54 protein-coding genes, 1 pseudogene and 1 riboswitch (2 of these 56 running past the window's edge) are annotated in these 56,307 nt (G+C 68.5%); of the genes and pseudogenes, 22 read left to right on the top strand and 33 right to left on the bottom strand.

All coding sequences use genetic code 11. The features are described 5' to 3' along the window. From ACU5E9_RS18995 to ACU5E9_RS18980, 4 genes are all read right to left on the bottom strand, one after another. Positions 1-174: the beginning of a dipeptide ABC transporter ATP-binding protein gene (locus ACU5E9_RS18995; RefSeq protein WP_456811442.1), read on the bottom strand. Its footprint begins 1,575 nt before the window's first position; 174 of the gene's 1,749 nt are visible here — the first part of the coding sequence; the start codon lies at positions 172-174; the stop codon falls past the left edge of the window. Continuing rightward, a complete protein-coding gene (locus ACU5E9_RS18990) occupies positions 171-1,112 on the bottom strand; it encodes an ABC transporter permease (protein ID WP_456811441.1) in 942 nt (313 codons plus the stop codon). The genes ACU5E9_RS18995 and ACU5E9_RS18990 overlap by 4 nt, the downstream gene beginning before the upstream one ends. Then, positions 1,102-2,031 carry an ABC transporter permease gene (locus ACU5E9_RS18985; protein ID WP_456811440.1) on the bottom strand — a complete coding sequence of 310 codons (930 nt, stop codon included), beginning with the start codon at positions 2,029-2,031 and terminating at the stop codon, positions 1,102-1,104. The genes ACU5E9_RS18990 and ACU5E9_RS18985 overlap by 11 nt, the downstream gene beginning before the upstream one ends. Positions 2,032-2,146: 115 nt before the next feature. Beyond that, a complete protein-coding gene (locus ACU5E9_RS18980; RefSeq protein ID WP_456811439.1) occupies positions 2,147-3,766 on the bottom strand; it encodes a peptide ABC transporter substrate-binding protein in 1,620 nt (539 codons plus the stop codon). A gap of 305 nt (positions 3,767-4,071) precedes the next feature. Between ACU5E9_RS18980 and ACU5E9_RS18975 the strand changes: the two genes are divergently transcribed. Together ACU5E9_RS18975 and ACU5E9_RS18970 are read left to right on the top strand one after the other, a co-directional pair. Beyond that, on the top strand, positions 4,072-4,464 hold the full coding sequence (locus ACU5E9_RS18975) for a thiol-disulfide oxidoreductase DCC family protein (RefSeq protein WP_456811438.1): 393 nt from the start codon (positions 4,072-4,074) through the stop codon (positions 4,462-4,464). Positions 4,465-4,490: 26 nt separating this feature from the next. After that, positions 4,491-5,291 carry a CPBP family intramembrane glutamic endopeptidase gene (locus ACU5E9_RS18970; protein ID WP_456813579.1) on the top strand — a complete coding sequence of 267 codons (801 nt, stop codon included), beginning with the start codon at positions 4,491-4,493 and terminating at the stop codon, positions 5,289-5,291. A 129-nt stretch (positions 5,292-5,420) separates the two neighbouring features. Here the strand turns inward: ACU5E9_RS18970 and gcvP are convergent, their stop codons facing one another. From gcvP to gcvT, 3 genes are all read right to left on the bottom strand, one after another. After that, on the bottom strand, positions 5,421-8,318 hold the full coding sequence (gene gcvP, locus ACU5E9_RS18965) for an aminomethyl-transferring glycine dehydrogenase (RefSeq protein ID WP_456811437.1): 2,898 nt from the start codon (positions 8,316-8,318) through the stop codon (positions 5,421-5,423). Positions 8,319-8,364: 46 nt separating this feature from the next. Next, complete coding sequence (gene gcvH, locus ACU5E9_RS18960; protein ID WP_456811436.1) at positions 8,365-8,736, bottom strand: glycine cleavage system protein GcvH; 372 nt, start codon at positions 8,734-8,736, stop codon at positions 8,365-8,367. Positions 8,737-8,870: 134 nt separating this feature from the next. After that, complete coding sequence (gene gcvT / locus ACU5E9_RS18955; protein WP_456811435.1) at positions 8,871-10,013, bottom strand: glycine cleavage system aminomethyltransferase GcvT; 1,143 nt, start codon at positions 10,011-10,013, stop codon at positions 8,871-8,873. 212 nt (positions 10,014-10,225) lie between these two features. Beyond that, positions 10,226-10,323, bottom strand: a riboswitch (glycine riboswitch). A gap of 150 nt (positions 10,324-10,473) precedes the next feature. Here gcvT and ACU5E9_RS18950 point away from each other — a divergent pair. The 4 genes from ACU5E9_RS18950 (at position 10,474) to ACU5E9_RS18935 (ending at position 14,986) form a co-directional block, all read left to right on the top strand. After that, positions 10,474-12,207 (top strand): hypothetical protein, encoded by a 1,734-nt coding sequence (locus tag ACU5E9_RS18950; protein WP_456811434.1) that lies wholly within the window; start codon positions 10,474-10,476, stop codon positions 12,205-12,207. A 28-nt stretch (positions 12,208-12,235) separates the two neighbouring features. Continuing rightward, a complete protein-coding gene (locus ACU5E9_RS18945) occupies positions 12,236-12,646 on the top strand; it encodes a GNAT family acetyltransferase (RefSeq protein ID WP_456811433.1) in 411 nt (136 codons plus the stop codon). 39 nt (positions 12,647-12,685) lie between these two features. Next, a complete protein-coding gene (locus ACU5E9_RS18940) occupies positions 12,686-14,104 on the top strand; it encodes an amidase (RefSeq protein ID WP_456811432.1) in 1,419 nt (472 codons plus the stop codon). 141 nt (positions 14,105-14,245) lie between these two features. Then, on the top strand, positions 14,246-14,986 hold the full coding sequence (locus ACU5E9_RS18935; RefSeq protein WP_456811431.1) for an LON peptidase substrate-binding domain-containing protein: 741 nt from the start codon (positions 14,246-14,248) through the stop codon (positions 14,984-14,986). Between the two features lie 18 nt (positions 14,987-15,004). On the opposite strand, the gene ACU5E9_RS18930 is transcribed toward ACU5E9_RS18935, so the two are convergent. Continuing rightward, positions 15,005-17,524 (bottom strand): ABC transporter permease, encoded by a 2,520-nt coding sequence (locus ACU5E9_RS18930; protein ID WP_456811430.1) that lies wholly within the window; start codon positions 17,522-17,524, stop codon positions 15,005-15,007. A 13-nt stretch (positions 17,525-17,537) separates the two neighbouring features. After that, on the bottom strand, positions 17,538-18,362 hold the full coding sequence (locus ACU5E9_RS18925; RefSeq protein WP_456811429.1) for an ABC transporter ATP-binding protein: 825 nt from the start codon (positions 18,360-18,362) through the stop codon (positions 17,538-17,540). Positions 18,363-18,635: 273 nt separating this feature from the next. Here ACU5E9_RS18925 and ACU5E9_RS18920 point away from each other — a divergent pair, with 273 nt between their 5' ends. The 4 genes and pseudogenes from ACU5E9_RS18920 to ACU5E9_RS18905 all read left to right on the top strand — a co-directional run. Continuing rightward, the gene (locus ACU5E9_RS18920) at positions 18,636-18,992 is read left to right on the top strand and encodes a toxin-antitoxin system YwqK family antitoxin (protein WP_456811428.1); all 357 of its coding nucleotides are present in this window, start codon (positions 18,636-18,638) and stop codon (positions 18,990-18,992) included. Between the two features lie 46 nt (positions 18,993-19,038). After that, on the top strand, positions 19,039-20,667 hold the full coding sequence (locus ACU5E9_RS18915; RefSeq protein WP_456811427.1) for an FAD-dependent monooxygenase: 1,629 nt from the start codon (positions 19,039-19,041) through the stop codon (positions 20,665-20,667). Positions 20,668-20,722: 55 nt separating this feature from the next. Next, positions 20,723-21,715 carry a phosphodiester glycosidase family protein gene (locus tag ACU5E9_RS18910; RefSeq protein ID WP_456811426.1) on the top strand — a complete coding sequence of 331 codons (993 nt, stop codon included), beginning with the start codon at positions 20,723-20,725 and terminating at the stop codon, positions 21,713-21,715. A 9-nt stretch (positions 21,716-21,724) separates the two neighbouring features. After that, positions 21,725-22,732: pseudogene (locus ACU5E9_RS18905) on the top strand (glycosyltransferase family 2 protein); the annotation flags it as partial. A 122-nt stretch (positions 22,733-22,854) separates the two neighbouring features. Here the strand turns inward: ACU5E9_RS18905 and acsA are convergent. The 3 genes from acsA to ACU5E9_RS18890 all read right to left on the bottom strand — a co-directional run bounded on the left by acsA (position 22,855) and on the right by ACU5E9_RS18890 (position 25,880). Next, positions 22,855-24,663 carry an acetate--CoA ligase gene (acsA, locus tag ACU5E9_RS18900; RefSeq protein ID WP_456811425.1) on the bottom strand — a complete coding sequence of 603 codons (1,809 nt, stop codon included), beginning with the start codon at positions 24,661-24,663 and terminating at the stop codon, positions 22,855-22,857. 52 nt (positions 24,664-24,715) lie between these two features. Further along, positions 24,716-25,024: a hypothetical protein gene (locus ACU5E9_RS18895; RefSeq protein ID WP_456811424.1), complete on the bottom strand. Its 309-nt coding sequence runs from the start codon at positions 25,022-25,024 to the stop codon at positions 24,716-24,718. A 124-nt stretch (positions 25,025-25,148) separates the two neighbouring features. After that, positions 25,149-25,880: a DUF2461 domain-containing protein gene (locus ACU5E9_RS18890; protein WP_456811423.1), complete on the bottom strand. Its 732-nt coding sequence runs from the start codon at positions 25,878-25,880 to the stop codon at positions 25,149-25,151. A 204-nt stretch (positions 25,881-26,084) separates the two neighbouring features. Here ACU5E9_RS18890 and ACU5E9_RS18885 point away from each other — a divergent pair, with 204 nt between their 5' ends. Further along, positions 26,085-26,990, top strand: a complete 906-nt coding sequence (locus tag ACU5E9_RS18885; protein WP_456811422.1) for an alpha/beta hydrolase — start codon at positions 26,085-26,087, stop codon at positions 26,988-26,990. 5 nt (positions 26,991-26,995) lie between these two features. On the opposite strand, the gene ACU5E9_RS18880 is transcribed toward ACU5E9_RS18885, so the two are convergent. Continuing rightward, entirely contained in the window at positions 26,996-27,412 is a 417-nt protein-coding gene (locus tag ACU5E9_RS18880; protein WP_456811421.1) for a hypothetical protein, read from the bottom strand. Positions 27,413-27,508: 96 nt separating this feature from the next. Next, entirely contained in the window at positions 27,509-28,087 is a 579-nt protein-coding gene (locus ACU5E9_RS18875) for an HhH-GPD-type base excision DNA repair protein (RefSeq protein WP_456811420.1), read from the bottom strand. Positions 28,088-28,196: 109 nt separating this feature from the next. Between ACU5E9_RS18875 and ACU5E9_RS18870 the strand changes: the two genes are divergently transcribed. The 4 genes from ACU5E9_RS18870 (at position 28,197) to ACU5E9_RS18855 (ending at position 31,426) form a co-directional block, all read left to right on the top strand. Next, positions 28,197-28,517: a hypothetical protein gene (locus tag ACU5E9_RS18870; protein WP_456811419.1), complete on the top strand. Its 321-nt coding sequence runs from the start codon at positions 28,197-28,199 to the stop codon at positions 28,515-28,517. Positions 28,518-28,575: 58 nt separating this feature from the next. Beyond that, complete coding sequence (locus tag ACU5E9_RS18865) at positions 28,576-29,613, top strand: PHP domain-containing protein (RefSeq protein ID WP_456811418.1); 1,038 nt, start codon at positions 28,576-28,578, stop codon at positions 29,611-29,613. 89 nt (positions 29,614-29,702) lie between these two features. Then, positions 29,703-30,797, top strand: a complete 1,095-nt coding sequence (locus ACU5E9_RS18860) for an S-(hydroxymethyl)mycothiol dehydrogenase (protein ID WP_456811417.1) — start codon at positions 29,703-29,705, stop codon at positions 30,795-30,797. Then, entirely contained in the window at positions 30,797-31,426 is a 630-nt protein-coding gene (locus ACU5E9_RS18855) for an MBL fold metallo-hydrolase (protein WP_456811416.1), read from the top strand. Before ACU5E9_RS18860 ends, ACU5E9_RS18855 begins: the two co-directional genes overlap by 1 nt. A gap of 97 nt (positions 31,427-31,523) precedes the next feature. On the opposite strand, the gene ACU5E9_RS18850 is transcribed toward ACU5E9_RS18855, so the two are convergent. From ACU5E9_RS18850 to alsS, 3 genes are read right to left on the bottom strand one after another with little or no spacing between them, the layout of a single operon-like run. Continuing rightward, complete coding sequence (locus tag ACU5E9_RS18850; protein WP_456811415.1) at positions 31,524-31,997, bottom strand: DUF1801 domain-containing protein; 474 nt, start codon at positions 31,995-31,997, stop codon at positions 31,524-31,526. A 51-nt stretch (positions 31,998-32,048) separates the two neighbouring features. Then, positions 32,049-32,795 (bottom strand): acetolactate decarboxylase, encoded by a 747-nt coding sequence (budA, locus tag ACU5E9_RS18845; RefSeq protein ID WP_456811414.1) that lies wholly within the window; start codon positions 32,793-32,795, stop codon positions 32,049-32,051. Continuing rightward, the gene (gene alsS, locus ACU5E9_RS18840; RefSeq protein WP_456811413.1) at positions 32,792-34,540 is read right to left on the bottom strand and encodes an acetolactate synthase AlsS; all 1,749 of its coding nucleotides are present in this window, start codon (positions 34,538-34,540) and stop codon (positions 32,792-32,794) included. The genes budA and alsS overlap by 4 nt, the downstream gene beginning before the upstream one ends. A 115-nt stretch (positions 34,541-34,655) precedes the next feature. Between alsS and ACU5E9_RS18835 the strand changes: the two genes are divergently transcribed. Further along, on the top strand, positions 34,656-35,534 hold the full coding sequence (locus ACU5E9_RS18835; RefSeq protein ID WP_456811412.1) for a LysR family transcriptional regulator: 879 nt from the start codon (positions 34,656-34,658) through the stop codon (positions 35,532-35,534). Positions 35,535-35,736: 202 nt separating this feature from the next. After that, positions 35,737-36,276: a GNAT family N-acetyltransferase gene (locus ACU5E9_RS18830; RefSeq protein ID WP_456811411.1), complete on the top strand. Its 540-nt coding sequence runs from the start codon at positions 35,737-35,739 to the stop codon at positions 36,274-36,276. A gap of 47 nt (positions 36,277-36,323) precedes the next feature. On the opposite strand, the gene ACU5E9_RS18825 is transcribed toward ACU5E9_RS18830, so the two are convergent. Then, positions 36,324-37,913: a S8 family peptidase gene (locus ACU5E9_RS18825; protein WP_456811410.1), complete on the bottom strand. Its 1,590-nt coding sequence runs from the start codon at positions 37,911-37,913 to the stop codon at positions 36,324-36,326. A gap of 133 nt (positions 37,914-38,046) precedes the next feature. Continuing rightward, a complete protein-coding gene (locus tag ACU5E9_RS18820; RefSeq protein WP_456811409.1) occupies positions 38,047-38,418 on the bottom strand; it encodes a DUF1345 domain-containing protein in 372 nt (123 codons plus the stop codon). A gap of 11 nt (positions 38,419-38,429) precedes the next feature. On the opposite strand from ACU5E9_RS18820, the gene ACU5E9_RS18815 reads away from it, so the two are divergent. After that, positions 38,430-39,905, top strand: a complete 1,476-nt coding sequence (locus ACU5E9_RS18815; RefSeq protein WP_456811408.1) for an APC family permease — start codon at positions 38,430-38,432, stop codon at positions 39,903-39,905. A gap of 3 nt (positions 39,906-39,908) precedes the next feature. Continuing rightward, the gene (locus tag ACU5E9_RS18810) at positions 39,909-40,373 is read left to right on the top strand and encodes a universal stress protein (RefSeq protein ID WP_456811407.1); all 465 of its coding nucleotides are present in this window, start codon (positions 39,909-39,911) and stop codon (positions 40,371-40,373) included. Positions 40,374-40,376: 3 nt separating this feature from the next. On the opposite strand, the gene ACU5E9_RS18805 is transcribed toward ACU5E9_RS18810, so the two are convergent. The 5 genes from ACU5E9_RS18805 to ychF form a co-directional block, all read right to left on the bottom strand. After that, positions 40,377-41,939: a cryptochrome/photolyase family protein gene (locus ACU5E9_RS18805; RefSeq protein WP_456811406.1), complete on the bottom strand. Its 1,563-nt coding sequence runs from the start codon at positions 41,937-41,939 to the stop codon at positions 40,377-40,379. A gap of 240 nt (positions 41,940-42,179) precedes the next feature. Continuing rightward, positions 42,180-42,638, bottom strand: coding sequence for a hypothetical protein (locus ACU5E9_RS18800; protein WP_456811405.1), 459 nt, complete (start codon positions 42,636-42,638; stop codon positions 42,180-42,182). After that, entirely contained in the window at positions 42,631-43,662 is a 1,032-nt protein-coding gene (locus ACU5E9_RS18795; protein WP_456811404.1) for a DUF6545 domain-containing protein, read from the bottom strand. Before ACU5E9_RS18795 ends, ACU5E9_RS18800 begins: the two co-directional genes overlap by 8 nt. Further along, positions 43,662-44,063 (bottom strand): hypothetical protein, encoded by a 402-nt coding sequence (locus tag ACU5E9_RS18790; RefSeq protein ID WP_456811403.1) that lies wholly within the window; start codon positions 44,061-44,063, stop codon positions 43,662-43,664. Before ACU5E9_RS18790 ends, ACU5E9_RS18795 begins: the two co-directional genes overlap by 1 nt. Before the next feature lie 362 nt (positions 44,064-44,425). Then, a complete protein-coding gene (gene ychF, locus ACU5E9_RS18785; RefSeq protein ID WP_456811402.1) occupies positions 44,426-45,499 on the bottom strand; it encodes a redox-regulated ATPase YchF in 1,074 nt (357 codons plus the stop codon). Between the two features lie 117 nt (positions 45,500-45,616). On the opposite strand from ychF, the gene ACU5E9_RS18780 reads away from it, so the two are divergent. Both ACU5E9_RS18780 and rmuC read left to right on the top strand, forming a co-directional pair. Further along, positions 45,617-46,234: an exonuclease domain-containing protein gene (locus tag ACU5E9_RS18780; protein WP_456811401.1), complete on the top strand. Its 618-nt coding sequence runs from the start codon at positions 45,617-45,619 to the stop codon at positions 46,232-46,234. A gap of 87 nt (positions 46,235-46,321) precedes the next feature. After that, positions 46,322-47,647 (top strand): DNA recombination protein RmuC, encoded by a 1,326-nt coding sequence (rmuC, locus tag ACU5E9_RS18775; RefSeq protein ID WP_456811400.1) that lies wholly within the window; start codon positions 46,322-46,324, stop codon positions 47,645-47,647. Positions 47,648-47,738: 91 nt separating this feature from the next. Here the strand turns inward: rmuC and ACU5E9_RS18770 are convergent, their stop codons facing one another. Further along, positions 47,739-48,623 carry an EamA family transporter gene (locus tag ACU5E9_RS18770; protein ID WP_456811399.1) on the bottom strand — a complete coding sequence of 295 codons (885 nt, stop codon included), beginning with the start codon at positions 48,621-48,623 and terminating at the stop codon, positions 47,739-47,741. A 173-nt stretch (positions 48,624-48,796) separates the two neighbouring features. Then, entirely contained in the window at positions 48,797-50,806 is a 2,010-nt protein-coding gene (gene phoA, locus ACU5E9_RS18765) for an alkaline phosphatase (protein WP_456811398.1), read from the bottom strand. A gap of 436 nt (positions 50,807-51,242) precedes the next feature. On the opposite strand from phoA, the gene ACU5E9_RS18760 reads away from it, so the two are divergent. Then, on the top strand, positions 51,243-51,698 hold the full coding sequence (locus ACU5E9_RS18760; RefSeq protein WP_456811397.1) for a MarR family winged helix-turn-helix transcriptional regulator: 456 nt from the start codon (positions 51,243-51,245) through the stop codon (positions 51,696-51,698). A gap of 35 nt (positions 51,699-51,733) precedes the next feature. On the opposite strand, the gene ACU5E9_RS18755 is transcribed toward ACU5E9_RS18760, so the two are convergent. The 7 genes from ACU5E9_RS18755 to ACU5E9_RS18725 form a co-directional block, all read right to left on the bottom strand. Further along, positions 51,734-52,972, bottom strand: a complete 1,239-nt coding sequence (locus tag ACU5E9_RS18755; protein WP_456811396.1) for an acyl-CoA dehydrogenase family protein — start codon at positions 52,970-52,972, stop codon at positions 51,734-51,736. A 113-nt stretch (positions 52,973-53,085) separates the two neighbouring features. Further along, complete coding sequence (locus ACU5E9_RS18750; RefSeq protein ID WP_456811395.1) at positions 53,086-53,538, bottom strand: pilus assembly protein TadG-related protein; 453 nt, start codon at positions 53,536-53,538, stop codon at positions 53,086-53,088. 8 nt (positions 53,539-53,546) lie between these two features. After that, positions 53,547-54,038, bottom strand: coding sequence for a hypothetical protein (locus tag ACU5E9_RS18745; RefSeq protein WP_456811394.1), 492 nt, complete (start codon positions 54,036-54,038; stop codon positions 53,547-53,549). After that, entirely contained in the window at positions 54,007-54,417 is a 411-nt protein-coding gene (locus ACU5E9_RS18740) for a TadE/TadG family type IV pilus assembly protein (RefSeq protein WP_456811393.1), read from the bottom strand. Before ACU5E9_RS18740 ends, ACU5E9_RS18745 begins: the two co-directional genes overlap by 32 nt. A 6-nt stretch (positions 54,418-54,423) precedes the next feature. Beyond that, the gene (locus tag ACU5E9_RS18735) at positions 54,424-54,609 is read right to left on the bottom strand and encodes a hypothetical protein (protein WP_456811392.1); all 186 of its coding nucleotides are present in this window, start codon (positions 54,607-54,609) and stop codon (positions 54,424-54,426) included. Between the two features lie 75 nt (positions 54,610-54,684). Beyond that, positions 54,685-55,629 (bottom strand): type II secretion system F family protein, encoded by a 945-nt coding sequence (locus ACU5E9_RS18730; RefSeq protein ID WP_456811391.1) that lies wholly within the window; start codon positions 55,627-55,629, stop codon positions 54,685-54,687. Beyond that, positions 55,617-56,307 carry the 3' portion of a type II secretion system F family protein gene (locus ACU5E9_RS18725; RefSeq protein WP_456811390.1) on the bottom strand. It continues 170 nt past the right edge of the window, so the window shows 691 of its 861 coding nt (coding positions 171-861); the start codon falls outside the window, past its right edge — the gene reads right to left on this strand; the stop codon is at positions 55,617-55,619. Before ACU5E9_RS18725 ends, ACU5E9_RS18730 begins: the two co-directional genes overlap by 13 nt.

Genomic DNA, 56,307 nt, shown 5'->3' with positions numbered 1-56,307 from the left:
CTCCCCCACGATGGCGAGCGTCTGGCCGGCGTAAAGGGTGAGGTCCACGCCGCGCACGGCGGGAACTAACCCGCGCTGGGTCCTGAAGGCGACCTCGAGGTTGCGGATCTGCAGCAGCGGCTGTCCGTCGCTGTTGATGCCCTCAGGGGTGGTGTCTAGGAGTGTCTGGCTCATCGAGTCGCCCTCGCCGTCGGGTCAAGCGCATCGCGCAGAATGTCGCCGAGCATCAGGAACGCGAGCACCGTGATGGACAGGGCGGCCGCCGGGTACAGGAGCACCTGCGGGCTGGTGACAATGGAGGTCTGTGCGGTGCCGATGTCGTTACCCCACGACATCACGCTCGGCGGCAGACCGATACCCAGGAACGACAGCGTGGCCTCGGCGACGATGAACGTGCCGAGCGAGACGGTGGCGATCACGATCACCGGGGCGATCGCGTTGGGTACCACGTGGCGCAGCAGGATGCGGAACTTCGAGACGCCGAGGGCCGTGGAGGCCATGACGTAGTCGGAGTTCGACGCCGTCAGCACGGCGCCACGCATGATGCGGGCGATCTGCGGCCAGGCGAACACCGAGAGCACGAAGGCGACCGAGGTCGGGGTGGCGGTCGGCAGCACCGACATCAGCACGATGGCGCCGAGCACGGTGGGGATGGCGAAGAAGATGTCGCCGATGCGGGAGACGATCGCGTCGAGCCAGCCGCCGTAGTAGCCCGCGAGGGCTCCGACGATGATGCCGAACAGCGTGACGATGCTGGCGGCGAGGAGGCCGACGGTGAGCGACGCCTGGGTTCCCCAGATGGTGCGGGAGTAGACGTCGCAGCCCTGGCGATTGAAGCCGAACGGATGTCCGGCCTCGGGGTCACCATTGCTGTCGCCGAGCACGCACTGCCGCGGGTCGACCTGGGTGAACAGGGTGGGGAACAGCGCCACGACGACGATGAGGAGGATCAGCGCCGCTGAGATCCAGAAGGTGGGACGCCGGCGCATCGACTGCCACGCATCCGCCCAGGTGCTGCGGGCTTTCTCATTCTCATCGAGGCGGTCGATCGCGGCTACGGGGGTGTCTTCCAGCTCCGCGACGAAGTGGGCCTGGCCAGGCTTATTTGGCATAACGAATCCTTGGGTCCAGAGCTGCGTACAGCAGGTCGACGAGCAGGTTGGCGACCACGAAGATCACGACCATCACGGCGATGAAGGACACCACGGTGGTGCTCTCACCGAGCCGGATGGCCTTGAAGACGGTGCCGCCGACACCGTTGATGTTGAAGATTCCCTCTGTCACGATCGCGCCGACCATGAGCGAACCGAGGTCCACTCCGAGGAACGTCACGACGGGAACGAGGGAGTTGCGCAGCACGTGGACCGTGACGACGCGTGGGCGGGAGAGGCCCTTGGCCGTTGCGGTGCGGACAAAATCGGCATTGAGATTGTCAGCCACACTGGCGCGGGTGAGGCGCACGATGTAGGCGAAGGACACGGAGGCGAGCACGATCGCGGGGAGCACGAGCTCACCCCAGGGGGCGTCTCCGCTCACCGTGGTTCGGAACCAGCCCAATTGGACGCCGAAGACCAGCCTGAGGACGAAACCGACCACGAACGTCGGCACGCTGATCAGGAGCAGGCTCACTACCAGTGCACTGGCGTCGAACAGCTTGCCCTTACGGAGGCCTGCGACGAGGCCGACGATGATGCCGAAGAAGGCTTCGAACGCCAGGGCCAGCATGGCCAGGCGGAAGGTGATGGGGAACGCGGCGGCCATCACGTCGGAAACGGCGCGACCTGAGTAGGTGGTGCCGAGGTCGCCCTGGAAGAAGTTGCCGATGTAGATCAGGTACTGGACGATGAACGGCTTGTCCAGGTTGTATTGGGCCCGGATCTGCTCGATCACGCCGGGCGCCGGTGGGCGGTCACCGTAGAGGGCCGCGATGGGGTCTCCCGGGAGAGAGAAGACCATGAAATAGATCAAGAATGTCGCCCCGAAGAAGACGGGGATCATTTGGAGGACGCGCCTGCCTGTGTACCACAGCATCAGGTGAGCTCCGTAAATCTTTTGTGCATGAGGGTCGCAATCACTGAAGAAGTCTAGTCAGTGCAATGTCCGGGGCTTGACGCCCCGGACATTGCACTGCGGGTGGAACTAGGAATTAACCCTTGGTGATCTGGTAATACAGCGGAACGGAATCCCAGCCGAACGTGACGTCGTTGACGCCGTCAGCCCACACGCCGTTGACGTTGGAGTACCACAGCGGGATGGTCGGCAGGTCCTTGAGCAGAACCTCCTGAGCTTCCTGGTACTTCGCGGTGGCGTCTTCGACGGTCGCGGCGGCGGCACCCTCATCGAGCAGGGCGTCGAACTCGGGGCTGCTGTAGCCCTCGTAGTTCGAGCCGGCACCGGTCTTGTACAGCGGCGCGAGGAAGTTGTACAGCGACGGGTAGTCGGCCTGCCATCCGGCGCGGGTGGCACCGGTCAGCTTCTCGTTGGAACGGTCATCGAGGGCTGCGGCGAAGGTCGGGTACGGCTTGCCGACGGCGTTGATGTCGAGGGTGTTCTTGATGCTGTTGGTCACAGCGTCGACCCAGGCCTGGTGGCCACCGTCGGAGTTGTACGCGATGTCGAACGTGGTGTCGCCGTACGGTGCGATGGCGTCAGCCTCGGCCCACAGCTTGACAGCCTCTTCCGGGTTGAACTCGAGAACGTCGGCGCCTTCGAGAGCGTCGGAGTAGCCGTCGATGACCGGGGAGGTGAAGTCGGTCGCCGGGGTGCGGGTGCCCTGGAAGATGACGTCGGTGATCTCGGCACGGTCGATCGACATCGAGATGGCTGCACGACGCAGCTCGCCCTCTTCGCCGCTCCAGTGCTCGAGGTAGTACGGCATGTTGAAGGCCTGGAAGATCGCGGCGGGCTGGTTGACAGCACGGTCGCCGAATTCATCCTGGTAGGTCTCGAACGCCGAGTCCGGGACAGCGTCCAGAACGTCGAGGTTGCCGCCCTGGACATCCGCGTAGGCGGCGTCCTGGGTGGCGTAGAAGATGATGTCCAGTCCACCGTTGACGGGCTTGCGCACGCCTTCGTAGTCCGGGTTGGTGATCAGGTTGATGCCCTCGTCGTGGACCCAGGCGCCCTCTTCGGCCAGCATGTACGGGCCGTTGCCGATCGGGTTTTCGCCGAAGGCTTCCATGTCGTCGAACGCGACGCTCGGCAGCGGCATGAATGCCGTGTAGCCCAGGCGCAGCGGCCAGTCGGCCTCAGGGGAAGCGAGCTCGACGGTGAAGGTGGTGTCGTCGACGACCTTCAGGCCGGTGAGCTCGGAGTCGGCGTCGTAGCTGAAGCCGGTGATGTCGTCGAAGAAGTACGAGGCACCCTGGGCGTTGCTGAACAGCGCGCCGTAGTTCCAGGCATCCACGAAGGAAGAAGAGGTGACTGCTTCACCGTTGGTGAAGGTCCAGCCGTCGTTCAGCGTGACGGTCCAGTTGGTGGCGTCGTCGGACTCGATCGACTTGGCGACCTCGTTCTCGATCGCACCATCAGCGTCGTACGAAACCAGGCCGGCGAACAGCGAGGTCGTGATCTTGCCGCCACCGGTCTCGGTGGTGTTGGTCGGGACGAGGCCGTTCTGCGGCTCGCTGCCGTTCGTGCTGATGATCGACGTTGAGTCGGCGGCGGGTGCGGCGTCCTCATCGTTCGACGACGCGCAGCCGGCCAGCGCCAGGGCGCTCACCGAAACAAGCGCGAGGGCGCTCAGGCCCATGCGGGATCTCTTCAATTTTCCTCCAGTGCAAAGGTGAGCGCCGTCGCGGTTCGTGACCGCAACGGCGCGCTAGTAATGAAAACCCTAGGTTTGTCTCGACCCCGGTGCAAAACGTGGCGGTAAACGTTACACAGGAGTAATGAAAGACGCACGATTCTTGCGCCGAGCGCGCATTTTGCGATTTTATCTGCGAATATCGCGAGATTCTCTCACGATGCTTGGGGCCAAAGCACCGCGATGGCTGCAAGCGATTTCAAAACCGGGCGAATTAGCCCGTGGGAGCTGTGCCGCGGATGGACCAGCGGGCGCAAAATAGAGGAATGCCGACTCCCCCGCGCACACCACCCGCCACGCTCATCTTCGATGGCGATTGCGGCTTCTGTACGACGGCCGTTCTCTGGCTGCAGCGCACCCTCCCCCGGGTGCCGGCGACCGCGCCGTTCCAGTGGACCGACCTGGCCCAGTTCGGGATCAGCGAGGCGCAAGCCCGGTCACGCGTCTGGTTCGTCACCGGCGGCCGGCGCTACGGCGGCGCGGCCGCGGTGGCCGCATTGTTGCGTGGGCAGCCGAATCCTGCGTTGCGGGTGCTCGGCTGGCTGGCCATCGTGCCGCCGTGGTCCTGGGCGGCCGCGGCCGGCTATCGGGTTGTGGCCCGGTACCGCTACCGCCTGCCCGGCGGCACCCCCGCCTGCCGGATGCCGAGCGCGACGTGAGCGGCCTGCCCTACGGTCCGTCGGAGATGGAGGGGCCGGGCCGCTCGGTGCCCGCCGCTCCCCCCGTGCTGTCCCGGGTGCGGCTGCGCTGGGAGATCGCCATCGTGCTCGGGCTCTCGCTCGGCGCATCCGCGGTGTACTCGGTGGTCTCGATCATCGCCCGCCTCACCGAGGAGGTCGCCCTCAGCGACCAGTCGGCGACGATCAACGGGTCGCAGTCGACCAGGGAGTGGCTGGACTTCACCTATCAGTTCCTCGGCATCGCGATCGGGCTGTTCCCCGTTGCGCTGGTGCTCTACCTGCTCTGGCAGCCGGGGCGCAGTTCCTTTCGTCTGCTCGGGGTGGATTTCACCGAGCCACGGCGGGACCTGCTGCGCGGCGGTGCGCTGCTGCTGATAATCGGAATCCCGGGCCTGGGGCTGTACCTGGCCGGCCGGGCGCTGGGGTTCACCGTGGCCGTGGTGCCGTCACCGCTGGACACCTTCTGGTGGACCGTCCCGATCCTGGTGTTCTCGGCGGTGCGGAGCGCCCTGAGCGAGGAGCTCATCGTGGTGGGCTACCTCTTCACCCGGCTGAGGGAACTGGGCTGGAATACCTGGACCATCATCGTCTCGGCCGCCCTGCTGCGCGGCAGCTACCACCTCTACCAGGGCATCGGGCCGTTCGTGGGCAATGCGCTGATGGGCGTGGTCTTCGGCTGGTGCTACCTGCGCTGGGGCCGGGTGATGCCGCTCGTGATCGCGCATTGGGTGCTCGACATCGTGTCGTTCGTGGGCTATCCCCTGGCGGTCCTCTGGTGGCCCGCCCTCCTGACCCCCACCGCCTGAGCCAACCTCAGAGACGCGCCCACGCCGCTGGTCGAGCTTGTCGACGCCGTGCTGAGCCTGTCGAAGTCGACCCGGCGACCAGGTCTCGACAAGCTCGACCAGCGATTGGTTGCGAGCTAGTGATCGGCCTTACTCGAAGGCCTCCGGCGGCGGGCAGGCGCAGACCAGGTTGCGGTCGCCGTAGGCGTTGTCGATGCGGCGCACGGGCGCCCAGTACTTGTTGCGGATGAGCGTGCGCACCGGGTAGACCGCGGTCTCGCGGTCGTACGGGTGCGTCCACTCCCCTTCAATCACGCTCTGGGCGGTGTGCGGGGCGTTGTGCAGCGGGTTGTCGTCGGCCGGCCAGGTGCCGGCGGCCACGGCATCCGCCTCGGCCTTGATGCCGATCATGGCCTCGATGAACCGGTCGATCTCGCCGAGGTCTTCGCTCTCGGTGGGCTCAACCATGAGGGTGCCGGCCACCGGGAAGCTCATCGTGGGTGCGTGGAAGCCGTAGTCGACCAGGCGCTTGGCCACGTCGTCGACAGTGACCCCGGTCGCCGCGGTGAGCGGGCGGAGGTCGAGGATGCACTCGTGCGCGACCAGGCCGTTGTCGCCGGCGTAGAGCACCGGGTAGTGGCCGCTGAGCTGCTTGGCCACGTAGTTGGCGGCCAGTACGGCGGCGCCGGTGGCCTCCTTGAGGCCGTCGGCACCCATCATCCGCACGTACGCCCAGGAGATGGGAAGGATGCTCGGGCTGCCGTAGGGCGCGGCCGAGACCGGGCCGCCGCCGTGCACGACGGTTTCAGTGCCGGTGCCGCCGAGCAGGTAGTGCTCGTCGTCCTGCGCCAACGGGTGCCCGGGCAGGAACGGGGCGAGGTGCGCCTTGGCCGCGACCGGACCGACGCCGGGGCCACCTCCGCCGTGCGGGATGCAAAAGGTCTTATGCAGGTTGAGGTGCGAGACGTCGCCGCCGAAGTCGCCGAACCGGGCGAAGCCGAGCAGGGCGTTCAGGTTGGCACCGTCCACGTAGACCTGGCCGCCGGCGTCGTGCACGGCGGCGCAGATCGCGCCGACCTCGTGCTCGTACACCCCGTGGGTGGAGGGGTAGGTGATCATCAGGGCAGCCAGCGCATCGGCGTGCAGTTCGATCTTGGCGCGGAGGTCGTCGAGGTCGACGTTGCCGAGCTCGTCGCAGGCCACAACGACGACCCGCATGCCGGCGAGCACCGCGGAGGCGGCGTTGGTGCCGTGAGCACTGGACGGGATCAGGCAGACGGTGCGGTCCACGTCGCCGTTGGCGAGGTGGTAGCCGCGGATGGCGAGGAGCCCGGCGAGTTCACCCTGACTGCCGGCGTTCGGCTGCAGTGACACGGAATCGTACCCGGTGACATCCGTCAGCCACGTCTCGAGCTGGCGGATGAGTTCGAGGTAGCCCTCGACATCGGCCTTCGGGGCGAACGGGTGCAGGCCGCCGAACTCGGGCCAGGTGACGGCCTCCATCTCGGTGGCGGCGTTGAGCTTCATGGTGCAGGAGCCCAGTGGGATCATGCCGCGGTCCAGCGCGTAGTCGTAGTCGGCGAGGCGCTTGAGATAGCGCATCATGCTCGTCTCGGAGCGGTGTGTGTTGAACACGGCGTGGGTGAGGTACTCGCTGGTGCGGGCCAGGCTGTCGGGCAGGCCGCCCTCGATCGCGCTGAGGTCGACGTGGCCGAACGAGTCGCGTCCGCCGAAGAAGCCCACGACGGCGGCGACGTCGGCCGCGGTGGTGGTCTCGTCGACCGAGATGCCGATGGTGGTGGCGTCGACAGAGTGCAGGTTGTAGCCGGCGGCGGCGGCCTGCGCGACGATCGCGGCGGCGCCGGCCGGAACCGACACCCGCACGGTGTCGAAGAAGGTGCTGTTGATCACGTCGACGTCGATAGCGCGGAGGGCGGCGACGAGGGCGCCGGCGCGTTCGTGCACCTCGGTGGCGATCGCCTTGAGGCCCTCGGGCCCGTGGTACACCGCGTACATGCCGGCCATGACGGCGAGCAGCACCTGGGCGGTGCAGATGTTGGAGGTGGCCTTGTCGCGGCGGATGTGCTGCTCGCGTACCTGCAGCGACAGGCGGTAGGCGGGGTGGCCGGCGGCGTCGACGCTCACGCCGACGAGGCGGCCGGGCATCTGGCGCTCGAGTCCCTTGCGCACGGCGAGGTAGCCGGCGTGCGGTCCGCCGAAGCCCATCGGCACGCCAAAGCGCTGGCTGGTGCCCACGGCCACGTCGGCGCCGAGCTCGCCGGGCGACGTGACGAGGGTCAGGGCGAGCAGGTCGGCGGCCACGACGGCGAGGGCCTTGTTCTCGTGGGCGAGGGCGATCACGGCGGCGGGGTTCCAGATCCGGCCGGAGGCTCCGGGGTACTGAACGAAGATGCCGAAGTAGTCGCCGAGGTCCTCAGCGGTGGTGCTCTCGTCCAGGGGCAGCACGGCCAGTTCGATACCGAGCGCGTGCGCGCGGTTGCCGAGCAACGCGTGCGTCTGGGGCAGCGCATCCGCGTCGACGATGAACCGGTTCGACGGCGACTTGGATGCGCGGCGAGCCAGCAGCATGCCCTCGACCACCGAGGTGGACTCGTCGAGCATCGACCCGTTCGCGGTGGCCATCCCGGTGAGGTCGGCGACCATGGTCTGGAAGTTGATGATGGCCTCGAGCCGGCCCTGACTGATTTCCGGCTGGTACGGCGTGTACGCGGTGTACCAGCTCGGGTTCTCGAGCACGTTGCGCTTGATCACGGCGGGCGTGATCGTGTCGTAGTAGCCGAGCCCGATCATCGAGCGCTTCACGGTGTTCTTGTCGGCCAGGGCGCGAAGCTCCTGGATGGCCTCACGCTCGGTCGCCGCCGGCGGCAGGGTGCTGTCGCCCTCGCGGCGGAACTGCTCGACCTGGATGGTGGCCGGAACGGCGGCGTTGACGAGGGAGTCGACGCTGGTGTGGCCGAGGACGGCCAGCATGCGGGACTGGGCGTCGGCATCCGTGCCGATGTGACGCTGGGTGAAGGGCTGCGACATGTGGAGAAAGGCTCTTTCCGGGTCAGTCAGGTCAGGTCAGGTTGGGTTATTCGCCGATGATGGCGGAGTACTCGGCGTAGCTGAGCAGGGCAGGCAGGGTCTCGAAGGTGACCTTGATGAGCCAGCCCTCGCCGAGCGGGTCGCTGTTGACGAGCTCGGGGCTGGCCACGACGGCGTCGTTGATCTCGGCGACGGTGCCGTCGATGGGGGCGAAGAGCTCACCCACCGACTTGGTCGACTCGATCTCGCCGACAACGGTGCCGGAGGCGAGGGAGCTGCCGACCTCGGGCAGTTCCACGAAGACCACGTCGCCGAGCTTGTCGGCGGCGTAGGCGGTGATGCCGACGGTGGCGGTGTCACCGTCCACGAGCACCCACTCGTGCTCTGCGGTGTACTGGAGTTCGGTCTTGTCTGCCATGGGGTTCCTCTCAAAGGGTTGATCAGGTGGGGGTGATCACTGGAGTCGATCGGGGTTGATCAGTTTGTGGGGGCGGTGTGCGCGGTGGCGTCACCGTTGCGGATGCCCGTGGCCGGGCATCCGGACGTCGGGAGTTATTTGCGGCGCTTGTAGAACGGCAACGCGATGACGGTGGCCGGTGAGCGGGTGCCGCGCACGTCGATGAAGACCTCGGTGTCGAGGCGGGCGAGAGCCGGCGGCAGGTAGGCCATGGCGATCGGGTATCCCAGGGTGGGCGAGAGGGCGCCGCTGGTGATGACGCCTTCGGGTTCGGTGGCGTCGACGCTGCGGAAGATCTGGTAGCCGGCGCGACCGGCGCGCTTGCCGGCCGAGACCAGGCCGACGAGCACGGGGGCGTCGCCGGCGGGGCCTTCCTCGCTGGCGGTACGGCCGACGAAGTCGGTGGGCTTGGCGAGGTTGACGACCCGGCCGAGGCCCGCCTGGGCGGGGTAGGTGGAGGTGGTGAGTTCGTGGCCGTAGAGCGGCATGCCGGCCTCAAGGCGCAGGGTGTCGCGGCTGGCGAGCCCGGCCGGGACCAGGTCGTGCGGGCCGCCGGCGACGACGATGGCGTCCCACAGGGCGAGGGCATCCGCGTTCGGCAGGTAGAGCTCGAAGCCGTCTTCGCCGGTGTAGCCGGTGCGGGCGACGAGCACGGAGGTGCCGTTGAAGGTGGCGGTGAGGGCGCGGTAGTAGCGCAGGGCCGCGAGGTCACCCTCGACGCTGAGGCCGGCAGTGGCCTGCACGATCGCGAGGGAGTTGGGGCCCTGCACGGCGATGAGCGCGGTGTCATTGCTCTCATCGGTGACGGTGACGTCGAACCGGGCAGCCCGGCGGGTGAGGGCGTCGAGGGCCTGGTCGTGGTTGCCGGCGTTGGCGACCACGAGGAACTCGCTGTCACCGGTGCGGTACACGACGAGGTCGTCGATGATGCCGCCGCGCGCGTTGAGCAGGAGGCTGTACTTGGCCTGCATCAGGTCGATGACCGAGAGCTGGCCGGCCAGGGCGTGGTCGAGGAACTCGCCGGCCTGGGGGCCGCTCACCCGAATCTCGGCCATGTGGGAGAGGTCGAAGAGGCCGGCGGCCTTACGCACGGCGTGGTGCTCGGCGAGGTCGCTGGAATAGCGAACGGGCATCTGCCAGCCGGCGAAGTCGGTGAAGCTCGCGCCGGCGGCCACGTGGGCGGAATGCAGCGGCGAGAACCGTTCGGTGGCGGCGGTGTCAGGGCTGGACGAGGTCATGAGTTCTCCGGTTCGTCACCCGGCGCGCCGGATGAGTTGCTCCGGGGCTCGTTCGAACCCCGTTGGGAACTCCCCCTCTGTCGTCAGGCCTGAGAGCTTCGCCGGACGCTCGCGCGGTGCCGGCTTTCACCATGGGCGGGACTTGGCAGTTCTGACCGGTTCGGGGCGTGCCCGCGCCGGACGCGCTGTGCTCGTCCGCTTTTCAGAGTGGCCCGTTCGATGCGGTACGAGTACCTGAGAGATTGTCGGGGAGGATTGCTCCTTCGGTGTTCGCTCGTCTCGCGACGTCGAACTCTCCCGCATCGAGCCTTAGGCCCAGTTTTCAATTTCAAGAAGTCTATCCTCCCCCGAGCCGTGACCTGAGCCCCAGAATCTCGCCTTTTTGGGGTTCTTCTCACGGGTCACGGATGGGGCCGGTCGGGTGGGCAGGAATGTCGGTGGTAGGTGAGACGATCTCACTATGAGTAGCCCCGATCAGGCACCACCGCCCGCTCCGGATGATGACGACCACTCTCCGGAACTCGTCCCACAAGATCCACACCCGCCCACAGCCACACCCGCACCCGAGCTCGAGCTCGAGCTCGAGCACGACACCAACACCGACCCCGCTACCGACACCGACACCGCATCCGCACCCACGCCGGTACCGGCGGCTCCGCCCGAGTCGTACGAGCCCGATCCGACCATGGATCAGCGGGTGCGCGACGAACTGGCCGAGCAGACCGAACGAATCGCGGCGGAAGACCGCCTGATCGCGCAGGCGCAGGCCCGCCGGATCGAACTTCTGGTCGGGCTGCAGGACTGGAGCGAAGACCCCCGGGTCTCGTCCCGGCTGCACGGTGACCGGGAGTCCATCGCGACGGCGGACCGGAACGCGGCCATCATGACCGACGACCAGGCCCGCGCCGCCGCCTACGCCCGGTGGGACGAGCACAAGATCGCCCGCCGCACCATCGTGACCGAGACCGCGTGCCTGACCCGCACGGCCGAACGCACCATCGAACATCAACTCGACGAGGCCCGGTTCCTTTACAGTTACGCACCGCTCACTTTCGATGCCCTGTCGAAAGGGGAGATCAGTTACCGGCACGCGACCGCCCTGCTCGATCAGATCCGCACCATTCCCGACGAGGACCAGGCCGCGTTCGAAGAAAAGGTACTGCCGGTGGCGAAGTCGCAGCCGGTGGGCCGGTTCACAGATCGCGCCCGCCAGCTCCGGGAGCGGCTGCACCCGGAGTCCATCGTCACCCGCACCAAGGACGCCGTAGCCGACCGGCAGATTTCCTGGGAGCCCGCACACGACGGGATGGGCTGGTTGCACTGGTACGGCACCGCCGAACAAACCAAGGCCGCCTGGGACCGGATCACCAGCATGGCTACGGCCTTGAAGAAACTTGGCGACCCGACCCCCGACCCGGCCGACGTCGAAGCCGGCACAGGGGTGGTAAATGCCGGGAAAGGTGCCGCGTTCGGGATCGAACAGAACAGCCCCGACGACCTCCCGACTCGCACCCTCGACCAGCTGCGCGCCGACGTCACCGCCGCCCTCCTGCTGGACGGGATCACCCCGACCGGGATGGGCGCCGGCATCCGTGGCACCGTGATGATCACCGTTCCGGTGATGACCCTGCTCGGGTTGGACGACGAACCCGCCGCCCTGGAACGGTACGGGCCGATCTCGCCCGAGGCGGCCCGGCGGATCGTCGGCGACGCGCAAAGTTTTACCCGCGTGCTCACCCACCCCGAATCCGGGGTGATCCTCTCCGTCGATAAGAAGCAGCAGAAAATCACCAAGGGCATGCGGAAGGTGCTGCGGATGCGCGACGAAACCTGCCGGTTCCCCGGTTGCTCCCGCCCCGCGATGAAAAGTGACATCGACCACACTCAGGACCGGCAATACGACGGCGGTACCGACCTGGACAACCTCGCGCACCTCTGCGAAGGCCACCACCGACTCAAACACCTCTCCCAATGGTCCGTGATGCAAGAACCCGGCGGGGTGCTCGTCTGGACGTCACCGGGCAAGCGCACCTACCGCACCAACCCGGCCAACCCGATCGGCCCACCGCGGCCCAAGCCGCCCACGGTGGGACCGAAAACGCGGAAGCGACCCGCGGACGACAGCTACCTGATGCCCCGGCACCAGCCCAAGCGCCACCCATCCCCACCAGTACCCGAGAACCCGCCCTTCTGAGCCGAGCAGGCTCCGGCAGAATGGACCGATGCACATCGAGGACATCTCCGCCGCCGACTTCCCCGCCGTGATCGCCCTGTGGGAAGAAGCCGGGCTGACCCGTCCCTGGAATCCCCCGGCCGCCGACCTGCAGCGTGCACTCGATACCGAGACCTCCACCGTTCTCGGCGCGGTCTCCGACGGCCGCCTCGTGGGTACCGTGATGGTGGGTCACGACGGCCACCGCGGCTGGGTCTACTATCTGGCCGTTGGAATGTCCGAACGCGGCACGGGTCTGGGTCGGCTGCTGATGCAGGCTGCCGAAGCCTGGCTCGTGGATCACGGGGTCGTCAAGGTGCAGCTCATGGTGCGCCACACCAACGCCGCCGTCACTGGCTTTTATGATCGTCTCGGTTACACGGATGCCGACGTCCGGGTGCTCGCGAAACGGCTCGACTGAGCCGCGGCACCGACCGAAATCAGTCGCAGAAGGGGAACCGTGGACCTGGCCGAGTACTCCGCCCACGATGCCGTGGGTCTCGCAGCCGCCATCCGCGCGGGTGAGGTGAACGCGGCCGAGGTCGAAGCCCTGGCGCGACGGGCGGTCACCGCGGTCAATCCCGACCTCAACGCGCTCGCCCAGCCGATGTTCGCCCCCGCCATGACCCACGTTTCAGGCGGTCCGTTCGCCGGGGTGCCGTTCCTCATCAAGGACAGCGGCCCGTTCGCCCGGGGCGTGCAATTCGCACTGGGCAGCCGCAGTATCCGGGGTGTGGCGGCGGAGACCGACCACGAGTTGATGGTGCGCTTCCGCGCTGCCGGCCTGGTGGCTATCGGGCAGACCACAGCGCCGGAATTCGGTCTCAACTTCGCCACCGAACCCGTGCGCACCGGTCCCACCCGCAACCCGTGGGACCTCAGCCGCGGGGTCGGCGGCTCCAGCGGAGGTGCGGCCGCACTCGTCGCCGCCGGGGCGGTACCCCTGGCCCACGCCAACGACGCGGCCGGCTCAATCCGGGTACCGGCGGCCTGCTGCGGCATCGTCGGGTTCAAGCCCAGCCGCGGTCGCACGCCGAGCGGTCCGCTGGCCGGCGAGGCCGCGTTCGGGCTGACCGGCGAATTCGCGCTCACCCGCAGCGTGCGGGACGTCGCCCATCTGCTCGACGCCGTCGGGGGCCCCGCAACCGGCGAGAAGTACACCCTGCCCGCCCCGGCGACCAGCTACGCCCGCTCCATCCAGGAAGACCCGGGGCGGCTCCGCATCGCCGTGCTGCGCGAGGCCTGGTCGGGTGTGCCCGTGGACGCCCAGGTGACCGCGGCAACCGCCGCCGTCGCCCGCACCCTCGAGTGGATCGGACATTCGGTGCTGGACGACCGGCCGCCGCTGAACCCCGACGACATCGTCGAAGCCGAGATGCTGGCCGTGTTCGCCACGGGCGCCGCCCTGCTGCGAGCGCCGCGGCGACCGGATCCGGCCCTGTTGGAGGCCGTTTCCCGGGTGGTGCTCGAGGAAACCACGCGGGCCAGCGCCCTCGACGTGGCCGCGGCGATCGACGCGCAACACCGGGTGACCCGACCGGTCGGCGAGTTCCTCAGCCGGTACGACGTGCTCGTCACGCCAACGGTGGCCCAGCTGCCGCTGCCCCACGGCACGCTCGACTACAACGCTCCCGGCCACAGCGCACGCTCGTGGATCCGCCGGATCCTCGAATTCGGGCCCTTCACCGCCCCGTTCAACGTCTCCGGGCACCCGGCGATCAGCCTCCCCCTCGGTCAGAGCCGGGAGGGCCTGCCGATCGGGGTGCAGCTCGTGGCCGCCCACGGCCGCGACCACCTGTTACTGCAGGTGGCTGCCCAGCTCGAGCAGGCCATGCCCTGGGCCGACCGGCTCCCGCCGATCTACGCCGACCAGCCCTGAGCGCCCCGCGCGGCGCAACTGTTCCCGCACCGGACAATTGGTCCCGGTGTGCCGGGTGCAACTGTCCGCACGGGGAACAGTTGTGGGCGAGGGCCGGTCGCGGCGCTTGGAATTCGGGCGGGAGCGTGCTTCGCTGGGAACATGTCGAATCGTGGGAACCCGCCCGACGAGCCCGGAACTCCGGACCGGCCGTCGAGCGCGCCCGCGGAGGCCGGTCCCACCGGCCTGCCGATGTTTCCGCTCGGCTCAGTGCTGTTCCCCCACATGCCCCTGCAGTTGCGGGTCTTCGAGCAGCGCTACCTGATGATGCTCGCCCGCATCCTCGAATCCGAACCGGCCGAGTTCGGTGTCGTGCTCATCGAGCGCGGCCAGGAGGTCGGCGGCGGCGAACATCCGTTCAGCACGGGCACCGTCGCCCAGGTGATCGAGCTGGTGGCCCCGGAAGGTTTCGTGGGACTCGTCGCGCAGGGCGACCGCCGCATCGAGGTGGTCGAGTGGAGCGACGACGCTCCGTATCCGCAGGCGGTGGTGCGGGAACTGCCGCCTCTGGTCTGGGACGACGCCCTCAAGCCGCTGCGCATCCTCGCCGAGCAGACCGTTCGCCGCACCCTCGCGCTGGCCAGCGAATTCACCGACGACGCCTGGTCGGCGGATGTGGCGCTGTCGGAGGATCCGGTGGAGGCCGCCTGGCAGCTGGCCGGCATAGCGCCGGTCGGTCCGCTCGACCAGGTGGCGATGCTGCGATCCACCACCATGGCCGGGTTGCTGCGGTCGATCTTCGACCACACCGAGGCCGCAGCGGATGCGTTTCGGCTGCCCGGTCCGGACCAGCCGGACGACCTGGACACCGACGACCTCGACGACCTGAACCCCGACGACTGAGCCCCTCCCGCTAGGGCGCTACTCGTGCATGAGACCCGCCACCGGTGATCGCCGAGCCGCGCCGGAGGCCGGAACGACGGTGGCCAGCAACCCGGCGACCAAAGCGCCCGCGAGCACCATCGCCAGCTGGCTCCAGGGCAGGTGTACGGCCAGGTCCAGCTTTTGCGCCTGCAGCGACACCGCCGACAGGCCGGCCCAGGCGTACAAGCCTCCGAGCCCGATGCCGCAGGCCGCCGCCACCAGGGTGATCAGGGTCGCCTCGAGGCCGAGCATGCCGCGCAGCTGGCCGCGGGTGAGGCCGAGGGCGCGCAGCAGCGCCGACTCCCGCCGGCGTTCGAACACCGACAACGCCATCGTGTTGGCCACCCCCACACACGCTATGACCACGGCCATGGTGAGCAGGGCCAGCACGATCAGGAGCATCACGTCGAGGATCTGCTCGTAGTAGGTGCGCTCGGGCGCTCCCCCGCCCACCGTGAACTGCTCGCTCACCGACAGGATGACGGTGCTCAGCTCCTGCACCTGGCTGCTTGTGACAGTGTCGTCCAGCCGCAGCTGCACCTGCCCGGTGACCGGCGATGCCACCAGGTTGAGGTCGTGTTTGGTGAGCGTTGCCAGTCGGGGTGCGGTCGGCGAGAAGACAACCGTCACCGTGGCACTGCCGGCGTCACCGCTCACCGTCACGGTCTCACCGTTGCGCACCTCACCGGCGTCTGCGGGATTCAGCAGCAGCTCGCCGTCCTCGGGAACCGGCACCGTCGACCGGGCCACCTGCTGCACCTGGTCGGGGTCGAGGCCGCGGGCCGGCAGCGTCCACGGTTCGCCGGCGGCCGGGCTGATGAGGATCGAGGCCGACGCAATCGAGGTGGACCCCGCCACGTCGGGCAGGTCACCCAGCCCGTCGATCTGGGCGGAGGTGATGCCCTCCGGGTCTACCGACTGCACGGTGATGTCGACCGGCCGTTTCTCGTCGATCTTGTCGCTGATCGAGGTGCGCACCGAGTCGACGCCCACCACCATCATGGTCACCAGGGTCACCCCCACCAGCAACGCGGCCGCCGTCGACGCGGTACGCGCGGGGTTGCGGGTGGCGTTGAGCGCCGCGAGCCGGGCCGGGGCCGACATCCACCCCACCGTCGCACCCACCGCGCGCACGATCCAGGGGATGAACAGGGCGGAGCAGAGCAGGATGCCCAGGAAGCTGACCACCCCGGACACCACAGCCAGGGGCAGCCCCGACCGGGTCGCACCGATGACGAGCCCAGTGCCGCCGATCGCCGTCAACGCCACGGCGACCACAGCTCCGACAAGGCCCTGGCGCACACTGGCCGGGGCAAGGGCGGCGCGCATCGCGGCGACCGGGCGCACCCGCGTCGCCCGGCGGGCCGGCGACAGGGCCGAGCCGAGCGTGAGCACCACCCCGACGCCGAACCCGATCGCGAGGCGGGCCGGGTCCACGACCAGCTGGCCGAGGTGCAGGCCGGATGCGCCGTCGCGGCTGAGTTCCGCCAGCACCAGCGAACCGGCCAGGCCGAGCCCTACCCCGAGCACCGACGCCACCACGCCCAGAAGCAGCGCCTCACCGAGGATCAGCCGGCGCACCTGTCCGGCGCTGGCGCCGATGCAGCGGAGCAGCGCGAGCTCCCTGGTGCGCTGGCTGACCAGCACCTGGAAGGTATTGGCGATCACGATGGACGCCACGAACAGTGCAATGGTGGCGAAGGCCAACAGGATGCTGGTGATCACCGTGGCGCTGCCGGACAAGAGTGCAGTCTGCTGGTCGAGGGTCGTCGCGCGGGTCTGCACCGTGATGCCCGACACCCCCGCGACGGCGGTGGTCACGGCCGCGGCGAGCGCATCCGCTGACCCCGCATCCGTGCCCGCATCCGCCGCCCCGGCCACGAGGATGGACGTCGACAGGGCGAAGAGGTTGGGGTCGGTGAGCGCCTCAGCCTGCATGATGAGGGTCGGGGCGCCGGTGCCGACGCCGGCGGCCTGTTGCCGGGTGATGCCGACGATGGTCACCTCGGTGGGGCTCAGACCGGAACCGGCGGCGGCCACGGAGACGATGTCCCCGGCGGCGACCTCCATCGACTCGGCCGCCGCGCGGTCTATGACGGCCTCCGTACCGGTGGCCGGCCAACGGCCGGAGTCGAGGCTCTGCCAGCGCACCGATGCGTCGAGCAGGGCACTGATCTGCCCCATGCTCCGGGTCTCGCCGTGCCGGAGGTCGACATAGGCGAGACGTTCCACGTCCGCCGCGGCCACGCCGGCCGCCGCCTGCACCGCCGGCAGCACGGTAAGGAGCACATCGGTGGAGGTGCGCGGGTCGGAGGTAGCGACCATCGCCACGGTCGGCGTGACCACCACATCGGCCTTGGCCATGCTGGCCGTCAGCGACTCCTCGGTGGTGTGGGTGAACGTGGCCGAGAGAGTGAGGGTGGCCACCACGAAGCCCACCGACAAAGCCACTGCGAGCGTCGTCGCCAGCAGCCGCACCACCGTGGCCCTCAGGCCGGCGAAGACGACCCGGATCACACGAACACCTGGATCACACGGACGCCCGGCCCGGCGCCAGGCGGTCCCCGTGCAGTGCGGCCAGCACCGTCTCGACGGTCGGGTCGGTCAGCTCGCCGGTGAGCCGGCCGTCGCCCAGCAGCACCACCCGGTCGGAGTAGGCCGCGGCCACGGCATCATGGGTGACCATGATCACGGTCTGGCCCCAGGCGGTGACACTCGTGCGCAGCAGGGCGAGCACCTCGGCGCCGGCAACGGAGTCCAGGTTGCCGGTGGGTTCGTCGGCGAAGATCACGGCCGGACGACCGAGCAGCGCCCGCGCCACCGCCACCCGCTGCTGTTGCCCGCCGGAAAGTTCGTGTGGGCGGTGCTTCAACCGGCCAGAGAGTCCGAGGGTCTGCACGACCTCGTCGTACCAGGCCCGGTCCACTTTTCGCCTGGCCAGGGCCATCGGCAGCAGGATGTTCTGCTTGGCGCTGAGCGTGGGCACCAGGTTGTAGGCCTGGAAGACGAACCCGATCTTTTCCCTCCGCAGCCGCGTGAGCCCGCGGTCGCGCAGCCCGGTGATCGGGGTGCCGTCGATCCACACCGTGCCGCTGCTCACCGAGTCCAGTCCGGCGAGGCACTGCATCAGGGTGGATTTGCCCGACCCCGACGGTCCCATCACTGCGGCGAACTGGCCGCGCGGGAACGCCACCGTGACGTCGTCCAGGGCGGCGACCGCCGAGGCCCCGCGACCGTAGGTCTTGCGCAGCGCGTGCGCCACTACGGCATCCTGCCCGCCGTTCGGTGCGGAGTGGTTCGGTGCGGAACGATTCGGTGCTGAGTGCTGCGCGCGGCGTCGGTTGATGTCGGTCATGAGTGGTCCCCCAGCGCGTGAGTCCTGGCTCAGGCGAGTGCGTCCGGCCAGAAGAAGCCCGGATGCGCGGCCGCGCGTTCACCGGCACGTCGTCAGACCGAGAACGGGTTGTCAGCCGGTACTGCGCCCACAAGGTTCGAGCGGTGGCATCACGCTGCCCCCGTCGAAACGACCCCCATTTGGGTTACAGACTACCCCGAGCGACGACTCCGCCGTGACCGCGCGCACCAGGCCGCCCTAGAGCGTCTCGCCGTTCTGGGCCAGCATGGGGACATGCCAGCAACCTCACCCACCCAGCGACCCGACACGGAGCCCGCACCGGCGCCGGGCGGATTCGCGTTAGGGACACCCGTGCCCCGGCACGACAGCTTTGCCGACGGCTCGCTGAAGGCGAGCGGATTCGAGTTGGACGGCAAGCTGCACGGGCACTGGGAGTGGTTCCGAAGCGATAGGACCCTGATGCGCTCCGGCGAGTTCTACCTCGGTGAACAGGTCGGCACCTGGCGCACCTGGGACCGGCGGGGACATCTCGTGAAGGAGACCGTCTTCACCCGAGCGCCGACGTCTGCTGCTGCCGGGACGACGGCGGCGAAGACGGCTGCAGCTGCCGCGGAGACGGACCCGCGGTAGGACGATGGCCAGGGCGCCTCGACCCGCGGGTATCGACACTGATGTGATGATCGTCGGCGCCGGTCCCACCGGGCTCACCCTCGCCCGGGAGCTGCACAGCCTCGGGGTGGCCGCGCAGATCGTCGACACGGCGCCGGATGCCGTGCACGAATCCCGGGCGTTGGCCATCCAGGCGCGCACCCTCGAGGTCCTGGCCCGCAACCGGCTGGCCGACGACCTGGTCGCCGCCGGTAATCCGAGCGGGACCCTGCTGCTCCATGAGTCCGGCAGCCGTGGCCGCACCCATGTCATCCCGCTGTTCGACTCCGCGATCGGCGACACCCGGTTCCCTTTTCTGCTGTTCCTGTCCCAGGCCGGCACCGAACGGGTGCTCGTCGACCGCCTGGCCAGCGCCGGGGTCGGTGTGCGCCGCGGGCTCACCCTGACCGGTCTGGTGCAGGACGACTCCGGCGTCACCGCCACCCTCGAGTCGCCCGGCGTGCCGGCCCGGGTGGTCCGCGCCCGGTACCTCGTCGGGTGCGATGGCGCCCACAGCGCGAGCCGGCGGCTGGCCGGCGTCGACTTCTCCGGCCGCGCCTACCCGCAACGGTTCCTCCTCGCCGACGTCGAGGCCGATGGCCTGGAACGTGACCGGGTACACGTCTACCTCGCCAAGGCGGGCCCGCTGTTCTTCTTTCCCCTCACCCGCCCGGCCAGCTGGCGGCTGATCGTCGCGCTGCCGCGGTCGGCCCCGCGCGGGCCGGTCACCCTGCCGGTCGCCCAGGCGGCGGTCTCCCGCCACATCCGGCAGCACATCACGCTGCACCACCCGGTCTGGCTCACCGAGTTCACCATCAGCAGCCGCCTGGCCGACACCTTCCGGCGGGGCCGGGTGTTCCTGGCCGGTGACGCTGCGCACATCCACAGCCCGGCCGGCGCGCAGGGCATGAACACGGGCATCCAGGATGCCGTGAACCTCGGTTGGAAGCTCGCTCTCGTCTGCCGGGGCGAAGCCGACCCGGCCCTGCTGCAGAGTTACGAACGCGAGCGGATGCCCGTGGCCCGCTCCGTGCTGGCGATGACCGACCGCGCCTTCCGGGTGGCGACCATCCAGATCCCGCTCGTGCGCAACCTCCGGGCGTTCCTCGCTCCGCGGGTGGGCGCCGTCGTGCTGCGGAGCGCGACGGTGCGGCGAGCCGGCTTTCGCGTGATCGCCGAACTGGGCATCCACTACCGCCGCAGCCCCCTGTCCGTCGACGGGCAGCCGAAACCGCCCGGTGGGCCCCGGCCCGGCCACCGCTTTCCGCAGCCCGGCATGGGCCCGCCGGCTGCCGGCGTGGAACCGGCCGCGACCCCGCCCGCGGTGGTGCAGCATCCGCCGGTGTTCCGGATGCTGCTCTGCGGGCCGGCCGCGCGCTGGTCCGCCCGGAGCGTGCGGGAGTTCAGTGCCAGCTGGGGGCACCTGGTCGCTGTGGAGCACCGGCCCGACGCACCACGATCCCGGTGGTCGGCGGCCCCGCGAGCTGCCGCAACCTCGCGCCGGAACCCCGGCACCGCCCAGTACCTGGTGCGCTGGGACGGCTACGTGGGCTACCGCGCCGGCGGCACCGACCTCGCCGGGGCCGCCGCGTACCTGCACGCACTCGGTGCCCGCCCGCTGCCGGAATCCGGCCGGGGGCCGGCGGTCACCTCATAGTGAGCCCATAGCCGGGTCAGCGCGGCCGCATAGAAGCGCCGCCTAAAAAGGGGGAATGCGACCCACACCATCCCGCACACCCCGGCAGAAGCGGCGCCGGGCGATCATCGGATCGGCCCTCGCCCTCACCCTGGTGCTCGGCGGCGGCACCACCTGGGCCCTGGATCGATTCGTGATCGAGCACCCCGAGATCACCGACGTCGACGCCTACGAGGCCGCGAATTCCACTGCGACGAGCACCTCCGATTCCACCGCCGCATCGTCCACGGGCACGTCCGACGCCACCTCCGACGGCACGGTCACCGACACCAGCTACGACTCCGACGACGCCGACGTGTCGATCTCCACCGTCGTCACCGGCACCGGCGACGACACCGTCACCTATTACGTGGCGGACGTCACCCTCACCGACGCCACAGCATTGCGGTCGGCGTTCGCCAAGAACACCTTCGGCGAGAACATCACCGAGACCACCTCGGACATCGCGGAGGACAACGACGCGATCTTCGCCATCAACGGCGACTACTACGGCTTCCGGGACACCGGAATCGTCATCCGCAACGGCGTCGTCTACCGCGACGAGGGTGCCAGGCAGGGCCTCGCCTTCTACCTCGACGGGTCGGTGCAGGTCTACGACGAGACCGCCACCACGGCCGACGAACTGCTCGCCGCCGGCGTGTGGAACACCGTCTCGTTCGGCCCGGCGATCGTCGAGGACGGCGACGTCGTCGACGGCATCGAAGACGTCGAGGTCGACACCAATGTCGGCAACCACTCGATCCAGGGCGATCAGCCGCGCACCGCCATCGGCGTCATCGACGACAACCACCTGGTCTTCGTGGTCGTGGACGGCCGCAGCCCCGGGTACAGCGCCGGCGTCACCCTCACCGGCCTGGCCGAGATCATGCAGGGCCTGGGCGTCACCACCGCGTACAACCTCGACGGCGGCGGCTCGTCGACGATGTACTTCAACGGTGACCTGGTGAACGACCCGCTCGGCACCGGCAGCGAGCGCGGCACCTCCGACATCCTCTACCTCGAGGGCTGAGGCGGCGCCATGATCATCCTGATCCCGGCGTATGAACCGGATGCCCGCCTCGTCACCCTGGTCGCCGAACTCCGCACGGAGGCTCCGCACTGCCGGGTCGTGGTCGTCGACGATGGCAGCGGCGAGGCCTATCGTGAGGTCTTCGACGCTGCTCGCCTCCGGGGCGCGGAGGTCATCGGGCATCCGCTGAACCAGGGCAAGGGGTATTCCCTCAAGGAGGGGTTCCGCCACATCCTCAGCCGGTACCCGGGCAGCGACGTCGTCTGCGCCGACAGCGACGGCCAGCACCGGGTGCGCGACATCCTGCGGGTCGCCGCCAGGGTGCAGCAGCACGCCGGCCGCGCCGACGCACCGCTGGTGCTCGGCGGCCGCCGCTTCACCGGCGCGGTCCCGCTGCGCAGCCGCCTCGGCAATACCCTGGCCAGGCAGGCCTTCCAGGTCACCACGGCGCGCAGCATCCACGACACCCAAACCGGCCTGCGCGGATACCCGGCGACCCTGCTGGAGGGACTCCTCGGAGTGGGCGGCGACCGGTTCGAGTATGAGCTGAACACCCTGCTGGAGGCCTCCTGGGCCGGCCGGGCCATCGAGGAGATCGACATCGAGACGGTGTACCTGCACGGCAACGCCTCGTCGCATTTCCGGCCGGTGGTCGATTCCCTGCGGGTGATGCGCCCGCTGCTCGTCTACGGTGCGGTGTCGTTCGGGTCGTTCCTCATCGACCTCCTCGCCCTGCAGCTCCTCGTGTCCGCGACCGGGCTGCTGGGCCTCAGCGTGCTCTCCGCACGCCTGATCAGCGCGTCGGTGAACTTCCTGCTCAACCGCAGGCTGGTGTTCACCACGGCGAAGCCGCACCGGTTGCGGCGCGAGGCGCTGGCCTATGCCGCGCTGGCAGCATCGCTGCTGGCCGCGAGCTACCTCGGACTGACCCTGCTCACCCAGGTCGGTGTGCCGCTGCTGGCTGCCAAGCTGCTCACTGATGTGACCCTCTACCTGGTCAGCTTCCAGGTGCAGCGCCGCGTCGTGTTTGCGCGGTCGGTGTCGGCGGCACGGTTCGGGTTCGCAGAGTCCGGGTTCGCAGAGTCCGGGTTCGCAGAGTCCGGGTTCGCAGGGGCCGGGTTCGCAGGGGCCGGGTCCGATCAGGTGCTGTCGTCCACCGTGCTGCTGTCGCCCGTCGGCAGGCCCAGTTCCCGCGCCTTGAGCAGGCGTCGCAGGATCTTGCCGTTCTGGGACTTCGGCAGCTCGTCCACGAAGTCGAGCGCCCCCGGCGCCACCGCCGGTCCAAGGCGCGTCTCGGCGAAGTCGAGGATCTCCTGATGCAGGTCGTCGCTCGGCCTGGCATCGTCCAACAGCTTTACGTACGCCTTCACCAGCTCGCCGACGACGGGATCGGGGACGCCGATCACACCGGCATCGGCCACGGCGGCATGCTCGATCAGTGAGGTCTCCACCTCAAACGGGCTGATCAGGTGGCCGGCCGAGATGATCACGTCGTCCGCCCGGCCCACGAACCAGTAGTAACCGTCCTCGTCCCGCTTGGCCAGGTCGCCGGTGCGGTACCAGTCCCCGCTGAAGCAGGCCAGGTACCTTTTCTCGTCGTGGATGTAGCCGCGGAACATCGACGGCCAGCCGGAACGCAGGGCCAGTTCCCCGACCGAATCGGGCTCGGTGACCAGTACGGGCTCACCGTCCCGCATCCGCGGCTCGCCATCGTCGCCGCGGGCCAGCAGCCCGGCCTCCACGCCTGGCAGCGGCAGCCCCATCGACCCCGGCTTGATGGCCAGCCCGGCGAGATTGGCGATCATGATCGCGCCGGTCTCGGTCTGCCACCAGTTGTCGTGTACGGGCTGGCCGAGAACCTCCTGGCCCCACAGCACGAGTTCCGGTTCGAGCGGCTCGCCCACACTCGCCACGAAACGCAGCGCCGACAGGTCCAGCCCTTCCGCCGCATCCGCGCCGGCCAGCATCAGCATCCGCAGTTCGGTGGGAGTGGTGTACCACACGGTCACGTGCTGACCGGCGAGGATGCGATACCAGCGACGGGCGTCGAATTCTTCTTCTTCGTCGATGACCGCGGTGATGCCGTGCACCAGCGGTGCCAGAACGCCGTACGACAACCCGGTCACCCAGCCCGGATCTGCGGTGCACCAGTACACGTCGTCGGCGTGCAGGTCGAGCGCGTACAGCGCGCTGGTGTAATACGCCGAGACCGCGTCGTGCACATGGATGGCGCCCTTAGGTGCACCGGTCGTGCCGCTGGTGAAGTGCAGCACCGCCATGTCTTCGCGCTGCGTGGTCGCCGTGGCGCCGAACTCCGGGGCCTCGGCCAGCAACGCCGCGTAGTCCAGCGTGCCCGGCTCCGGTTCACCGTTCGCGTCGACGAGGAGCACGAAGACGAGCTCCGGCAATTCCAGTCTCACCGGGGCGACGTGCTCGAGGTACAGAGCCCGGGTGGTGACCAGCACGCGGCCCGATCCGATCCTGAGACGCTGGCGTACCGGCTCGGGGCCGAAGGCGTCGTAGAGCGGGCAGAAAACGTCGCCGCTCTTCAACGTGCCGAACGCGGCCACGTACTGCTCCGGCACCCGTCCCAGCAGGGAGAAGACGCGGTCCTGACGTTCCAGCCCGAGTCGCCGGAGCACACTGGCGAACCGGCTGACCTGGTCGGCCAGGTCCGCGTAGCTGACCGATCGGGTGCTGCCGTCGGCCAGGACGAAGCGCAGGGCCTGGCGACCGGACCGCGCCCCGACGGCGTGCCGGTCGACGGCCTCGTGGGCGATATTGACCCCGTTGCCGCCGGGCAGGCCCGAAATGGCCGCCCTGGCCTGCTCCCAGTCGAAGTCGGCGCGGGTCTTGTCGTAGTCGACGAGGTTGGGCAGCACCGCCAGGGATGCCGGGTCTTTATGGATGGTGGCCCAGCGGGTCGAAGGTTCCGTTCCAGCTGTCATGCCCCCATGAAACCCCCGCTCGGCCGGGCTGGATAGGGCAATTCGCCTGTCGTCAGGCCAGCAGAGCGAGCACGAACTGCAGCACAACGAGGGCGGCAGTGGCCCCGGCCAGCGCCAGTGCGGCGAGGGTCAGTCCGCGGCCTGTGGCCCCCGCGGGGATCACCCGGTAGGCCTGCAACGAGAACATGAGCCCGACCGCGCCGACGACCAAAGCGGGAACCGGGTACACCACCGCGACGATGAGGGCGAGCAGCGTCACCCAGAACCCCGGCACCCGGCCGGGCGCCTTCGTCCAGTCGGCCTGCGGTGCACCCATTGCGAGGAGGCGATTGCCCTCCATCTTGGCTCGAGGGTCGTTCACTGGCTGCTCCTTCGAGGGACCGTTGGACCGCTTCGGCCGCGCCCGCTCTTCAGCCCTAGTCTGGCGCATCCGGGGGTCGTGTGGGTGGGCGTGGTGTGAGTGGGCGTTGTGGGTCGGTGGGGCGTCAGGGCCGGCTGCCCGCCGCCCGGCGACGGCCGGTCGCCGTCTCCACCACGAGCGGAGTCGCCGCCGCCAGCACGGTATTGAGCAGCTCGACAAACCCGGCCAGCGCTCGGAACCGCTCCTCCACAACGTCGACGAGGTCCTCCCGCAGGGCGGCGTCGCCGGGCAGGAGCGCGAATTGCGCCCAGCTGCGCACCCGCAACAGGTCGGCGGCCGGATGCTCGGGGTCGAAGCCCCGGGGCGCGCGCAGAAGCGGGCGCCCGTCGAAGGGCTCGGTAACCCCGGTCACGGCCGCATCGGCCAGCACCGCCCGCATCTCGTCGTGGTGGTCGAGCAGGTACTCACGGATCGCGCGCAACTGCGGCGAACCCGGTGAATACGCGCCCGCCGCCACCATCACACCGTGCACCCCCACCTGCAGGAAGAAGCCGGCACCGCCGACCTTCTCCAGTCCCTGCCGGGGCCAGCTCGCGGCGAGGTGCGTCTTGTACGGGGTCTTGTCGTTGGAGAACCGTACGTCACGGTAGATCCGAAGCATGGCCTTGGCCGGCGGGCGCAGGTAGTCCGGCGCGAACTCGGTCAGCCGGGTGTTGATCGCGGCAATGACCTCGAGCATGGGGTCCTTCAGCTCGGTCTCGTAAACGGGCTTGTTCTCCTGGAACCACTCGCGGTTGTTGCGATGCTCGAGTTCCTCCAGGAAATCGAACGCCTGCTCACTGAAATGGGGTCCCACCTGCACGCTCCTCGGCCGACGGCTCCGTGCCGCCCGGCTGCCCCCATTCTCCCGCGTCCCGGTTCCGGGTGGGCGGCGGTTCCCGGTCCGCGGGGCCGGGCCGGGCCCTCTTGATCGCGCCGCTGCACCGGGCTAGATTCGGCGCATCTGTGCCGTTTTCCCCTGAGACACCCACCACTGATTCAGCGAGCGGAAGGGACCATCATGACCAGCAACACGGCAACCCCCGACACCATCGTGCTCATCCACGGGCTGTGGATGACGCCGCGCAGTTGGGAACACTGGGTTCCCTACTATGAAGCCCAGGGCTATCGCGTGATCACCCCCACGTATCCGGGGTTCGAGATCGAGGTCGAGGCCTTGCGCGAGAACCCGGACGTGATCGCCGATCTGACCGTGCCAGAGACGGTGGATCACCTCGCGTCCGTCGTCGCCGACCTCGACACTCCCCCGATCATCATGGGCCACTCCTTCGGCGGCACCCTCACCCAGCTGCTCACCGCCCGGGGCCTGGGCGCGGCATCCGTCGCCATCAACTCGGCACCCACCGAAGGGGTGCGAGTCACCCCGCCGTCGCAAATCCGGTCGTTCTTCCCGATCCTCAACAACCCCGCGAACTACCACCGGGCGGTCGGCTACACGGCAGAGCAGTTCCACTACGTGTTCGCGAACACCCTGAGCCGGGAGGACTCCGACGCCGTGTACCAGCGCTACCACATTCCCGCCCCGGGCCACTGGGTGTGGGCGTACGGCCTGATCGCGAACTTCAAGCCGGGCAAGCAGGAGACCTGGGTGGACTACGAGTTCAACGACCGGGCGCCGCTGCTCTTCATCGCCGGCGGCGACGACCACATCATGCCGCCGTCGGTGAACCGGTCCAACGCCGACCACTACAGCCGGTCGACGGCGCTGACGGAGTTCCACGAGTTCCCCGGCCGGTCGCACTGGACCTGTGGCGAACCCGGCTGGGAGGCGGTGGCCGACTACGCCCTCGACTGGGCGGTCCGGAACGCCGACACCGAACACATCAGCACGGAGCACATCAGCACGGAGCACATCAGCACGGAGCACACCAGCACCGAGCACATCCGCCGGGATGAGCCGGCCTGACCGGGCTAGGTGGACTTCTTCGTGACGGTGACCGAGATGGAGATCGGGCCGATCCCGATGGTCACCGTCACGGTGCGCACCTTGGGAGCCTGGGCGCGCACAGTGGCCGTTGACTGTTGGCTGGTGCCGCTGGCCCCGGCGACGTCGCTGGCGTCGACCGTCTTCAGCGTCACCTGGGTATCGACGCCGACCTCCGCGAACACCTTCTGAACCTGGCTGCTGTCACCGCTGTGCACGGCGTCGATGAGGCGCTTGGTGAGGGCGTCGCCCTTCGAGAGTGCGTCGGCCACCTGGCCTACCTGCATGGCGTATTTCTGGATACCAGCCACCTCGTGCAGCGAATCGGCCGGGGTCGTGGTCCCGTCGCCCATTTGCATGTCGTCTGTGTGCATGTCGTCTGAATGCATGTCGTCTGAATGCATGGTGGACTCCTCCGCGCATCGTCGGTGGTGCGAACGCGACCATGCTAAACCCCGGCCCAGGGCCCGGCTACGGGCAGCGAAACCCGGGGAGCGCGGCTACTTCTTGGCGGATTCCTTGGCCGCTGCCTTGGCGGCGCGTTTGCTCTCCCGCACCCGGGCCAGCGACTCCGGATCGACGATGTCGGCCACCGACTTCAACGAGCCGTCCTCACCGTACGGGGCGGATGCCTCGCGCCAGCCGGCCGCGTCCAGGCCGAGCCGTTTGCCGAGCAGGGCCAGGAAGATCTTCGCCTTCTGCTCCCCGAACCCGGGCAGTCCCTTAAGCCGGCGCAGCACCTCGGCACCGTCCGGGTCGTCCGCGGTCCAGATGGCGGCAGCGTCGCCGTGCCAGTCGTCGGCGACCACACCGGCGAGGGTCTGCACCCGGCCGGCCATCGATCCCGGGAACCGGTGCACCTCCGGGGTCTGCTTGAAGACCTCGACGAAGGCCTCCGGGTCGTAGTCGGCGAGGGTCCGCGCGTCCAGCGTCCCGATCCGGTCGCGGATCTTCGCCGGGCCGGCGAACGCGGCTTCCATGGCGATCTGCTGGTCGAGCAGCATCCCAAGCAGGAGTGCGAACGGGTCTTCGCTGAGCAGGGTGTCGGCGGCGGCATCGCCGGTGAGATGCAGTGTCATCGGGCCATTCTGCCACCGCGACCGGCACTTTGGGGGTGACCGCTGCCGTTGGCGCTCCGGCGGGACGGTGCCAGCATGGCAGTGATCGGGCGTGACGAAAGAAGGCACCATGTTGGACGTACCCGCGGGAAGCGTGATGCGCAGTTGGACCGGCTGGATCGCACCGGAGTCCCGTGCCGCCTATGCCGCGTACATGGAGCGAACCGGTCTGGCGGACTACCGCTCGACGCGGGGGAACCTGGGTGCGGTGATCGTGTTCCGTGACCTGCCCGACGGCCGCTGCGAGGTGCGCACGGTATCGTTCTGGCGCTCGTACGCGCACATCGAATCGTTCGCCGGCGAGGACATCGAACTGGCGGTGTTCTACCCCGAGGACGACAGGTTCCTCATCGACCGTGAGCTGATCGTGGCCCATTTCGAGGTCGCCTGACCGGTGGCACCCACACCCGGGCTCGCATCAACCGCCTCTCCGGGCCGATGATGTCTGCATGGACCCCGTCGACGCCCTCAACGAGATCGCCTTCTGGCTGGAGCGCGAACTGGCGCCCGCATTCAAGGTGCAGGCCTTCCGCAAGGCGGCGGGCATCATCCGGGAGTTGCCGGCTGCGGAGGTCGCCGAGCGCGCCCGCACCGGGCGTCTCACCACCCTCAGGGGCATCGGCGGCCGCTCCGCCGAGGTGATCGGGCAGGCCGTGGAGGGCGTGGTCCCCGACTACCTCGAGAACCTGCGCCAGCGCGGCGCCGTGCCGCTGTCGACCGGGGGTCACGACCTCCTCGCCCAGCTCCGCGGCGACCTGCACGCGCACAGCGACTGGTCGGATGGGACTACGTCGATCGACCTGATGGTCGCCGCGGCGGCCGTCCTCGGCCGGGAGTACCAGGCGCTCACCGATCACTCGCCCAACCTCACCGTGGCCAGCGGGCTCAGCGCCGACCGGCTGGCGGAGCAGCTCGACGTGGTCACCGGGATCAACGCCGAGGCATCCGCTTCCTCCGCTGGAGCCGGCGTGCGCCTGCTCACCGGCATCGAGGTCGACATCCTCGAAAACGGCGAGCTCGACCAGACGCCCGACCTGCTGTCCAAGCTTGATGTCGTTGTCGCGAGCGTGCACTCCAAGCTGCGCGCCGACTCGCTCAGCATGACCAGGCGGATGCTCGCCGGGGTGCGCGACCCGCACACCAACGTGCTCGGCCACTGCACCGGCCGGCTCATCGGCGGTGGCCGCGGCACCCGGCCGCCGTCGACGTTCGACGCCGACAAGGTGTTCGCCGCCTGCGCGAAGAATGACGTCGCGGTCGAGATCAACTCCCGGCCGGAACGCCAGGACCCGCCGGATGACCTGATCCGGCTCGCCCTAGACGCGGGCTGCCTCTTCAGCATCGACACCGACGCGCACGCCCCCGGGCACCTGGATTTTCTGGCCTACGGCGCCGAACGGGCGGCGGCGAACGGGGTGCCCGCCGAGCGCATCGTCACCACCTGGCCCGTCGAGACGTTGCTGGACTGGTCGCGGGCCTCCCGCTGAGCCCCGGGCAGGCCAGCACCCGGTCAGGATGCTTCGATAGGTTGGAAGCCTGCCGACACCGGCTGCCCCGGCCACACACGAGGAGCTCCATGCCCATCACCGTTCAAGGCGCGATCGCCCGCTCGAAGGGGGCTCCCGTGGAGCTCACCGACATCGTCATCCCCGACCCAGGGCCCGGCGAGGTCATCGTCGACATTGAGACCTGTGGTGTCTGCCACACCGACTTCCACTACAAGGAGGGCGGCATCAACGACGACTTCCCCTTCCTGCTCGGCCACGAGGCGGCCGGCCGCGTCAGTGTGATCGGCGACGGTGTCACCCACGTGGCCGTCGGCGACTTCGTCGTGCTCAACTGGCGCGCCGTCTGCGGCGACTGCCGGGCCTGCAAGCGCGCCGAGCCCTGGTACTGCTTCAGCACCTTCAACGCCACCCAGAAGATGACCCTGGTCGACGGCACCGAGCTCAGCCCGGCGCTGGGCATCGGCGCGTTCGCGGAGAAGACCCTCGTGCACGAACGCCAGTGCACCAAGGTCAACCCGGAGGCCGACCCCGCCGCGGTCGGACTGCTCGGCTGCGGCATCATGGCCGGCATCGGCGCCGCGATGAACACCGGCAACGTCACCGCCGGTGATTCCGTGGCCGTGATCGGCTGCGGTGGCGTCGGCGACGCCGCGGTGGTCGGCTCCAAGCTGGCCGGCGCCGCCACGATCATCGCGATCGACCGGGACGCCAAGAAGCTGGCCAAGGCCACCGAATTCGGTGCCACCCACACCATCGACTCCTCCGCCCTCGACGAGGACGGCGTCGTCGCCGCGGTGCAGGCCCTCACCGGCGGGTTCGGCGCCGACGTCGTCATCGACGCGGTCGGCCGCCCCGAGACCTGGCGGCAGGCGTTCTACGCCCGCGACCTGGCCGGCACCGTGGTGCTCGTCGGCGTGCCCACCCCCGAGATGATGCTCGAGATTCCGCTGCTCGACGTCTTCGGCCGCGGCGGTTCGCTCAAGAGCTCCTGGTACGGCGATTGCCTGCCCGAGCGGGACTTCCCGATGCTTACCGAGCTGTACCTGCAGGGCCGGCTGCCGCTGGCCGACTTCGTGAGTGAACGCATCCGCATCGACGAAATCGAGGCCGCGTTCGCGAAAATGGCCTCCGGCGACGTGCTGCGTTCGGTAGTGGTGCTGTAATGAACGCACGCATCGAACACCTGGTCACCGAGGGCACCTTCGACCTCGACGGCGGCAGCTGGGCGCTGGAGAACAACGTCTGGATCGTCGGCGACGACTCCGAGTGCGTCGTCATCGACGCCGCCCACAACGCCGAGGCGATCCTCGCGGCGGTCGGCGACCGCACGCTGCTGGGCATCCTCAGCACGCACGCGCACAACGACCACATCGGCGCCGCCGGTGCCGTGTCCGCGGCCACGGATGCCCCGGTGCACCTGCACCCCGACGACCGGATGCTCTGGGACGTCGTCTACCCGGATGCCGCCCCGAGCCACACGCTCGAGCACGGCCAGCGCATCGCCGTCGCCGGCATCGAGCTGGAGGTCATCCACACACCGGGGCACTCCCCCGGTTCGGTCTGCTTCTACGCGCCCGCCTTCGGCACCCTGTTCAGCGGTGACACCCTCTTCCACGGTGGGCCGGGTGCCACGGGCCGCTCCTACAGTGACTTCCCCACCATCATCGAGTCGATCACGACGAAGCTGCTGAGCCTGCCCGCCGAGACGGTCGTGAACACCGGACACGGCGAGTCGACCTCGATCGGCGCCGAGACTCCCGACCTGCCGGCCTGGATCGCCCGCGGCCACTAGCCGCGCCCACATCCCTCCGCGAGTTGCCCCCGTGCGGACGAGTTGCCCCCGCGCACCGGGGCAACTCGTCCCCTTTAGGGCAACTCGGCGGGACGGGTTACTCGGCGGCGTGGACTGCGGAGTCCCGGGCGCGTTTCGCGAAGACGCCGGCAGTGACAGCGCTGTAGGACTCCCTCAGGATGCCCTCGAGGACCCCGAGGTCCACCTTGTCGAGGTTGGTGATGTACAGGCAGACCAGGCCCGTCTTGTGCGCGCCGAGCCGACTGAGCGCCTCGGTGTGAGCGCCGATCCCCTCCGGCAGGTAGATCGTCGTCGACGCCTTGCGCGGCGAGAACCCGGCCGCGCCGGCGTCGCCCTCCCGGCCGCTCTCGTACTTGTAGTGGTAACTGCCGAAGCCGATGATCGTCGAGTACCACATGCGCGCCGGCTCACCGGTGATGCGCCCGAACAGCTCGAGCAGGGTCTCCGCATCCCGTCGTCTGGTCGCCCCGGGCACAGCGTCGACGAAGGCGCGCACCTCCTGGTCGGCGGCCTCATGGTCAATGCGGTCTGCGGGGGTCCCTGGAGCCATGCCCCCACGGTAGCGCCAGCCGGCCGGTGCGACCAGTGCGCCGCCGGCCCGCTAGGCGTGCTGCTCGGTCTTTGCCAGCTGCCGGGCGAGGTCTTCCGGCGACAGGTTGGCGTCGCGGAACGCATCCGTCAGCGGCAGCTGCAGCCGCAGGTCGGTGCCGAGGCACAGCGCCGCACTGCCACTCTTCAGCTTGAAGTCGAGTACGTGGCCGCCGCCGGTGCGGTCGTCGGTGATGAAGTGCGCGTGGCAGCCGGGCACGCCGATGCCCTGCTCGTAGAGCGGGGTGCGGAACCCGACGATGGAGCCGGTGACGTTGTGCAGCTCCACGATGGCGTCCTCGTCGGTCGCCTCCACCATGGGTCGGTAGGGCTTGTGCTGCTTGACGACCGTGCGCATCCGGATCCACTCGAAGTCGCCGTCGATACGCAACGCGTACATGTAGTTCTCGGATGCGGTCATGTGGTCGATGAAGTCCGACGCCTCGGTGCGGAGCACGTTGGCGGGCAGGTCGCTCTCGATGTGCGGAACGAAGTTCGTCACCACGGCGTACGGCGTGTAGGCGCCGAGGTCGGCCTTGTTCACCCCGCCGTCGGCGCGCAGCTGGTAACAGGTGCCGTCGACGATGAGCATCTCACCGTCGAGCCCGTTGAAGGTGCCGATGCCGAAGCTGCCGTGGCCGAGCAGGTCGCGCACGGTCATTTCGCCCTCGTAGACGCCGTCGAGCAGGGCGCTCATCAGGCTGGTCTGGAAGATCTCGTGCCGGGAGACGGTGAACGCGGGTGTGGGCGCGGCGCTCACAGCAGCACGTCGCTTTCGAGGTCGGCCATCAGTTCATCCCGGTTGTTGCGGTAGTCGACCCGCACGTCGATGATGCTCGGGCCGTCGTCGTTCATGGCCTGTTCGAGCACCGCAGCGAAGTCGTCGAGGTGGGTGACGCGGTAGCCGTGTGCGCCGAAGGACTCGGCGTAGGTGACGGCGTCGTAGTCGCCGAGCTGCACGCCGGAGGTGCGGCCGTACTTGCCCTGCTGCTGGAACGCGACCATGTCGTAGGTGCCGTCGTTGAAGATGATGTGGGTGAATTTCGAGCCGAGCCGCACGGCGGTCTCCAGCTCCATGGCGGAGTACAGGAAGCCTCCGTCGCCGGAGACCGACACCACCGGGGTGCCTGGGCGCACCAGCGTCGCGGCGATCGCCCAGGGCAGGGCAACGCCGAGGGTCTGCTGGCCGTTAGAGAACAGCAGGGTGCGCGGGTGATAGGTGCGGAAGTGCCGGGCCATGTAGATGTAGTGCGAACCCACGTCGCAGAGCACGGTGGTGTCGTCGGGCAGCAGCGCCCGCATCGCCAGGGTGAGCTCGGCGGGGTGCACGCCTTCGGACTCGTCGTCACGCAGGTTCGGCTGGTCGGCCTCGGCCAGGCGGGCACGCTCGGTGGCGACCACCGCTGAGGCGGATGCCGACAGGGTGAGGCCGTCGATCTTGCGGGCGAGCGCATCCATGGTCTCGGCGACGTCGCCGCGCAGTTCGACGGTGGGGCGGTAGTAGTCGTCGAGGTCCGCCGACAATTCGTCGAGGTGGATGATGCGGCGCAGGTGATCCCGGTTCCACTTGGCCGGTTCGTACTCGACGAAGTCGTAGCCGATGGCCAGGATCAGGTCGGCCTTGTGCAGCAGCACGTCGCCGGGCTGGTTGCGGAACAGGCCCACCCGGCCGAGGTAGTGCTCCTCGAGCTCGTGGGAGAGCACGCCGGCGGCCTGGAAGGTCTCCACCACGGGCAGCTTGGCGGCGCCGAGAAGGCGGTGCAGCGCGGCAACGGCCCGGTCGGAGCCGGAGCGGGCGCCGGCGAGGATGACCGGGAACTGGGCATCCCGAAGCAGCTGGGCGGCCTCGGTGATGCTGGCGGCCGGGGCGGCGCCGAGCTGCGGCACCCAGTGCGGGGTCCGCATCGACACGGTGGTGGAGTCGGTGAGCACGTCGTAGGGCAGTACGACGGCGGCGGCACCCTTGGGCTCCTGCACCGCCTGGCGGAACGCGTTGGCGATGGCCTCCGGCACGTTGTCGGCGACGCTCACCTCGCCGGCGGACTTGGTGACGGCGGAGAGCATGCCGACAGCATCCATCGATTGGTGGGTGCGCTTGAGCCTGTCACCGCGGGAGACCGCTCCGCAGATGGCGACGAGCGGGTCGCCCTCGGTGGTGGCGGTGAGGAGGCCGGTGGCGAGGTTGGCGGTGCCTGGGCCGCTGGTGACGAGGACGACGCCGGGTTCACCGGTGAGGCGGCCGACGGCCGCGGCCATGAAGGCGGCATTCTGCTCGTGGCGCACCACGATCATCTGTGGGCCGCCGTCGAGGAGGGCGTCGTAGACCGGGTCGATCTTGGCGCCGGGAACACCGAAGATCCACTTCACACCGTAGGCGGTGAGGCACTCCACCACCCGGTCGGCCGAGCGGCGGGGTGATCCGAGGGCGCCGGAGCCGAAAGCCGTGCCGGTGGTGTCGGTGCGCTCGGGAGCGCCGGTGTCCAAAACGGGCGATGTGTTCGCCATGTCGTGCCTCCAGGGTGCCGGGTTGACCGGCGTCTGTATCCATCGTCCCGCTCCGACCGATAAGAAACAACGCCGATCAGCGATCACAACGATCTGCCGATGAGATGATTGGGAGATGGACCTCAGGCAGCTCGAATTCTTCAGTGCCGTCGCCGGCGAACTCAACTTCACGCGCGCGGCCGAGCGACTCACCATCGCGCAGTCCGCGGTCTCGGCGGGTGTGCGCTCCCTCGAGGGGGAACTGGGCGTGGAGCTGTTCGACCGCAGCCGGCGGCAGATCCGGCTCACCTCCACCGGCGAGCTGCTGCTGCCGAAGGTGCGCGAGGCGCTGGATGCGGTGAACGAGGTGCGCGAGGTGGCCCAGCAGTCCACCCACGCCATCACCGGGTCCATCGTGATCGGCCTGATGACGTCGGTCACGCTCGTGAACGTACCCCGGCTCCTCGGGCTGTACCGCACCGGGCATCCCGGTGTGGGCGTGCGGCTGCGCGCGGCCCGCCGCGGATCGGCCGACCTCGTCGACGAGCTGGCCACCGGCGAACTCGACCTGGCCTTCCTGGCACTGAGCGGGGCGGTGCCGGCGACCCTCTCCGCCGTTCCGATCGCCTCCTCCCCCATGGTGCTGGTGGTGCCGGCCGGGCATCCGCTGGCCGCGTCGCCCGGCGTGGACCTGGCCGCCCTGAACGGGGAGGAGTTCATCGACCTGCCGCCCGGCTACGCGAGCCGGCAGATCGTGGACGATGCCTTCGCCGCAGCCGGGGTGGAGCGCCGGGTGATGATCGAGGTCTCCGACATCGGCACGGCCGCCGAGTACGTCACCAACGGTCTGGGCGTGGCGCTCCTCCCCGAGTTCTCCGCCCATGCCGCCCTGAACGTGCGCCGCATCCCGGTGGCGAACGTGCCCGACTTCACGGTCTACCTCGCCGCATCCCGCAAACGCCGCGCCTCCGCGGCCGTGCGCGCCTTCGTCAACCTGGCCCTCTCCGGCGAGTAGCCGCCCGCCCAAGCCCAAGTCCACGCCCTCATCCGCAACTGTTCCCCGTGCGGACAAATGGTCCCGGCGCACCGGGACCATTTGTCCGGTTTGGGAACAGTTGGCGGGGCGACGACCCTTGAGCCGGGCGAGATCGTCCGCCTACTATGTGCGGCATGGCAATCGAGGTGCTCCCGGCCACGACTTCGACGATCTGGCGACCATGTTCGCGCCGAAGAAACCCGAGTCGTCGGTGTGCTGGTGCCTGTCGTGGCGGCTCAACGCGAAGGAGAACCGAGCCCTCGTCGGCACCCAGCGGGCCGACAAGGTGCGCGAGCTGTGTTCGCGTGACCTCGCGCCCGGCGTGATCGCCCACATCGACGGCGAGGTCGCCGGCTGGGCCGGGATCGCCCCCCGCGCCGACCTGCATCCGTTCGCGCACTCGCGCAAGATCCCGCACATCGACGACCTCCCGATCTGGTCGCTGTGGTGCCTCCGGGTGCGGCCCGGGTACCGCAAGCGGGGTATCACCCCCGCGCTCATCGACGGCGCCGTCGCCTACGCCAGGGCATCCGGAGCGCCGGGCGTCGAGAGCTACCCGGCCGACAACGGCTCCCACCGGGTCGATCTGACGATGGCCTTCGTCGGCACCCGCAGCATGTTCGAACGCGCCGGCTTCACCAAGGCAGCCAACACCGATTCCATCGCCGGCGGGTTCCCCCGCATCCTGATGCGGCGGATGTTCGACCCGCACGTGAGCTGACCGGCACCCGGGGTGCGCCGGACTGCCCCTCGTGGCTGACCGTCAGGTCAGAGGAACCGCTCCGCGAACCCGGGCGAGCTGGTCGCGCGAGTGCCGGCGGCATCGAACCCGGAATCCACCGTCCCGCCGAGCAGGTAGGCCCGGAATTCGGGGTCGGTGAGGAGGTGGAAGGCGAGCTCGCCCTCGAACCGGGAGAGAGCCCGGTTCAGGTCCGCGCCGGACAAGCCCAGCCGGCGGGACACGGCAGCCCGGAACTCCGATTCATCGACGCGGACGATGGCGCTGAGCCGCGCGAACGGTGTCGTCTCCGCGAGTCCGGTACCGCCGACCTCGGCGCCCGTGGGCAGCGGTGCGCCGAGCATCGCGGCGGCGTCGACGATGCCGGCGCCCCACATCCCTGCGTCCCAGCCCGGCGGCACCCGGGATTGGGAGCGCAACAGACGCAGGAACGCGGCCTGCACCTGTGATCCGTACCGTTCCCGCAGCATCTCGGGGCCGTGGTGAGCCAGCCAGAGTGCGGCGACCCCCGCTACGTGCGCCACCGCATATGACGTCCCCGTTTCCTGCACCACGTCGAAGACCAGCCCGGCCTCCTTCCAGCGAAAACCGGCCACCCACACGCACCAGCCAGGTGCGCTGACATCCACCATGGCGCCGCGGGACGAGAGAGGCCACGGTTGGTCATCGGCTCCCGTCGCGGCCACCGCCAGGCAGTTCGGGTACGACGCCGGCGCAACCACGATGCCCACGTCGTTACCCGCCGCAGCAAGCACGATCATCCCGGCATCGACAGCCCCCTGGATGGCCCGCTCCAATCCGAAGAATCCCTTGCCGCCGAGGCTGAGCGAGATGAGGTCGCAGCCGATGGAGTGGGCATACGCCACGCTGCGTGCGACATCCGTGTCGAAGAGTTGCACGACGCTCTCCACCGCCCGGATCGGCACCAGTCCGGCCTCGGGGGCGACGCCGACGATGCCGGAGGCGGTCGTTGGGCGGCCGACCATCACGCTCGCGGTCTTGGTCCCGTGGCCCGGAAACGACCCCGGCCAGGGCGACGTGTCGGCTGGCAGGAGGGGGTCGCGGGCGTCGTCGTCGTGGTCCAGCTCATCCCGATCACGGCTCAGGTCCAGTGCGTCGGCCAGGATCGGGTGCAGCGTGTATCCGGTGTCTGGATGCCCGATCACGGCCCCGCTACCGCGAGAGCCGCCGCCGGGTGCGGATGGGACCGCCCACGCATCCTCGGCACGGATGGCGTGCAACGCCCACCGGACGTCGTCGCTGCCGGGCGGGCACGAACCGTCGGTGGGGTCGGAGAGGCTGGCGCGAACCGGGTCAGGGCGTGGCTGTATCGGCAGGTCGGCCTCGGCCCGGCTGATGGCCGGGTGGTCGAGCAGACGCTGCACCAGTGTGTGGGCCGCCCGCGCGTAGTCCGCCGTTCCCACCAGCTCGGGGACCTGCCCGGAGAGCACCCAGAGGCCGTCCTCGTGCTGAAACAGGGGCGTCACGCGCCAGTCGGCCAGCACCTCGCCCGACAGCTCGGCGAGGTCACCGGTTTCCGGTCGATGATCGCACTCGACCACGATGCGCATCTCGTGGATGCGTGCGGCGGCCGTACCGGCATTCGGGGTGGTATCCATCGCGGGCGACTCCTCTACGAATCCTCGACCGGATTTTTCGTTATCGCGGTCCTGTGCCTGGATCGTGCCACGGTTCTCCAGCCGGCGGCGGCGGCGTGCCGCACGGGTCGAGCCCGCCACGCCACAGCGGGGCTCAGGTGAGGAAGAGTATCGTTATCAGCAGGGCGATGATGAAGGTGCTGAACGCGAAGGAGATGTAGGTCTGGCCGATCACCACGGCGCGAGCGCGGGTAGTGAGGATCGAGACGTCTGACGATGAGAACGTCGTCGCGATCTGCGCCGCCAGGTAGTAGTAGTCGAGGAAGACCGGGCCGTCGGCCGTCCCGGGTAGGTCGACCGACTTCTCGAGCGAGTTCAGCCGGCCGTAGAGAACCGCGTAGGACGACACCGTCACCAGCCAGACGCTCACCACCACAGCGAAGCTCAGGCCACACCTTGCCTGGTCCACGTAACGACTGTGTGAATTCTGGTCAAACGCTTGCAGGACCCCAGTGCATGGGGGCATAGTTTGACGGCATGGCGACCACAGTGGAAACATCCGTCTCGCACAGTGAACTCAAGCGGTCGATCACGACCAAACAGCTGTATTTCTACGTCGTCGGTGACGTCCTCGGCTCTGGCATCTACGTCCTCGTGGGCCTGGTCGCCGCCGCGGTCGGCGGGGCATTCTGGATGGCGTTTCTTGCGGGTGTCGCAATCGCCGCCATCACCGGACTCGCCTACGCCGAGCTGGTCACGAAGTATCCGCAGGCAGCCGGGGCCTCGCTGTACATCAACAAGGCGTTCCGCAGCCCGGTACTCACGTTCTTCATCACGATCTGCATGCTCTCCGCCAACATCGCCGCCGTCGGATCGCTGGCGTCGGGATTCGTGCGGTACTTCAGCGATCTGATCGGGATGCCTCAAGATGCGATCTGGGGCACCACCCTGGTTGCGCTGGTGTTCGTGGCCATCATCACGGCGATCAACCTGATCGGCATCACCGAGTCCGTCGTCGCAAACGTCGTGATGACCTTCGTGGAGATCACTGGCCTGATCATTGTTGTCATCATCGGCGTCATCGCACTGGTCGAGGGCGTCAACGACCCCTCGGTGCTGCTCCAGTTCAACGTGGAGGGTGGCGCCGGTTCGGCGGTCCTTGCCGTGCTCGCAGGTGTTTCCCTGGCCTTCTTCGCCATGACCGGCTTCGAAAACGCCGCCAACGTGGCCGAAGAGACCATCAACCCGTCCCGGGCGTTTCCCCGCGCGCTGATCGGCGGGATGCTCACGGCCGGTGTCGTATATGTGCTGGTATCCATCGCCGCGGCGCTGGCGGTCCCGATTGACGCCCTGGCTGGGAACACACTGCTCGAGGTCATCCGGGCCGACCTCTTCTTTATCCCGGCCACGATCATGCTCGTGATCTTCGGCGTGATCGCCATGATCGCCATCAGCAACACCGCCCTGGTCACCGTGGTCGCTCAGTCCCGCATCCTCTTCGGCATGGCGCGCGAGAACGTGGTGCCGGCAGTCTTCGCCAAGGTGCACCCCACCCGTCGCAGTCCATACGTCGCGCTGCTCTTCGGAGCCGCCATCGTCGGCGCACTGCTGGTCGTCGGCGCGGCTATCAAATCGACCCAGACAGGCCTGCCGGAGGATCAACAGCTCGATATCGTCGACCGGCTGGCGACCATCACGGTGGTTTTCCTGCTCTTCATCTATGCCCTGGTGATCGTCGCCTGCCTGAAACTGCGCGGGACGGACGAGGGTCCGGACACCTATCGGGCGAACACCCCGCTGCTGATCCTCGGGATCCTCGGAAATCTGGCCGTGCTCGCATACACCCTGATCGATGACCCGGAGGCGCTCTACTGGGTAGGCGGCCTACTGGCGGTCGGCCTGGTTCTGTATCTCGCACAACAATTCTTCGGCAAGAAAAAGGCCAGCCCTCCCGGTACCGGGCAAGGCTCCCCGGCCTCCGACGAATCGCTCCCCGCGGAAAAGGAACTCTGAGCCATGCATGTCATCGTCGCCACCGACGGATCCCGGGCCTCGCTCTTGGGTGCCCGACAGTTCAAGTGGATCGCGGACTCCCGCGAGATCACGGATGTGACCATCGTCGCGGTGGTCAGCCCCTACGCCGCCGCGCCGTTCGCCAATGAGCTGGGTCCACACCGAAACCCCGGATTGACCGAGCTCAGCTTCACCGAAGAGGCCAGAATCGCGCTCAACACTGTCGCCGCGGAATTCGACGGCTGGGGGCCGAACATCCACACCCAGCTCCGCAGCGGCTCCCCCGCCCAGGAGATCATCCGCGCGGCCGAAGACCTGAGCGCCGATCTCATCGCCATGGCGGCAGGCAGCAGGGGGCTCAGCCCCACGATCCTGCTCGGCAGCACCGCCTCACGGGTGCAGCACTCCGCACCCTGCCCTGTCCTGGTCTGCCGACCCACGCCGCGGAGCGAGCGCGAGCTCAACTGACTCTCATCGGCGGTGCTGTGCGGACAGGAGCACCTCGGCGCGACGGCGATGGTCGTCCAGCGTGTCCGGATCCATGTGGTCCAGCAGGGAGACCACCATGCGTGTGCGCGGGTTCGCGGCGAAGACCTCGCGGTGGTCTTCGATGAAGGTCCAGTACAGGCCGTCCCAATCGGGCATCCAGTCGCCCGCCGGCAGGTCGGACATCTTCCGCAGGTAGTTGCTGCCCGACACGTAGGGTTTGGTGGTGATCTCGTCCCCCGCGGCGAACTGGCTCATCGCGTAGACGTTGGGCACCATCACCCAGTCGTACGCGTCGATGAACATCTCCATGAACCACTCGTAGACCGCATCCGGATGGATGCGCAGCAGCGACATCGCGTTGCCGAGCACCATCAACCGTTCGATGTGGTGTGCGTACCCGGTGTCGAGCACGCGGGAGATCACCAGGTCCACCGGCGCCAGGCCGGTGCTGGCGTCCCACCAGCCGTCGCCGAGGACGTTCCGGTGATCGAGCCGGTTCGCCACTCGCATCCGGCGCCCGCTGGTTCGGTAGGTGGCGCGCATGTATTCACGCCAGCCGATGACCTGCCGCACGAAGCCTTCCAGTGAGGCGAGCGGGGTCGACTTATCGGCGCCGTCGAGGACCGCCTGCACGACCTCGCGCGGGTCCAGCAACCCGATGTTCAGCGCGGCGGTGAGCAGGCCGTGATTGATGAACGGATGCTCCGTGGAGATCGCGTCCTCGTACGGCCCGAAGTCGCTCAGGCGTTCGCGGACGAACTCCTGCAGGTGATCCCGGGCCTCATCGGCGGTGGTGGGCCAGGCGAACAGCTGCGGGTCGCCCGGGGCGTCCGGGAACTCGGTGCTGACCCACGCGATCGCGAGGTCGACCTCGTCGGATGCCTTGACCTCCTCGGCGTCATCCAGCAGCGCATCGAGGTCGAAGGTCCCCTCGAGCTGGAGCACGGGATGGTGCGCGAATCGGCCAACGGTCTGGGGCGAATACCCGCGCGGCAGCTTCTTACGGTTGTCGGTGTCGAAGGACCATTTGCCGCCCACGGGTTTGCCGTCCTCGACCAGGATGTCGAGGCGGCGCCGTTGCCACACGTAGAAGTCCTGCATCCGGGAGCCGTTGTGTGAGAACCAGTCATCGATCTGGGCGCGATCGGTGAGGAAGTTCGGGGTCTCCAGGATGTCCTCCGGACGCATCTGATAGCCGCCGTCGGCGAGCCCGGCGACCAGGTCCTGTTCGAGCCAGTCGTCGACCACGTCGAACCAGGTCACCCGCCCTGGTGTGCGCTGCCGGACGAGGTCGGCGAGCTTGTCGTGCGAGGTCAGGGCGGCATCGCTGTGGAGGAGCTCGACCTCGTAACCGTGTTCTCGCAAGTGACGCGCGAACCGGGCCATCGACGCGCGGTGCAACACGAGCTTGTGGGAATGGAACCGGTACTGGCGAAAGAGCAGGTCATGCTCGATGAGCACGAACACCGTGTCGCCGGCCGACTCGAGATGCTGCTCGAAAAGCTGATGCGGCAGCACGAGGCGCACACTCTGGCCTGAACTCATAGTCCCCACGATAGAAGATCATGTGGCCCGAGAATTGTACGGTCGCCGATAGGATTGCTTCGCGACCCGAGGCGTCCCCCCACGCCGGTGGTCACGTTGCGTCCCGCCGCGTCCCCCCACGCGGCGGGACGTTTTTGGCGTCCATTCCCCCCTTGGACATGTCTAACCCTACCGCTTTCGTCAGGGTGATCACCACCCCGCGCACCGCCCGTTCAGATCTGTCGTGAAGCGTGGCGGGTGTTACTTACCAGTCAGGTCCGAGCCGCCGGGCAACCTGTCCTCGAGTAGCCTCGTGATCTCCCGAAGAGCTTCGGGTGACGTGTCCCCCAGGGTTCGTGCCGCGAAGTTGATGACTCGCTTGACCCGGATCATTCGGACCAACTCCAGCTGAGAGTCGATCCGCTCCGGCAGGTCATCGTCGGATCCGAGCAGGTACTCCGCAGCAATGCCGAAGAAGTTCGCGATCTCAGTGAGAAGCCGCACGTCACTGACCAGTGGGCCTTCCCCCCTGACCATGTACTGCCATCGGGCCCGCGAGAGCGAAACGTTTTTGACTTCGAGACCGGCGGCGATCTCGCGGTAGGTGTACGGGGTGTTTCCTTCGGCCACCACGACGTCGAGAAGCAGGTTCAGCTTGCGCGCGAGCTCCTGTTGCGGCGTGGGCAGGGGTGCCGCTGTCCCATCCGCTTCATTAGGCATCTTCGTACTCATTGCTCCTCGAGTCGGTTTTGGTTTCGCTGGATGCCTCTGGTGCCCGACGAATATGCTCTTCGATCCTCTGGATGAGCGCGTGCTCGCGAGCCGAGATCGGCTGGTCGGGGTGGAGAAGGAGACAGTCACGAACCTCGACGTAACGACGGTGGAGGTGTATGGCGTGACTCCCACCAAAGTAGAGCGCTACCCGTGACATCGGTGCTTCAATGCTGAGCTCAGGTCGGTCGGCAAGCAGCCGCTGCCAGAGTGGGGTGACCTTCCACAGCAGCCGCCGGCTTTTGGCAGTGTCGCTCAGGTTCTTGGAAGCTGCGATCAGCAGGCGAAGACCGAGACCTACCGCCAGGAAAAGGGGCGCGAGCAGCGAGCACGTCACCGATAAGAAGTCGACGGTCGGGCTGAGAGTGGTACCGCCTGTTGCCCTGTCAATCGCTACCCCCATCTGAACGACGACGTAGAGCGATACCAATGCGCACCCGGCAGATATCGTCATGAGCGCAATCTTGAGCGTCGTGTCCGACTGACGTGTGAAGTCCGTCGAGCACGCGACGATTGTCGAGATCGCAAGAACAATCAGGGCAATCCAGGTCGTGAAGCTGAAGACGAGCTGACTCCAGTCGCCGGGGCCGATGAACTGGATGTTGTCGATCTCCCAGTCGTTGGCGAAGAAGAGGCCGGCTTGAAGGAGGATCAGTCCGGTCGTTCCCCACACGGCGAATCGCTTTCGCCCAGCGGTGAGTCCGGCCTGTGAGACGGCCGTCTGGATCAGGGAGTCGAACAGGGCCACACAAATGATCACTGTCGCGTGGAAGATGAAATACGTTATGTCGACTCCACCCAAGAGCTCATCGATGAATGCGTACGGTGCGTCGGAGACCAGCGACATAGTGACGGCGAAAGCCAGCATGAACCAGAACAGCAGACGTCGTTTTCCGCGGAGCGCGCTGGGCATCAGGAGAAGGGTCGTGCCCCACAGGGCCGCGAGCATCGCGTATTCGATGATTGCGAACATCAGAGAATCTGCCCGAATCCGGTCTCGGAGTCGCGCCTGCTGGTGGATGCGTCCTTCCGAAGGATCATCGCGAGTTCGTCCCCGATGGCTTCCGCCATTGCTTCTTCCTCATCGGTGAAGCTACTTCTGGAGAGCGCCGAAACGATGGCCTTCAGCGGGACGAGGGGCGCAAGAAGTGCAACCCTGTCGGCCGGCATTATCAGCTTCTTGTGGTTGAGGATCATGTGCCCGAATTCATGGTTCACAAATTGCTGCCGGTGCACGGCAGAGTCTGTCGGCGCGTAGTAGACCCGCTCGAATTCTTCACCCGAAACCTCGAGCCAGAGCGCGCAGATACCTCTATCCACCATTCCTTGCGGCGCCTGCAGGATGATGATCTTCTTCTTCCGGAGCTGCTCCATGTGTCCATGGAGGAGTTCCGAGTTCAGGGGACGTGGTAGGCCTATCTCCTGCACCAGTTGCTCGGCGCGGTGTTGTCGTGCTGCATAATCCACTCTGGATCCGATTCTCGTGTCGATCCGCTGTGTCCCCTAGCCGGATGCAGCGCACCTGAGACGAATACGACGGCCGTCAGCATGTGCTTGCTCAATTTCTCCATGATAACCACGAGCTGCCCGATGGCGCTTGCACTGAAAAAGGCCGTGACCGGCACATGTCGGCCAGGTCACGTCTGACGGCGTCCCGCCTCCAACCGCAAAAACGCCGCGCATCACGATCGATACGAGGCGTTTTGTGCTGTTCACCGCACAAGCGGACTACATGGCTAGTTGTTGAAGCGGAACTCCACCACGTCGCCATCCTGCATGACGTATTCCTTGCCCTCGATGCGGGCCTTGCCCTTGGCGCGGGCTTCGACGACGGAGCCGGCGTCGATGAGGTCCTGGAACGCGAACACCTCGGCCTTGATGAAGCCCTTCTGGAAGTCGGTGTGGATGACTCCGGCGGCCTGCGGGGCCGTCCAGCCCTTGTGGATCGTCCAGGCCCGCGTTTCCTTGGGGCCGGCGGTGAGGTAGGTCTGCAGGCCCAGGGTGTCGAAGCCGATGCGGGCGAGCTGGTTCAGGCCGCTCTCCTCCTGGCCGGTGGACGCCAGCATCTCGGCGGCGTCTTCTTCGTCGAGCTCGGCGAGTTCGGATTCGAGCTTGGCGTCGAGGAACACGGCGTTGGCCGGGGCGACGAGGGCAGACAGCGTGGCCAGCTTCTCGGCATCCTGCAGCACCGCCTCATCGACGTTGAAGACGTAGATGAACGGCTTGGTGGTGAGCAGGCCGAGTTCGCGGATGGGCTCCACGTCGATCTTCGAGGCCGACAGCGGCTTGCCGGTGTCGAGGAAGGTCTGCGCTTCGAGCGCCGTCTTCAGCACGATCGGGTCGAGCTTGCGCCCCTTGGTCTCCTTCTCGTACCGCACGATCGCCTTTTCCAGCGTCTGCAGGTCGGCGAGGACGAGCTCCGTGTTGATGGTCTCCATGTCGCCGGCCGGGTTGACGGCACCGTCGACGTGCACGACGTCGGGGTCGGCGAAGCCGCGGATGACCTGCGCGATGGCGTCGGCCTCCCGGATGTTCGCGAGGAACTTGTTGCCCAGGCCCTCACCCTCGCTGGCGCCGCGCACGATGCCGGCGATGTCGACGAACGACACCGGGGCCGGCAGGATCCGCTCGCTGCCGAAGACCGTCGCCAGCTTGGCCAGGCGGTGGTCGGGCAGGTTGACGATACCGACGTTCGGCTCGATGGTGGCGAACGGGTAGTTCGCCGCGAGCACGTTGTTCTTCGTCAACGCGTTGAAGAGGGTGGACTTGCCGACATTGGGCAGTCCGACGATTGCAATAGTAAGAGCCACGGGAGTCCATCGTACCGGCTCTGCCCGTCCGGCGTTCTGCCGCGTCTTTTCGCGGCACGCCCAGGCTCGCCGATGCCCGCCGCGCGGCAACGTCGGTGGCGCGTGAGACCATGAGGCGTGCCTGTCAACTTCACCGCCATCGATTTCGAAACCGCCAATTCCTCGGCCGCATCGGCTTGCTCCGTGGGGTTGGTGAAGGTACGCGACGGCGTCGTCGTCGACAAGATCGGATGGTACATCCGCCCGCCGCTGGGGCACGACGCGTTCCTGGAATGGAACATCCGCATCCATGGCATTTACCCCGAGCAGGTGGCGGATGCGCTCAGCTGGTCGCAGCAGCTACCCGATCTCGTCGACTTCGCCGACGGCGACGTGCTCGTGGCGCACAACGCCGGCTTCGACCTGGGCGTGATCAAGACCGCGTCCACCATCACCGGCATGGCCGTGCCCGACTTCCGGTACGTCTGCAGCCTGCAGGTGGCCCGGAAGACCTACCACCTCGACTCCTACCGGCTGCCGGTCGCCGCCATGGCCGCGGGCTTCGAAGACTTCTCGCACCACGACGCCCTCGCCGACTCCGAGGCCTGCGCGGCGATCATGATCCACGCCGCCGACCGGCACGGGGCCGACACCGTCGAAGACCTGGCCCGCATCTGCGGCGTCAACGTCGGCGCCATCGGACCGGTCGCCACCCAGGAGCACCGCGCCACGCACGGCCCGATGGCCCTGAACTAGCCTGCCCGCGCCCGGTCCCGCCCGGCCGTCGGCGCGACGCGCGCCCCGGCTCCCGGCGGTGTCGGTGGCCGCTGTCAGACTGGCCGCATGGATCCCCTCGCGCTTCTCCTCGGCCTCGTTCTCGGCGCAGCCCTCGGCGCCCTGCTCAGCGCGGTGCTCCTGCAGCGTCGCCGGTCGACGACCCCGGCGGGCGACGACCCCGCGGTGGTCGAAGCGCGGCACCAGGTGCTGCTGAGCGAGACCCGCGCCCGGGAGGCCGGGGTGCAGTCACTGTTGCGGGAGGAGCTCGCCGCGATGCAGGCCACCGCCGACGGCATGCGCGACCAGATCGCCGACCAGCGCCGCCAGTATCGGGAGATCGTCGACCGGCAGCGCGACGACCAGGCCGCCCGCACCGAGCGGGACCGGCAGGAGAGCCAGGTGCTGCAGGCCCTCGCGCCGGTGAAGGACAGCCTGGCGAACATGCAGCAGAAGGTCGCCGACCTCGAGCAGCAGCGCAGCCTGCAGCACGGCGAGCTCACCGAGCAGCTGCGTTCGGCCACCGAATCCGAGGAGCGCCTGCGCAGCACCGCCGAGTCCCTCGCCTCGGCCCTGCGCGCCAACAACACCCGCGGGGTTTGGGGCGAGACCCAGCTGCGCAGCGTGGTGGAGGCGGCCGGGCTCATCGAGCGGGTCGACTTCGACGTGCAGTCCAGCATCCACTCCGACGCCGGCGCCGGCCGCCCCGACATGGTGGTGCACCTGCCCGGCGGCAAGAACATCGCCGTCGACGCGAAGGTTCCGTTCACCGCGTTCCTCGAGGCAAGCCAGATTCCGGCGACCGCCACCGGCGCGGATGGCGCCCAGCGCGCCGTGTTCATGAAGGCGCACGTGAAGGCGGTGCGGGACCACGTCACGGCGCTGGGCAGCAAGGCCTACTGGCAGGGCCTGGACGCCTCCCCCGAACTCGTGATCGCGTTCATCCCCAGCGAATCGCTGGTGTCCTCGGCACTGGAAGCCGATCCGTCGCTGATGGAGTTCGCGTTCAGCCGACGCGTCGCCCTGGCCTCCCCGGTCACGCTGTGGTCGGTACTGAAGACCGTGGCGTTCAGCTGGCAGCAGGACGTTCTCACCCACGACGCCCAGGTGCTGTTCGACCTCAGCCGCGAGCTGTACTCCCGACTGGCCACCACGGCCACCCACATCGAGAAGCTCGGGCGGGCCATCGAACGCACCGTGAAGGACTACAACGGTTTCGTCGGCTCGATGGAACGCCAGGTACTCCCCACCGCACGCAAGCTCAACGCGCTCGACGAGTCAAAGGTGCTGGCGCCGCTGGCCGCCATCGAGGACACCCCGCGCGACCTGGCCGCTTATGAATTTGTGGCCGCCCTGGAGACCGACGCCCTGGAAGCGATCCCCACCCGGGACTGAGCAGCACTCCCCGAACTGAGTTGCCGAAAAGTGCCCCTTCAGCGCCTGCGAAGGGGCACATTGCGGCAACTCGGCGGCTTGATTTGGGCAGCTACGGGATGGCGCGAGCCGTGCGTTCGAGGTCGGAAACCGGCTGGTCGCGCTGGGTGGCGATCGAGGCGCTGGCCGCCAGGCAGACCGCGACGATGGCCAGCTGTTGAACCAGCAGCAGGCTCTCGCCGAGCACCAGCACGCCGAATACCGCACCGAAGACCGGCCCGAAGCTGGTGATGATCGCGTACAGGCGTGGGGTGATGCGGCGCAGGATGGAGGTGTCCAGCGTGTACGGGAACGCCGACGACAGCACACCGACGGCCACGAGCAGCCCGATCACACCCCAGGTCAGCTGCGAGTAGTCCACCGTGAACAGCGCAAGCGGCACCAGCAGCACGAGGCTGACCACACTGGCGATGGTGATGCCCTCCAGGCCCGGCAGCTGGGTGGCCACCCGGCGGGTGAGCAGGATGTAGCCCGCCCAGGCCGCCGCGGCGGTGAGCGCCAGGGCGATGCCGATCGGGTCGAGCGTTCCATCCGACCAGGTGAGCAACACAACTCCGCCCGCGGCCACGGTCGCGCAGACGAAGTCCAGGGCGCGCCGGGATGCGGCCAGCGCCACGGCGAACGGGCCGAGGAACTCGATGGTGGCGGCCACGCCCAGGCCGAGCCGGTCGACGGACTCGTAGAACGTAAGGTTCATCACGGCGAGCACGACGCCCAGCATGAGCGCCGGCCACAGCCGTGCCCAGGTGAAGGTGACCCATTTGGGCCGGTAGAACGGCAGGACTGTGACCGCCATCACCAGCTGGCGCACGGCCACCACGACGGGGGAACCCACCATCGGGATGAGCAGCCCGGCCAGGGACGACCCGTAGTTGATGGTCACCTCGGTGACGAGCTGGGCTCCGGCGCCGGTCAGGCGGTCACGCTTGGCTGTCACTGTTCTCCCTCGCCGTCCGGATGCCGCCATCCGACGACTTTACCGGGCGCCGGGCGGGCAGCCTGGCCCGGCAGTCACGCCCCGCAACGCGGCGGGGTGCACGCACAACGAAGGCCGCCCCACCAGGAGCGGCCTTCGGTTGGGTCACGGGCGGAAAGCCCGATCAGCTCCGGCTAAATGACGCCGTGACGTCGACGACGAACCACGATCAGCGCGCCACCGGCGGCGAGGAGCAGCGCGGCCGCGCCCAGCAGCGGGGCGAACTCCGCGCCGGTGGCGGCGAGGACGCCGCCGACGGCCGTGGCCACCCCGGCCGATACACCGCTCGTGGGACCGGCACCCCCGCCCGCACCGGCCGGCGCCGCCGTCGGCGTGGCGGAGGGGGTCGCAGACGGGGTCGCCGTGGGAACATCCGTCGGGGCAACCGTGGGAGCAGCCGTCGGCGATGCCGTAGGAGCACCCGTCGGCGTCGGCACCGCGACAGCGGCGGAAACGGTGAGCGCGGCAGAGACCGAGGCGCCGGTCTGCGCGCCCGTCAGAGTCACCTGGTACTCACCGGGTTCGGTCGGAGCGGTGCCGGTGAAGACCGCCTGACCATCGATCACGTCGGCGACACCCAACGGGTCGGCCGAGGCGGAGGTGCCGACCTCACCCGTTGCCCGCCAGTCGGCGGCAAGGCCGGCGCCCGTCGCGGTGAAGCCGGCACCGGGGGCGACCGTGGCCTGGTCGAGAGTGACGGTGGCACCGGCACTGAGGGAGACCAGGTCGGTGTTCAGCTCCAGCGCGTTCGCCGAGGTGAAGAACAGGTCGGTCTGGTCGGTCAGGCCGAGCACGTTCGCTGCGCCGGGTCCGTAACCGGCGATGCGCACCTGGGATCCGGTGTGCTGCTGCGATTCCCCCGCTTCGGCGGTGCCGTAGCTGACCAGCATGGTCTGACCCTCTTCGGTGGTCAGCGCGACGCTGAGCCCGGGCGGGGTGGAACCGACGATCTGGCTGGTGTGGGCGTGGTCGGCGGTCACCACGACAAGGGTGTTGCCGTCGGCCTCGGCGAAGGCGAGGGCGGACTGCACGGCCTCGTCGAGGTCGACGGTCTCGCCAATCTGACCGCAGGCATCCGCGGCGTGGTCGCGCTTGTCGATGCTGGCGCCCTCAACCTGCAGGAAGAAGCCCTGCTCGGTGTCGGCCGAGAGCAGGTCGATGGCCTTGTCCGTCAGGGTGGCCAGCGACAGGCCGGTGTCCAGCCGGTCGGGGTTCGCCGTGCAGGACTCCGGGGCGAGGTCGGCGCCGCCGACGGTGGCTTCCGGTCCGACCCAGCGGGTGGGGAAGTTGCCTTCGGTGAACAGTCCCAGCAGTGGTGCGTTCTGGTCGGCTGCCGTAACCGCAGCGAGGCCGGCCGCGTCGTCCACCAGCTGGTAGCCGCGGTCGGTGGCCTGCTCGAAGAGCGTCTGACCGGCCCAGTCGCCGGCGACAGCCGACTCGGCGAAGGTCGCGGAACCGCCACCGAGCACCACATCCGGGCGCAGGGTGAGCAGCTGCTCGGAGATGGACCCAAGCCCACCGTTCTCCAGCGCCTCCGAGGTGCAATCCACGGAGGTCGCCACCGGGCCGTAGCAACCGCGGGCGGAGATGTGCGCGACCTCGGCACCGGGGGTGGCGTCCTGGATTTCGGCGGTCGACACGTTCCCGGTGCGCAGCCCGTTGGCCTTGGCCAGTTCCAGCAGCGTCGACTGCGGGGCGCCGTTGATGTCCACCGAGAGGGAGCCGTTGACAGTCTTGGTGCCGGTCGACCAGCCGCTGGCGGTGGATGCCGATTCCGACGCGTAATTCGTGGTGCCATCCTCGTTGAGCGAGTAGGTCGTGTACTGGCCGGTCAGCGGCAGCGCGTCGATTCCGGCGAGCTCACCGGCGGCGCCCTCGGCGTAGTTGCGGGCCACGGTGATCTCGCTGTCGCCCATCCCGTCACCGATGAGCAGGATGACGTTCTTGGCCGGACCGTCGACGATCGATTCGCGGATGGCGGCGGTCTGGTCCCCGTCGTTGCGGGCGGCACCGCCGTGGTCGTCGGTGGCGGCGAACGCACCGGTCGGAGCGAGAATGCCGACGCCGGCGATGAGGCCGGTCGCGGCGACCATCAGCGCGCTGCGGCGCCGAGGGTTCGTGGACGAGTTGGACGCACGGTACACGCGGATCTCCCTGAGAGTGGTGTGTGAGTGGTATGGGCGGCACTGGCTGCGGACCGACCCGGATCAGTCAAAGGGGGCAGCGCAGACGGGGCGTGAACCGCCGATGAACAGCAGGTCAACCTTGCCGCTGGCCTCAGGACACACCGACTATCCCGCACCGGCGGCGCATATTCGAGCTGGCCGCGTCGGGCCCCACCGCTCCCCCACCCTCCGCCGCTAAACTCTCCAGCGAGGCCATTCACCACCAGGAGCGGCCGCGCTGGAGGAGATCACGCTGGATACTCACGGTTCCGAGGACCCACACGGATCCGAGGCCGCTGTGGGAGGCGGTGACCGCGGGCACCCGACTAATCCCGGCACCGGAATCGGCGATGCGCTTTCGCCCAACGGCGCCTACGACTACTCCGCCGAGTTCACTCAACTCGCGGTTGATCTGGTGCCCGAGCTCGACGCCGAGTCAATGCTGCTGTTCGTTCTCCTCGCGCGCGTGGCACGCGTCACGTCATACGACTTCGAATCGACTGTGCACCGCCCGGCGGCGCTGAACTACTCGTCATTCTTCATTGTGGCGCTGCTGGCGGTCGACGGACCGATGGAGGGATCTCGACTTGCGAGCGCGAGCGGCATGAGCAGGGCGGCCGTGTCGGCAATCACCAAAACACTTCACCGCGACGGCTGGGTTCTACGCGCACCGTCGCCCCGGGATGGACGCTCCGTGGTGTTCAGCCTCAGCCCGGAGGGACACTCCCGTATTCCCGGGCTATTCCGCCGGCTCAACACGCGGGAACAGCAGTGGTCGGGCGCGCTCTCCCCCGCTGATCGCTCCGAGTTCGTGAGGCTCCTCCGCCAGCTGGCCGGCGGAGCCCCACCCGACATCCACTCTCGCGCCTGACCTTCGCCTAACCGCCGGAAGCGCTGTTCGGGAGCTCATTCTGAGGCAGTGCTGAGCAGTGCGCCCCCGTGCGCGACGGCAACCGCAAATGGGTGGAACCGGCCGTGCGTGCGCAGGGTGGAGACATCGCGGAAGTAGCGCTGCACGCGGGTACCATCGACCACGCGCAATGTGCCGATGTGCTCAAATACCGCGTCGACTGCGGTCTCTGCCAGACGCATCGCAGACGTTCCGAGGCCCGCAATCTGGGTCAGTTCCATTTTGGTCACCGCGACCCCGGTGGTCAGCTGTCGCCGACCGGCGGCCGTGTAGGCATCCACGGCCGCGTAGACCAGGGCTTCTGCAGCATCGGCCCGCGCCGAAGCGACACCGAGCGTGTGTTGGAACGCGGGGTCGTCAGACTTTGCCGAGCCACGCAATTTGTCGGTACCCGACTTCACCACCGCGGTGAATTCTTCGATACCGGCGCGCGCGGCCCCGACCGCGACAGCGGCAAGGCCCACCGGGTGATAGGCCTCGAGGCGGCCGAAGTAGAGCCCGTCGTTGTGCAGGGTCACCCCGCCCGGAATCGTGGTCACATCATCACCGATGCCCGCGATCACCCAGTCGGCAGGAACGAATCGTTTCGTGAACCGCACAGTGTTGCTGCCCGATGCCTTCATGCCGAACGAGCCGCGCCAGTCATCCAACACCTCGTAGCCCTCCCGCGCGATGAGCAGCGTCACGTAGTCCGGGGCGGCCGGGTCAGCATCCCGCACCGGAGACGAGATCATCACGTGCGTCGAGTATGGCGACCCGGAGCTGAACGGGTAGTCGCCGTCGATGACGTAGCCGCCGTCAACGGCGCGCACGTCACCCGGGCGGGCGAACTGGTGCGGTGCCAGGAACGAACCGCGACTGAGCACTTCGCGCTGCACTTCTTCGGGCCAGTGTGCGGCCACGGTGGTGGTGTGCTGCGCCGCGAGCGCAAAACTCCACCCGCTCCCGGGATTGCCCGCCGCGATCTCAACTATCACGGCCATCAGCACCGGCAGAGGAAGCTGCAGCCCGCCGTATGTACGGGGGGTAGTGATGTCATACAGGCGACTCTCGAGCATCTTCTGGTGGATGCCGGCCGAGTAGATTCCGCGCGAATCCGCGGCAGTCTGATCCTCCCGCAGGTCCTGTCGAAGCTCGCGTGCCGCAGTAATCACGAGCTCCGCGTTCCGCCGGTCAGCTTCCGTCTGGAGCGAAAGGTCGGAGAGCAATGTGGGGACGTAAACAGGAGATTTCACAGCACTTCTTTCGAGAGAGGGCGGTCGGCAAAACTAGTCAAAGGTTTTACTAACTCTAGTGGTTGGCCTGAGATTGGCGATGCCTGTCATCGCGTGGGCCAGCGGAATGGAGGTCAGTGAAAGACCGACCGGGCCACCGCCGTGACCTGCACGGGCAGACCGTCGGGCACGAACAGGGTGAGCACCGGCGGCTGCCACCAGGCCTGGAGGGTGACCGTTGCACTCTGACCGTCCACGGTGTCGGCGCGGGTGAGCACCACGTTCTCCACTCCCGGATGCGGGGCCACCGCCAGGTAGGCCGAGGCCGCGGCACGGATCTCGGGGGTAGTGAGGGCCGCGTGCAGCTCGTCGCCGTTGATCGCGACGGAGTCGAGGGCGAACGATTCGGCACCGGCGAGCGCCGCACCGTCCGCGAGGGTGAAGAGCTTTTTGCGCTCCAGGTAGAGGCTCGTGGCGGCGACCACGATCAGTACCACCAGCAGGGCAAGGAAGCCGTAGAAGATCGTGAGGAGCAGGGTCGACCCTTCCTCGTCGTGGCGTAAGCGGCCGAGCACCCCGGGTCGCATCGGCGGCCTCATCCTCCGTGCCAGAACCGGGACACGGTCTGCGTCGCCGACGCCTCGAGCGGGATCGTGCCACCGTGGGACTGCGTGAGCACGGCGGGCACGAACGGCAACACGACGTGTATCCGCACCGTCACGGTCACGACGCTCCGTCGGGCGAGGCAGACCGGACCGGCCGTGCAGCCGATGCTGACCTCTGCCGTGGCCGCATCAATGCCGTAGTCGGCCAGACCCACCAGCACGGCCCGTTCGGCACGCGCCTCGGCGTCGGCCGGGGTTGGCGCCAACACGTACACTCGCGCAGCCTGCCGCGCCGCCCCCTCTGCCGCGAACGCGCCGCCCTGCAGCACCGACATCGCCAGCACGAGGTAAACCAGCGGTACGAGCAGGATGAGCCCGACCGTGATGAACTCCAGCGACGCTGAACCCGCATCGCCGGCGAGCACCGCCCGCCACGCCGGCGGTCGACGCTTACTCGCCCGCCAACCCCTCCACGGCCGCATGTCCTTCCACCTCCAATCCGCGTTCCATACCCAGCAACCCGAACAGCGGCAATGGTGCCACGACCCGCACCCGCACCCCGGGCGCTCCGGCGATGTCGGCGTAGCTGGCCGAGACATCCGCGGCGTAGGCCGGCCCGAGCGCCGCGGTGATCAGGTCCCGGCTGCGTGCGGCGCCCTCATCAAGGCCGCTGTCGGCCAGGGCGGCATACCGCGCCCCCTCCGCCGCGGCATCGAGCACCGTGTTCCGGATGTGCAGCGCCAGTGCCAGCTGCAGCACCGCCAGGGTGAGCGCGGTGAGCAGGGCGGCCACCATGACGAACTCGGCCAGCACCGAGCCGCGATCGGCGTCGCCCGGCGGCCAGCGCCAGCGCACGGACATGGCCGGCTAAATGCCGCTGACCCGGTCGATGGCCTGCTCGAAGATGCCACTGAGCGCCGGACCGGCCAGCCCCCAGATGATCATGACCAACCCGGCGGTCATCAGGGTGATGAGCACCCAGCCGGGTACGTCGCCCCTCTCGTCGTGCAGTCCGGCACGGATACGGTCCAGCAACTGGATGAAAAGTCTCACGGTGTCCTGCTTCCTCCTGGGTGGTGCACGGATGGTGCGGGATGGGTCTGGTCGGGTGGGTCTGGTCGGGTGGGTCTAGAAGCCGGCCTGCAGCACGAACAGGCCGGGGAAGATCGCGAACACGATGGTCATGGGCAGGATCAGGAACACCAGCGGGACCATCATCGCCACCTCTTTCTTGCCGGCGGCTTCGAGCAGATGGCGTTTGGCCTCCTCGCGGCCGTCCTGCGCCTGCGCGCGGAGCACCTCGGCGAGCGGAGAACCGCGATCAATCGCCCCGACGACCTGGTCCACGAACCGGGTGAGTGAGGTGAGGCGCATCCGGCGGGACAGTTCGGTGAGCGCCGTGGTGACGGAGACCCCGGCGTGCACGTCGCCGATCACGCCGGCGAACTCGCGCGAGAGCTCCCCCGACGTGCTGCGCGCCACCCGGCGGAGGGCATCGAGGATACCTTCGCCGGCCGCGAGCGAGAGGGTGAGGAATTCGAGGATGGTGGGCAACTCGCTGTCCATCCGGGCGAGGCGGGCCGTAGCGGCACGCTTGAGCTGCACGTCCCGCAACACGACGCCCGCTGCGGCCGCGAGTCCTGGCGTCGCCACCTGAACCACCAGCGGCCAGCTGCGGCCGAGCGGAGTGCCGAGCACCGTGAGTAGGGCGGCGGCCAGGCCCAGCAGCCCCCAGACCAGTTGCTCGGAGCGGAACGCCTCGACCGTCCGGATCGAGCCGGACTGGCGCAGCCGGCGTTCGATGACGTCGGCGCCGCCGAGCACGCCAGCCAAGGCCTGGGCGAGCGCGTCGAACACCGGCGAGAACAGGGTGCCCAGCACCGGGATCGGGTCGACCGAACGCCGTCCCACGAATACCCGGGCCTCAGCCGAGACATCGAGCAGGTAGGGCGCCAGCCGGTTCGCGAGCCGGGGCCGGCTCAGCCGCGGGGTGAGGCTCACGAGGGACCAGAGCCCGATGCCGAGCACCGACCCGAAGAACGCTCCCCAGGCGAGCGCGGTCACTGGAACCACCGGCGTTCCTCTGGGAGACGCCCCAGGGCGAGCATCACCCGGTAGGCCAGTACCGACACGGTGAGACCGCCGAGGATGACGACGGTGCCGGCAGTGGTGTTGAACGCCTGCGCGGCCTCGGGCCGGGAGCTGATCAACACGAGCACGATCCACGGCGCTGCCACCCCCAGCCGGGCGGCATTGACCACCCAGGATTGCTTGGCCTCCACCTCGGCGCGCACCGCGGCATCCTGCCGCAACCAGCTGGACAGGCTGCGCAGCACCACGGTGAGGTCGCTGCCGCCCACCTCCCTGGCCATTCGCAGCGTCTCCAGCAACCGGTCGGCGAACGGGTCGGCGAGGGATGCCTTGAGCCGGTCGACGCTGTAACCGAAGTTGCCGGTGGCCCGGTATTCGCGTTCGAACTCGGCGAAGGCGGTACGCGTGGCCATTGGGCCGGCCTGCGCCAGGCTGCTCACGGCATCGGGCAGAGCCAGGCCGGAGCGCACCGCCGAGACGAGGTGGTCGACCACGTCCGGCCAGACGGCGCGGTTGAGGCGGCGGCGTGCCCTGGCCCGCCACAGCACGATCAGGGTGGGCAGGATCAGCCAGACCACCCCGGCGACGACGGTGAGGGCGCGCACGCCAAGCACCGCCTCGGCGAGCGCCGCCGCTGCCACGGCGAGAACCGTGGAAAGG

The sequence above is a fragment of the Cryobacterium sp. AP23 genome (genome assembly GCF_054075385.1).
This window is presented reverse-complemented; position numbering and strand designations above follow the sequence as displayed.

Excerpts from the sequence above, each read along its gene's own strand:
- ACU5E9_RS18815 (WP_456811408.1), top strand. The coding sequence starts at position 38,430 with ATGGCGACCACAGTGGAAACATCCGTCTCGCACAGTGAACTCAAGCGG.
- ACU5E9_RS18805 (WP_456811406.1), bottom strand. The coding sequence starts at position 41,939 with ATGAGTTCAGGCCAGAGTGTGCGCCTCGTGCTGCCGCATCAGCTTTTC.
- ACU5E9_RS18970 (WP_456813579.1), top strand. The coding sequence starts at position 4,491 with ATGGAGGGGCCGGGCCGCTCGGTGCCCGCCGCTCCCCCCGTGCTGTCC.
- ACU5E9_RS18850 (WP_456811415.1), bottom strand. The coding sequence starts at position 31,997 with ATGGCTCCAGGGACCCCCGCAGACCGCATTGACCATGAGGCCGCCGAC.
- ACU5E9_RS18830 (WP_456811411.1), top strand. The coding sequence starts at position 35,737 with ATGTTCGCGCCGAAGAAACCCGAGTCGTCGGTGTGCTGGTGCCTGTCG.
- ACU5E9_RS18985 (WP_456811440.1), bottom strand. The coding sequence starts at position 2,031 with ATGCTGTGGTACACAGGCAGGCGCGTCCTCCAAATGATCCCCGTCTTC.
- ACU5E9_RS18915 (WP_456811427.1), top strand. The coding sequence starts at position 19,039 with ATGATCGTCGGCGCCGGTCCCACCGGGCTCACCCTCGCCCGGGAGCTG.
- gcvP (WP_456811437.1), bottom strand. The coding sequence starts at position 8,318 with ATGTCGCAGCCCTTCACCCAGCGTCACATCGGCACGGATGCCGACGCC.
- ACU5E9_RS18860 (WP_456811417.1), top strand. The coding sequence starts at position 29,703 with ATGCCCATCACCGTTCAAGGCGCGATCGCCCGCTCGAAGGGGGCTCCC.
- ACU5E9_RS18855 (WP_456811416.1), top strand. The coding sequence starts at position 30,797 with ATGAACGCACGCATCGAACACCTGGTCACCGAGGGCACCTTCGACCTC.
- ACU5E9_RS18825 (WP_456811410.1), bottom strand. The coding sequence starts at position 37,913 with ATGGATACCACCCCGAATGCCGGTACGGCCGCCGCACGCATCCACGAG.
- ACU5E9_RS18835 (WP_456811412.1), top strand. The coding sequence starts at position 34,656 with ATGGACCTCAGGCAGCTCGAATTCTTCAGTGCCGTCGCCGGCGAACTC.
- ACU5E9_RS18745 (WP_456811394.1), bottom strand. The coding sequence starts at position 54,038 with ATGCGGCCGTGGAGGGGTTGGCGGGCGAGTAAGCGTCGACCGCCGGCG.
- ACU5E9_RS18800 (WP_456811405.1), bottom strand. The coding sequence starts at position 42,638 with ATGCCTAATGAAGCGGATGGGACAGCGGCACCCCTGCCCACGCCGCAA.
- rmuC (WP_456811400.1), top strand. The coding sequence starts at position 46,322 with ATGGATCCCCTCGCGCTTCTCCTCGGCCTCGTTCTCGGCGCAGCCCTC.
- ACU5E9_RS18910 (WP_456811426.1), top strand. The coding sequence starts at position 20,723 with ATGCGACCCACACCATCCCGCACACCCCGGCAGAAGCGGCGCCGGGCG.
- ACU5E9_RS18950 (WP_456811434.1), top strand. The coding sequence starts at position 10,474 with ATGAGTAGCCCCGATCAGGCACCACCGCCCGCTCCGGATGATGACGAC.
- ACU5E9_RS18740 (WP_456811393.1), bottom strand. The coding sequence starts at position 54,417 with ATGTCCGTGCGCTGGCGCTGGCCGCCGGGCGACGCCGATCGCGGCTCG.
- ACU5E9_RS18870 (WP_456811419.1), top strand. The coding sequence starts at position 28,197 with ATGTTGGACGTACCCGCGGGAAGCGTGATGCGCAGTTGGACCGGCTGG.
- ACU5E9_RS18920 (WP_456811428.1), top strand. The coding sequence starts at position 18,636 with ATGCCAGCAACCTCACCCACCCAGCGACCCGACACGGAGCCCGCACCG.
- ACU5E9_RS18795 (WP_456811404.1), bottom strand. The coding sequence starts at position 43,662 with ATGTTCGCAATCATCGAATACGCGATGCTCGCGGCCCTGTGGGGCACG.
- ACU5E9_RS18875 (WP_456811420.1), bottom strand. The coding sequence starts at position 28,087 with ATGACACTGCATCTCACCGGCGATGCCGCCGCCGACACCCTGCTCAGC.
- ACU5E9_RS18790 (WP_456811403.1), bottom strand. The coding sequence starts at position 44,063 with ATGGAGCAGCTCCGGAAGAAGAAGATCATCATCCTGCAGGCGCCGCAA.
- acsA (WP_456811425.1), bottom strand. The coding sequence starts at position 24,663 with ATGACAGCTGGAACGGAACCTTCGACCCGCTGGGCCACCATCCATAAA.
- ACU5E9_RS18880 (WP_456811421.1), bottom strand. The coding sequence starts at position 27,412 with ATGCATTCAGACGACATGCATTCAGACGACATGCACACAGACGACATG.
- ACU5E9_RS18975 (WP_456811438.1), top strand. The coding sequence starts at position 4,072 with ATGCCGACTCCCCCGCGCACACCACCCGCCACGCTCATCTTCGATGGC.
- gcvT (WP_456811435.1), bottom strand. The coding sequence starts at position 10,013 with ATGACCTCGTCCAGCCCTGACACCGCCGCCACCGAACGGTTCTCGCCG.
- ACU5E9_RS18750 (WP_456811395.1), bottom strand. The coding sequence starts at position 53,538 with ATGCGACCCGGGGTGCTCGGCCGCTTACGCCACGACGAGGAAGGGTCG.
- ACU5E9_RS18935 (WP_456811431.1), top strand. The coding sequence starts at position 14,246 with ATGTCGAATCGTGGGAACCCGCCCGACGAGCCCGGAACTCCGGACCGG.
- ACU5E9_RS18820 (WP_456811409.1), bottom strand. The coding sequence starts at position 38,418 with ATGCCCCCATGCACTGGGGTCCTGCAAGCGTTTGACCAGAATTCACAC.
- gcvH (WP_456811436.1), bottom strand. The coding sequence starts at position 8,736 with ATGGCAGACAAGACCGAACTCCAGTACACCGCAGAGCACGAGTGGGTG.
- ACU5E9_RS18810 (WP_456811407.1), top strand. The coding sequence starts at position 39,909 with ATGCATGTCATCGTCGCCACCGACGGATCCCGGGCCTCGCTCTTGGGT.
- ACU5E9_RS18990 (WP_456811441.1), bottom strand. The coding sequence starts at position 1,112 with ATGCCAAATAAGCCTGGCCAGGCCCACTTCGTCGCGGAGCTGGAAGAC.
- ACU5E9_RS18925 (WP_456811429.1), bottom strand. The coding sequence starts at position 18,362 with ATGACCGACATCAACCGACGCCGCGCGCAGCACTCAGCACCGAATCGT.
- ACU5E9_RS18885 (WP_456811422.1), top strand. The coding sequence starts at position 26,085 with ATGACCAGCAACACGGCAACCCCCGACACCATCGTGCTCATCCACGGG.
- alsS (WP_456811413.1), bottom strand. The coding sequence starts at position 34,540 with ATGGCGAACACATCGCCCGTTTTGGACACCGGCGCTCCCGAGCGCACC.
- ACU5E9_RS18945 (WP_456811433.1), top strand. The coding sequence starts at position 12,236 with ATGCACATCGAGGACATCTCCGCCGCCGACTTCCCCGCCGTGATCGCC.
- ACU5E9_RS18865 (WP_456811418.1), top strand. The coding sequence starts at position 28,576 with ATGGACCCCGTCGACGCCCTCAACGAGATCGCCTTCTGGCTGGAGCGC.